Source organism: Heliomicrobium gestii, from assembly GCF_009877435.1.
Classification (GTDB): domain Bacteria; phylum Bacillota; class Desulfitobacteriia; order Heliobacteriales; family Heliobacteriaceae; genus Heliomicrobium; species Heliomicrobium gestii.
Map to the genome: position 1 here is coordinate 1 of NZ_WXEX01000017.1, position 51750 is coordinate 51750.

A 51750-nucleotide genomic window follows, 5' to 3' on the forward strand; every position below is an offset into this window, starting at 1 on the left:
GCATGAAACGACATGAGAAAGGCATCCTGCGGTGGTTCGTCTCAAACGTTACGAATGGGCTTCAAGAAGGGATCAATAGCGTGATTCAGGCGGCCAAACGTAAAGCGCGAGGGTACCGGTCAGTACGCAACTTTATCTCCATCATTTACCTGGTTGCAGGTGATTTGTGTAGCACCGGCGAGAAGTTGATACATTTTCACCAAACAAATGTTCACCCACACAAAATAGCGAAGAGCCATTTTTTTCATCAAGTAACATCTGTTGCCCCCCCTATTAAGATTTGAGGAAAATTATTCTTCTAGCTGCTTTACCCGTCGCAAGCCAAGCAAATGTCAACAGCAGCAACGTCCCTACCGCTCCCCAATAAGCCGCATAGGCTTGTACAAATGTGTTAAGAAGATAACCGAGAAACGGCCCCATCGCGGCGCCGAAATCAATGGCAATCGAATAAGCGGTCAGCACGAGGAGTTTCGAGGAAGATGACGCTGCATCTGAAGCGATCGCATCAGTAATCGTGGTCAGCGCGGTTGCTGCCAGTTGGATACCGATGACGATCAGCAACCATGGGATAATCGGGATATCAAGAGGGAGTAGGGCAAATAGACAAATCGCCAGTAGCAATGATGCGATGAGGACCATTCCCCGGCCATAACGCCCATCCGATATTTTCCCAACCCAAGGAGCTAACCAGGGTTCCCACCCCCATCGTATGGCTTGTAGAATCCCTGCGAGAGATGTAGCCCCGAGGGTAAAACCAGCGATATTGATGATGGCGGAGTTATGCGCTTGGACCAGATAACTCAGGGTTGCCGTGAACATGCCTTGAAAGATCATGGCCACCAGCATTCCAGTGAGTAAGGCCCGAAGGATCATTCGATTTTTCCACAGCACCGATTTATTCGAAGTATTTTCCTCTCCGCTTGTTCGTTTGTCCGTGGAAGTGGGAACCCAGAGCAGAGCGGACGGAATGGATAATAACGTGATCGCGCCAAAGAGCAAGGCTGTCATGTATAAACCGTAGTAGTCGGCAATGAACCCGCCAGCCAGCATGCCGACGAAGCTGCCCAAGCGATATAAACCATTGAACATCCCCATGGAATGGCCTCGGTTCAAATCCGTGGAACAATCGACAATGGCCACATAGGAGCCCAAGCGCAGAAAGGTCCATGCCAAGCCCCAGACGCACCGGATCAGGAGCAAAGGGAGAAAGCCTTTTACAAATCCGTAGGATAATGTCGTAGCAAACGCCAACGCAGCGGCGAGAAGCACCCCTTGTCGGGTGCTGATTTTTTTGTATAGCCAACCGACAATTGGATTCAAGGGCAATCGGATCAAACGATTGATAGATAAGAGAACGCCGACTTCCCATAAGGAACTTAGCCCGGCCTCTTGCCAATGGGTCGGGAGGACAATGTATAGCATGGAGTCGCCGATCAGGCAAACGGCGGTAAGCAGGGCGATGACGATGATCGGTTTCATTTTAGAATCAACGAGGTGGATAGGCCATCCGCTCCTTTCCCGCCAACTGTAATCTATTGAAGAGCGCCATGTAAAACGCATAATTCCGTGATACAATATCGAAAAGTTCTATATTTGAAGGGGAAAGACATGGACACATTGGGCATCGAGGCATTTCTGGCGATTATCCAAACGCGAAGCCTGACCAAGGCAGCGGAACTGCTTCATCTGTCACAATCGACGGTCAGTTATCGGCTGCAGGGTTTAGAGCGATCATTGGGCGCAACGTTGGTCGAACGCAGGAAAGGCGTCCCGACGATCAGCTTGACGCCTTTCGGAGAAAGCTTTGTTACCTTAGCGGAACGGTGGAATATGCTAAAAAGGGAAATTACCCTGTTACAGTCCACAGGCCCGCAGGTTTGCCTAACGATCGGCGCCGCGGACAGTTTGAATGTGTATGTATTGCCACCGCTTTATCAGATCTTCAGTCAACAATGCCCCTCCGTTCGTTTGCAGATTTGTACGCAACATACGATGGAGTCCTATGAGAGCATGGAGCGCAAAGAAATCGATGTGGCCTTTGTAAAGATGGAGAGGGTGGCGCCCGGCATCGTCGTTGAGCCCTTTTATGTGGACGAGATGGTGGTCGTTCGACGCCGAGGAGAAGAGAGAACACCGGCGGATATTGTTTCACCGCTCGAATTAGACTGCCAACAGCAGATCTATTTCAACTGGGGGCCATCCTATCAGATGTGGCACGACCGGTGGTGGGATGCCAACAGCCCCTCTTGCCTCCAAGTCGATGCTGCCGCACTGATCTTTTCGCTGATGTGGGATGCGCGCCAATGGGCGATTGTCCCCCAATCGATCGCAAAGGCATGTGCCCAGAAGGATGTATTTGTCGTCCAAAGGCTTTCCGATCCCCCGCCGCCGAGGGTCTGTTATCAACTCACCCCGAAAACCCCAGATCCTGTCAAAGCATCGGCCATCGATCGGCTCAACCAGTTTGTTCAGTCGATTTTCCCTCCCAACAACACGCAGCAGGGGCGTTGACGAATGGGGAAAGACGATGGTACATTGATAAGTGTATATACACGAATTACGCCAACCCGGAAGGTCGATACTCATCATGACGCACATTCAAAACGGCTATCCTCACCCCCCGAGCCCATGTAACTGCATGAACGTCCGCCGGGCTTCTCGGGCTGTCACCCAATTCTATGATGAGGTTTTACAGCCGAGCGGTCTCACGACGGCCCAGATGGCGCTTCTGCGAAATCTGGATCAGCAAGAGCCGATGACCATGAGCGAACTGGCCAAAACGATGCGGATTGATCGCACCACTTTAAACCGCAATCTGAAGCCCTTGGCCGATGCCGGACTCATCGCCGTCAACCCCGGCAAAGACTCGCGCACCCGAGTGGTCACGCTCACCGCAACAGGGCATGCGTTGCTCGGGAGGGCGTGGGCGCTATGGGAAGAGGCGCAAGCATCGATCCAAGAATACATGGGGGAAGAGGAGCTTGCTAAACTGACAGAACTGCTGTCAAAGCTAGAGGCCCTTGCACCGTGAAGAAAAAAGGAGAGGATCCCATGAAATCGTTGTTTGATCCAACGACACTGGCCGGCATGCAACTGAAAAATCGCTTCATCCGGTCGGCCACGCACGATGGCGTCGCCGATGCAAGCGGACACATGACTGACGCGCTCCTTCAGATTTATGAAAATCTGGCGAAAGGCGGCGTTGGCGCCATGATCACGGGGCTCGCCTATGTCAGCGACCTGGAACAGCCGATAACGGGACAGATGGGCATCTATGACGATTCATTTATCGATGACTATAAAGGGCTGACGGAAACGGTCCATCGGTACGATGCGAAAATCATCCTGCAAATCGCTTGCATGGGGTCTCAGACTTTTCCTGCCCATGGCAAGATCATGTGGGGGCCGAGCGCCGTGGAAGATCTCTTCTATAAGACGACCCCGCAGGAAATGAGCGTCGAAGACATTCGACTCGCCCAAAGGGCCTTTGCCGATGCGGCGCTCCGGGCGAAACAGGCGGGCTTTGACGGTGTTCAAATCCATGGCGCCCATGGCTATCTGCTCAGTAAATTCCTGACGCCCCACTATAACCGCAGGACCGATGGCTATGGCGGCGGCATCGAGAACCGGTCCAGGATGGTCATCGAGACCTATCAGGCCATTCGGGAGAAGGTGGGCCCCGAGTACCCCGTTCTCACCAAAATCAATGGTGACGATTTTATGGATCAGGGGATGACCTTTTCGGAAAGCCGGTATGTCTGCGAGCGGTTGGCCGAATTGGGGATCGACGCCATCGAAATCAGCGGTGGCTTGGGTTCGTCGAGACCGAATGAGGGGACCGTACGGACCATCACGACCGAACAAGAATCCTACTTTCGGTCCTATGCGGCGCAAGTCGCCGAGGAGATCGATGTTCCGGTGATCCTGGTGGGAGGCAACCGAAATGTTGCCGCATTGACGGATCTGATCAATCAAACCGCCATCGAATACATATCCCTTTGCCGGCCGCTGATCCGGGAGAGCGATCTGGTGAACCGCTGGCAGAGCGGGGACGTGACCAGCCCACTCTGCGTTTCTTGCAACAAATGCTTCCGTCGCGGAGGAACGGTCTGCGTATTTCATCGGAAGAAGAAAGGCCTGTCGTGACGCTTGCGATGAAGCGCGAAAGCGGTTGACCTTGTCGTCAAGTGGTTGGCAGTCAGGCGGCGCTACGACTTGGAAGCGGTTTTTCTCAATTCAGAGATTGTACGATTTCATGAACGTCGATAATTTGCAGGCGCCATCGGGAGCGTGGAAAGGAAGACTGCCTTGGCGTTAATCACGGAGACTTCTGACCTAGACGCCTACCTCGCTGTTTCGGACGTAATTGATTGGGACAACCCGTCGATCCGCAAAATGGCCGGACAGTTGTTGGCAGGTAGCCACGATGACGTGGAGATCGTCCGCGCCATGTATCACTTCGTCCGAGACGAGATTGCCCACTCGGCCGACATCGGCGGGCAGGTCGTCACCTGCAAGGCCTCGGAAGTGCTTGAACACCGCCAGGGGATCTGTTACGCCAAAGCCCATCTGCTGGCGGCCTTGCTCAGATGCGCCGGGATCCCGGCGGGCTTTTGTTATCAAAGGCTGCTGTTGGATGATGAGCAGATGCCCTGGCTGGTCGTGCATGGGCTGAACGCGGTGTACATCGGAAGGGAAAAGAAGTGGATCCGTCTCGACGCCCGGGGAAACAAGGCGGGTGTGGAAGCCGAGTTTTCCCTGGAGGGGGAGAAGCTGGCCTTTCCGGTCCGGACGGAATTCGGCGAATCGGAGGATCTCATGATCTATGCCCAGCCGAGCGAAAAGGTCGTGCAGGCGCTGCAACGCCATCAAACGGTGGCGGCCCTGTTCGCGAACCTTCCGTCGGAAATATGAAGGAACTGGCCGACGGGTTTGCCATGTTGGCGCCCATCTACCACTTCTTTTTAGGATTGAGAAGAGCGAGGCCATGACGCCGGTCGACGAGAGCCTGGCAATTATTTGGCGCTGCTTGTTCGTTTGTAAAAAGAAGGACTTTCTCAAAAAGCTGTAGAAGAATGTCGAATATTGAATTGATGTTTAAAATTAAATTGTGTGTGAAAGGACGTGTTGGACGAGAGAGACGCGAAAAAAAGAGTCAAGGTCCCTTAGACCGGGGTTCAAGTAACCACGACGTCAGTGACATCGATGCACAACATACGTGAAGGGACTTGAGTGGAATGAACTTTCGTTATCTCCCAATCGGAAAAAAGCTATACCTGGGCTTCGGTCTGGTAACAGTGCTCATGCTTTCGGTGATCGTATTTTCCTATATCCAGTTTGTCGCCGAGTCCGATGCGGTGGCGATAAACGTGCACACCTACGAGGTCATGCGCGAAGCTGACGGGATGTTGACCAGTTTAGTCAACATGGAAACGGGTGAACGCGGGTATGCCCTCACGGGAAAGGAAGAGTTTCTGGAACCCTATAACAGCGGCAAGTCCAGCTTCCAGCAGCATTTTGATAAGATCAAACAACTGACGTCGGATAACCCCAAACAGCAGGATCGACTTACCCTCTTGACCAAGCAAGAAAAGGAATGGCTACAGGCCGAGGCGGATCGGCTGATTGAATTGCGGCGTCAAGCGGGCGCCGGTCAAGCGAAACTGGAAGACGTCCTCGCCTTTGTGCAGGCGGGAAAAGGCAAGCAGAGCATGGACGGCATGCGCAAGCTCCTAGCCGACATCAATGCGGAGGAAAGCAACCTCTTGGTCAAGCGCACCGACGAACTTCACAAGACCGAGGCGAAGACCAAGCTAACCATGCTTGGCGGCGGCGCCGTGGGCGGCCTGCTCGCCTTTCTCTTCGCTTTTTTGATCACCGGCGTCATTACCAAACCGGTCAATCTTCTGTATGAAGAACTGACGAAACTGGCCCAAAACGGCGGCGATCTGCGGCAAAAGATCCAAGTGGACGCCAAAGATGAGATCGGCGATTTGGCGAAGGCGATCAATCAGTTTTTAGCCGACCTCCGGGGGATCATGAGCCAGGTGCTGTCGGGCGCCGAGAATGTCTCCACATCCACATCCGAACTGAGCGCCAGCGCCGGGCAATCGGCGCAAGCGATCAATCAGGTCGCCGCTTCGATTACCGATGTGGCCCAAGGGGCCGATAAGCAGGTCCATGCGGTCAGTGAAGCCACGGCGGTCATCGAAGAGATGTCCGCCGGTATTCAGCAGGTGGCCACCAATGCCAATGCCGTCTCCACTGTCGCCGAAAAAACAGCCAAAGCGGCAGCAGAAGGCGATAAATCGGTCAACGCGGCCATGAACCAGATGGGCAGCATTGAAAAAACCGTCTCCAGTTCGGCTCAGGTGGTGACAAAGCTTGGCGAACGCTCGAAAGAGATCGGCCAGATTGTCGATACGATTTCCGGGATCGCCGGACAGACCAACCTCCTGGCGTTGAACGCGGCCATCGAGGCGGCGCGCGCCGGCGATCAAGGCAAAGGGTTTGCTGTTGTCGCCGAAGAGGTGCGCAAGTTGGCGGAACAGTCCCAGGAGGCGGCCCAGCGGATTGCGCGATTGATCTCGGAAATCCAGGTCGAGACGAGCCAGGCCGTGGTGGCGATGCAGGACGGAAGCCGTGAAGTGAGAGTCGGCGCCGATGTGATGAACAGCGCCGGAAAAGCCTTCAAAGAGATCGTCACGCTCATCGATCAAGTTTCGTCCCAGGTCAGCGAGATCTCTGCGGCCATCCAGCAGATGGCCTCGGGGAGCCAGCAGATCGTCACCTCGGTGAAAGACATCGACCGTTTTAGCAAGGACGCCGCCGGCCAGACACAAACCGTGTCGGCGGCGACGGAGGAACTGTCCGCATCGATCGAACAAATCTCCTCTTCCAGTGAAGAGTTAGAGAAAATGGCCGATGAACTAAAGGCCGCTGTCAACAAGTTCAAGGTGTGAGTCTTTCGCAACGCCACCCAAGCAGCGTGTGCAGTGGAGGCAGGGGGAGGGCGGTTTCAGCGATGAAGCCGTCTTTTCTTCTGCCTGCCCGCCATAGGCGTTGTCTGTAAGGGGAAGTCCCGAACGCTGAATCTGGCTAAAGCGGGGGTGTTCGTCCTGTGGCGAGGCCGAAGCAAGTTGAGAACTTCACACCGCACTCAAGTAAAATACAGATGAAACAAACTCGCCCAAGAAAATACGCTGCCATTGGGCGAGAAGGAACAGCCCGGCATTCGTCCAATACTACGATTGTCAGGGGTTATCTTTGTAAGACTGATGACAGAGAGGAGGCGAGGTGGTTGCCCATGGAAGAGAAAATGGTTCCTCTTGACGCGGCCCAGCGGGAAGTGCGCAAAATGGCCGACATGATGGCGGCGCTTTACCGGCATTTTTCTCAGGAGATCATCGATGCGGTCGGGGAAGCAAAGGGCGTTGAGATCATCCAGAATGCCGTATGGCGTTACGGCCAGGAACGGGGTCGGCAGCACCGCGAAAAGGTGCTCGGGCAGGGTTTTCCGGACGAGCCGGAAAGTTACACCAAGCTCCCCGATTTGCCCGCCTTTGGTTGGGATGTGGAAAAACTTTCAGCGACGAATCCATCCCACGTCCGCGTGACCTACTGCCCTTTCGCCGCCCACTGGAAGGAGAAGGGCTTTCAAAAGATCGGCCGCCTTTATTGCGCCGTCGATCAAGCGAAGTACAGCGCCTTTCATGAAAACAGCGATTATGCCCATCTCCAGAACACCTTGGACGGTGATGACTGCTGCGAGATGATATGCAGAAAAAAAGTCGAGCCATAATCGTGCCATAGCAAAGAGGGAACCCTTCCGGAATCAACCGGAGGCGTTCCCTCTTTTTTTCATCTCATCGGTTTGACGTGGCGTGTCGGCGCCGTCTAGTGTCATCGACACGCCGCCGTCCGGAGTCATCGACCGGCGACTCTTTCGCCCGTGATGCAGCGATCCTGTTACTGGGTTTTAAACTGCTGCACCATCTGGTTTAAATGTTCAGCCATTTTGCTGAGTGTTTGCGCCGATGCGATGATTTCCTCCATCGTGGCCACTTGCTCTTCGACAGCGGCGGCCATGTTTTGCGCCCCGGCAGAAGAGGCGTCGGCGAATGTCTTGATCGAGCGGAGATGCTGCGCCACTTCAGCGCCGCTGGCGGCCACTTGTTGAACCGAAGCGGAGACCTCTTGAATGTCCGTCAGCACGCCTGCGATGGCGGTGGAGATCTGTTCGAATGAGCGGTTTGCCTCTACCACCACTTGGGTCCCCGTCTCGACCTCGGTCGATCCCTCGTTCATCGAAGCGACGGCCTGGTCGGTCTCCCGCTGGATCTGGGACACGAGCTGTTGAATTTCCGCAGCCGCATGGCCCGATTGTTCGGCCAGCTTGCGAACCTCTTGGGCGACAACAGCAAAGCCCTTCCCCTGTTCACCGGCACGGGCTGCCTCGATGGCTGCGTTGAGGGCCAACAGGTTGGTCTGTTCGGCGATTCCGGAGATCACCTCGACAAAACCGTTGATGGTCTGAGACCGCTCACCTAAGGCATTGACCACCGACGACGCCGCATGAACCGTTTTTTGAATGCTTTGCATCTGCCGGTTCACCTGTTCTAACCGCGTTCGGCCAAAGGTGGCATGATCCGTTGTCTTATGAACGCTGTCGGCGGCTGTGGTTGCTTTTCTCTTAACATGGTCAAGGGAAAGGGACAATTGCTCCATCAAGTTCCGCGTAGCGTCCACGCTGGTTGCTGTTTCCTCGGCGCTTTGCGATACGCGCTGAATGTTCTCGGCCATATCATTGGTTGCCGCGGTGGTCTGCTCGGAAGCGATCACCATTTGGCCGGAAGCGGTTGTCACGCCAGTGGCGTTTTCCTTCACCGCTCCGATCAGGTGGCGAAGATTGGCCACCATCGTCTCAAAGGAATGGGCGAGTTGACCGATCTCGTCGTTCGAATCGCCGCTGGATGTCGCTACGCTGAGATCTCCCGAGGCGACGGCGTTGGCGGCTTTTTGGAGGGAACGAATCGGCTTCGTGGCTTTGTTCGCAATGAAAAAGACGGCCACGCCGGCGAGCGTGAGGATGCCCACCATTAAAGCAAAGAGCAGCGTGATCAAGCGGGTGCTTTTTGCTTCCACTGTAGCAACCGATAACTCGGTGCAGATGATCCAACCGGTTCGAGCGTCTCGAATAAAATGGACATACACAGGTTGGCCTCGTTCATCGACAGTCTCTACGGTTCCGCTGGCGCCGGCGAGGGCCTGCGCGACATATGGGCGATCTTTCAAATCCAGTTGGTTGTCCCCGAGCGAGATGCGCGGATGGCCGAGGAGCTTGCCTTCGCTATCGACGACAAACACGGCAAGATCATTGGTGGTGCGCTGTGTGACAAACTCTTGCATGCGACCGAGGTCGATCGTTCCTTGCATCACCCCTTTGACTGTTTTCCCATCGGCTTCATAGATGGGGGTGGCCAGCACGACAATGGGGTGATTGTTCGACTTACTGATCAATACCTCAGAGATGACCTGCTGTTTCCCCTGCATGGCCTGCTGAAAGTGCTTGCGATCCGCCACATCGACCAGTTTCGAGTTGTCGCTTCTGAGGATCTGCTTACCCTTTTCATTATCGATGCTGATTGGATTTAGATCGGGATATAGCCTACTCGTTTCGGTCAATATTGGTTTAGCGTTTTCCAGATCGAAGGTTCGGACGGCATCCGTCTTCGCCAACAACTGAAGCAAGGCCATATTTTTGTCGATGAGCCCACTGATCTCCAACTGCACCTCTCTTGACTTCCCGAAGCTGATCTCTTTTTCAGCGTCTTCGAGATTCGCCGCAAACATGGTTTTGGTGATGAAGGAGAACAGAAGCAAGGGGAGTCCGCAAAAAAGCAACATCAATAGGGCAAGCTTCTTTTTTAAATCCATCGGCAGGTTCCTCCCTTACTGTATCACCTGTAACGCCCTTATCATCTGCGAAAGGAAAACTGGAACTTTGGGTAAAAAAACATATTCACAATCGTTTCAACGAATCAAACCCACCACCCTGAGGCGGTGAAGAGCAGGGAACTGCTTTTCACCGAATTTTTCTGACGAATGTAGCTATTCATTTCTTCTGCTCTTGTCGATAAATTCCTGCACTTTAATAAAAAATTAAAGCAAAAAGATATCCTTATATAAACATCATATCACAGCGGAAAGAGACTTACTGCACTAGAAGAAGAATGCTATACTGAAAACGCATTCAACGTTACTATATGCTTATCCTCAAAATAAGGGATTACAATTGTAGGAAAAACAACTTGGGTTGCCTCACTTACGTAATAAGCGAAAAAGGAAAAATAGCCTTGAATGGATAGGGTGTAAAAATTGTTTCAAATGGGATGTTCCCTCATTGGTGGATTAAATATTGAGACAGGAGGGTGCCTATGAATTACGTCTCAACGGTTTTGGAAAACGGAAGCGAAACGGATGTCCTTCTGAGCGCGATTCATTTAGGACCGGTGTTTCAGGCCGTATTGCCCTACGATTGTATGGTGGGGGTCACCGATCGGGAAAAATTCCTGGCCTACTTCCCCCCAAAAGATTCCAGCTACAAGCTGCCCATCTCGGCTGGATCCAAAATTGCAAAGGGGGATGCCATCTATGAGGCGATGGAAGCCGGCACGATAAAAACGGTAACCGTGCCGCCCGAAGTTTTTGGCGTCCCCTACCGAGCAACGGGGATCCCTGTCAAAGACAGCCGGGGTGTTGTCATCGGTGGCATCGGTGTCGGCGTCAGCCTAAAGGGGCTCGTCAATCTTAAAGATTCGGCGCAGCGGATCACGGCAACCAGTGAAGAACTGGCCGCCTCGACAGAGGAATTGGCGGCCACAGCGAGTCAATTGGCCCAAGAGTTTTCCCGCGTCCGAGAAAATGGGCTGAAAGTGCTTGAGCAGGTAAAAAAATCCGATGACATCCTCCGGTTTATCAACAGTGTCGCGACAAACTCGAATTTGCTCGGCCTGAACGCCTCCATTGAAGCGGCTCGCGCCGGAGAGAGTGGACGCGGGTTTGCCGTGGTGGCCGAAGAGATTCGGAAAATGGCCTTAAACAGCGCCCAGTCGGTAAAGGAAATCAAGGAGATCCTCTCGGGGATCGCGGAGAAGGCGACGAAGATGCTGGCGCAATTGGATGAGACCGCTTCGCTCAGCGACCGGCAGGCGTCGACGACGGAGCAACTCAGCGGGGCGGCGCAGGAACTGGCGCAGATCGCGGAAAACATTGATAGAGCGTCCCAAAGCCTATAGGCGACAAACGGTCAAGGCCACCGAGAGCGTTGCCGGGGTTGCTCGTCCGATAGGATGACGGTGGGGCGGCCCGAGACGGACGAAGGGCAACAGAACAGGATGGGGTCACGATAGAGGCAAAAGAGGGAACGCTCCCGATGAACGGGGAGTGTTCCCTCTTTTGTGTTCGTAACCGGAGGATTGAATACAACAACAAGTTGACTGTTGAACATACACCATATAAATTAGATGCAAGCAACCTTTTTTTGTATTTCAATAACGGCCACCGGAGCCATGGTATAAATATCATAAGATCCACAAGCGCAGCGGCTTTGCATGTAACAGAGATGGAGGACATTGATTGAATTACGGAAAGATAAGATCATTGCTGACGGAGGCATCGCCGGCGATACGTAAATCGACCACCGTAACCCTGCTATTCGGCCTCTTTTTGATCTCGTCGAACTGGTTTGGGATGTATTACAAAATCCAGAGCGAACGGGAGGCGGAATTGGACAATGCATCTCGGATTGTAGAAAACTACGCCTTCGGCTTTGGCAAACAGACGGACCATGTCCTAAAAGATGTGGATGATATTTTATGGGTTGCACAACGGGAAGTTGAGGAAAAGGGAAGACGAATCGATCTTTCACGAATCATCAGCGAGTCGGGGTACGACTTCTCCGATATGGTTCAGTTTGGAATCGTGGGAGAAGACGGAGAAATCATCGCCGGGAGCCTGCCTTTTCGAGACGCAAAAGAGTTGACGTTCCATGACGCATTCGTCGTACACAAGGAGCCTGGCGGCGGGCTGTATATGGGCAGGACCGTACAGGCGGCAGGCACAGGAGAAAAGGTCATGGAGATGTCGCGGCGCATCAACAAGCGCGATGGTTCTTTTGGCGGCGTCGTCCTTGCGGCGGTTTCCCCGGGATTTTTTACTGAACCTTATCGGGATTTGGATTTGAACCCGGGGACATCCCTCGAGGTGATCGGGTTGGATGGGTTCGTGCGGGCGCGGCAGGTCGGGTCGACGGTAGAGGCAGGAGAGGATATCGGCGCGAGCGTCCTTTACCAAAGCATTCGTACCGAAAAAGAAGGAAAATGCATTGCCAATGATGCCCTTGATGGGGGAACACGGATCTATAGTTTTCGCGTGCTTCCGGGGTTTCCCTTGGCCGTATCGGTGGGGATGGAAGAAGCGGACGTGTTTTACCAGCTCAATCAGCGCATCACCGGGTACATAAGGGTCGCAGCAACCAATACAGCGGTGATTATCCTGTTCCTTTCGATGCTGCTCAGGGTGACGGCCCGGCAAAAGCAGACGGAGGAGGAACTGCAACGAGCCAGTGACCGGTTGGAGGAAGAGGTGCAACAAAGAACACGGGAGTTATTCCTTGCCAATCAGGATCTCAAGGTCATCAATGCGGAGCATTTCGCCATAAACCGGGAACTGCAGCAACGAAATGCGGAACTGCTGCGTGAAATCGCAGAACGAAAACGGATTGAGAAGGAACTCCAGCGGTATCAATCGGCCATCATGCAGAAAAACGACGAATTGACAGCGGCCATCGATACCCTCAAACAAGCGCAACAGCAACTCATCCAACAAGAGAAAATGGCCAGTATCGGGCAATTGGCGGCGGGGGTGGCCCATGAGATCAACAATCCCCTGGGTTTTGTCAAAGGCAACGTGGAGATGCTGGAAGAGTATTGCCATCTCATGCAGATCCTCTTAAAGGAATACCAGGAACTGGGCGCGATGGCCTTGACGGGTCGAGCCCAGCCGGCGATGCAGGAACGATTGAATGCGATTGCCCAGATGGAAGCGGCGCATGATCTGACCTTTGTGTTGAAAGACCTTCCGGAACTCTTTCGGGATACGATGGAAGGCATCGAACGGATGAGTAAAATCGTCAAAGAAATGCGGGTTTTTTCTCATTTGCGAAAACTGCAGATCCATGAGCCCTATGATATGAACCAAGGCCTGAGAAGCGCTTTGATCGTTGCTCAAAACGAAATCAAACACTGCGCGACCGTCGAATGCAGGCTGGGCGATATCCCCGTGATTGAAGCCGACGGCGGCGAGATCAACCAGGTGTTGCTCAACCTTATCGTCAATGCCGCGCAGGCGATCAAAGGGAGGCATCAAAGCGAGTTGGGGTTGATTCAGGCAACCACCTGGCATGATGAGCGGTATGTCTACTGTTCGATCGAGGATAGCGGGATTGGGATGGATGAAGAGCAGTTAAAAAATATATTCGTTCCCTTTTTTACCACGAAGCCGGTAGGTCAGGGTACCGGCTTGGGCCTCAGCATCTCCTACGATATTGTTGTTCAGCGGCATAACGGGGGGATTACGGTCGAGAGCGACGCTGGAAAGGGTTCAAAGTTTATCGTCGCATTGCCCCGGAAACAGGAGAGGACAGGCGTTGCGGAGGGTGGAGAACATGAGGAAGGCAACCATCCTGATTGTTGATGACGAGAGAGCCATTCTGAGCGCCCTTCAGCGGGCGCTCCGGGGAAGGGAGTTCACGGTGGTTACGGCAGAAGACGGGCAGGCCGCTCTTGAGATCTTTGCGCGGGAGCCCGTCGATCTCATCGTATCGGACATGCGGATGCCAAAAGGGAACGGATGTGAACTATTGCGCATCGTGAAAAAACAGTATCCCGCCACCCTTCGCGTGATCATGAGCGGCTATTTTGAAGATGAAGAGGTTGTGAAGGCCTTACATGACGGAACGTGTGAAGCCTTCCTGCAGAAACCGTGGGAGCGAACGTCGCTGCTGAACAGCCTGCGTCAACTGGTAGGCAAATCGAGAAATGCCCTTACTGGGTGTAGGGATACTTGATCAAGCCCTGTTCGACGGCAACGGCGACCAGTTTGGCCCGTTTATTTACGTCGAATTTACTAAACAGATTGGTAACATGGCACTTCACGGTTCCAATCGCGATATGCAGGGTATGGGATATTTCTTCATTCGAGTAGCCTTTCGCCAACAGGGTGAGGACTTCCCTCTCTTTTCGCGTTAACCGGACACAGTCCCGGTGGGGGACACTTGATTTTCGGCTGCCGCCTCCGGGGGCAGCTTTTTCTTGCGTGCGGTTGTGGGCGTGCTGCATATAGGTGCGGACGGCCTCTTCGACGACCGTGCGGATTGTCGATATGGACGTGGGCTTCATCAAGAAGCCGGTGATTTTACCCCGGTTGACGGCGTCGATGGCCATTTCGATTTCGGCATGCCCGGTAACCAGTATCCGCTGGATCGCATCGTTGTGGGCGTAAATTTGGGAAAAAAGGTCAATGCCGTTGAGGATGGGCATCAGATAATCGGAGATGACCACACAAAAGGGGCCCTCTTCGATCAGCCGTAAGGCCTGGAGGGGATCGCTGGTTGTGGTGATCTCATATTGCGCCTGCAAGATGCGGCGCATCAGGGTCAAACTGAGTTCTTCATCATCGACGATAAGGATATGTGGACGATTTGGATCGCCGCTCATCATACATCACCCGGTGAATAGGATTTGAATCCGGAACATATTGTAAATTCAATTTCTGCGCAAGAAGCCGTTTTCCTCTGTTGTTTGCATTGTAATTGTATATTTATTATTGAAGCATTATTTTGAAATAAATGGAAATGACTTAGTCTTGTATGGGGTTTGTATATCTTTCGGCAGATGTTCTTCCTGGATAAATGTACTATTCTAAGATTGAGTAATAGTACATTTTGGAGAATTTGCAATAATTAAACCAATAATTGATATGAATTTTGTCAAAGGTGTCGCCATCAGTAGGTGAGCCTGGATGGGCGATCCCGCACGGAATGTATGCGGACAGCGGTTTCACAAGGAGGCGAAGGCATGGGGGAGATGCGAAGGGAGGTTCTTTTGCAACATCCTTTTTCTGAACAAGAGAGTTTTCTTTATGCGCCCGATGGCGAAGCCCCACTCATTCATGAAAGTGTCCGTAAGTCAGTGAGGGAGAAACAGGCCGTCATCGATGTGATCCCCGACACCCTCGTGCTGTTCGATCGGGACGGCGTTATTTTGGAATCTAAAACTGCGACGGACTTCGAAACGACGATCCCGTTAGAGACCAAGGCCTGCGGAATGAATATCGGCGAGTTGCGCTTGCCGCCGGAGATTGTGCAAAATTACCTGCATTGCATCAACCGGGCGCTCGTCACCGGCGAACGCCAGTTTTATCCCTATAACATCGCCTTCCGTGGAAAACGGCGCCATCGGGAGGCGCGATTCACAAAAGTCAGTTCCACTTCTGTGTTGATGCTCCTGCGTGATGTGACAGAAATCTGCCTGTCCCATGAGCAGGTGCAGTTTTTACGTCGTCATGATCTGATGACCGGCGTGTATAACCGGATGTATTTCCAGGAGATGATCGCTGGCCCTGCGCCCCATACCTCAGGCGCGCAAGGGATATTCATGTGTGACCTCGATGGACTGAAACTGATCAATGACACCTTGGGACATGCGGTCGGTGATGAGACCTTACTGGTTGTGGCAACAGCGCTGCGAAAGACCTTTGCCGGAGAAAACGATGTGGTCGCTCGAATTGGTGGTGATGAATTTGCCGTCCTCTGCGATCTTTCTGAAAGAGCATCCCTTGAATCAGCCATCAGCGCCTTTCTCGGCAGGATTGAGGAGTATTGCCGCGACCATCCACAACTGCCGGTCAATGTCTCCGTCGGTTGGGCGATCCAGAATGACAGCAGCAAACACCTCTCCGATGTATGCAAAGAAGCCGAACATGCCATGAATCGCCAGAAAATGCACCAACGGCAAAGCCTGCGAAGCGCCATCGTGAAAACGATGATGAAAGCGTTGGAAGCGCGTGATCAAATCACGGAGGAACACACGCAACGATTGCAGGAGCTGGTGGAGAAAATCGGGAGGCGACTCGGGCTGTCCTGGACCCAACTGGCAGACCTACGATTATTCGCTCGGTTTCATGATATCGGCAAGGTAGGCATACCGGATCACATCCTAAATAAGCCGACCGCATTGACGGACGAAGAATATGCCCTCATGAAGCGACATAGTCTCATTGGCTATCGCATCGCCTGCGAATCGCCCGATTTGGCCCCCATTTCCTATTTAATTCTGACGCATCATGAATGGTGGGACGGAAGGGGATATCCCCTCGGGATCCAAGGGGAAGCGATACCGCTCGAGTGCCGGATATTGGCGATTGTGGATGCCTTTGACGTGATGACCAATGACCGGCCGTACCGCAAGGCCATGTCCCCCGATGCGGCGATGAGTTCCATACGGCGGTGCAGCGGCATCCAGTTCGATCCGAATCTCGTCGAGAGCGCCATGGAAGTGATTTTGGAAGAGGCGCTTGAGGCGTTATGTAACGACACGCGATTTGCTGATTGGAAAGCTGGTATGAATAAGGGAGGAACGTAGCCTATGGGAAGCATTCAGAAAAAGCTGACGACGACCATTCTCCTCGTTTTTTTGATCGCCCTCAGCGCGCTGGGTGGCCTCAACTATTGGGGGGCTTCCGAGATCATCTCAAACACCGTAATGGAAGAAATGGTCAAAATGGCCGCCGACTCGGCCGACGATATGGGCGATTGGCTGGAGGCGCGCAAATCGGAACTACGAATCATGTCTGTGGATCCCGTCGTGCTCAGTGGGGAGAAAGCAGCGATGGTCTCTTTTCTCGCCAATGCGGCAAAAACCAATGATGACTATGATTCCATCGCCTACGCCTCCACGGACGGCGCCTACATCGCTTCGACGGGGGCGACGGGGAGTGTGGCTGATCGCAGCTACTTTCAACAAGCCCTAAAAGGGGAAATCGCGATTTCCGATCCTCTGGTATCAAAGATTACGAACAACCCATGTGTCATGATGGCCGTGCCGGTCACACAAAACGGCAAAGTGACGGGCGTGCTGATCAGTTCGTTGGATATGAAGGATTTGACGGACCTCATCTTGTCGATAAAAATCGGGCAGACCGGCTACGCCCTGGTGGCGCAGCATGACGGCCTGACGATCCTTCATCCCAATCAAGAGATGGCCATGAAAGTGAATTATTTGACAGATCCCCAAGCCGATCCCGGGCGAAAGAGAGTCAGCCAGGCGCTCGCCAATGGGGAAAAAGGAATCGACATCTTACAGGCAAATGGGGTGGCGCGCTATTACGCCTATGCGCCTGTCCCAGGGATCAGTTGGGGGCTGGCCGTGACGGTGCCGGTCGCGGAAGTGACGGGGCAGTTGAGCCGGCTAACCGTCATCTCCACGGTGACAACACTGGTGGTCTTGGTTTTGGCGGCTGTGATCATCGCTTGGTACGCCCGCCGGATCGCCATGCCCATCAAATCGCTGGAGGCGGCGGCCAACCGCATCGCCGCAGGCGATCTATCGCAGGTAACACTGAATATCGCCACAAACGATGAGATCGGCCGGCTTGGGCAGAGCTTCGAGGAGATGGCGCAGAATTTACGCGGTCTGATCCAAAAAGTGAACGATGCGACCGGACAAGTGGCCCTTTCCTGCGAGGAACTGACGGCGAGTTCGGAGCAAGCGGCCGAAGCGGCCAATCACATATCGGGCGCCATCGTCAACGTTTCGACGGCCGCGGAGGAACAGATGGGGGCGGCGAACGATACGTCTTCTGTGGCGGAAGAGATCTCCGCCAGCATTCAGCAGGTGGCCGCCAATGTGAATCATGCGGCGCACCAATCGGGGCAGGCGGCGGAGCGGGCGCAAAAGGGCGGACAGGCCGTCACAAAAGCGGTCAACCAAATGGCTCGTATTGAGGAGACGGTGAATGCCTCCGCAAAAGTGGTGACCCAATTGGGCGAGCGGTCGAAGGAGATCGGCCAAATTGTCGATGCCATCTCCGGAATCGCCGGGCAAACCAACCTCCTGGCCCTTAACGCAGCCATCGAGGCGGCGCGGGCCGGCGAACAGGGACGGGGCTTTGCCGTCGTGGCCGAGGAAGTGCGAAAGCTGGCGGAACAATCCCAGGCGGCGGCAAAACAGATTGCCCAGTTGATCGGTGAAATCCAGGGGGATACGGATAAGGCCGTTGTGGTCATGAACGATGGCACAGACGTGGTGAAAACAGGCGCCGAGATGGTCGGCGACGCCGGCGCCGCCTTTGCAGAAATCGCCGGTTTGGTGACCGACGTGTCGGCTGAGGTGAAGCAGATCGCCCTGTCCGTTCAGGAGATTGCCGCAGGCAGTCAGCACATCGTCGGTTTGGTCAAAGAGATGGAAAATCTCAATAAGAATTCCGCCGGTGAGGCCCAAAGCGTTTCCGCCGCCGCAGAGGAGCAGTTGGCCTCCATGCAAGAGATTGCCGCGTCCAGCCACACGTTGGCGACCATGGTGGAAGAGTTGCAAGCGGCAGTGCAAAAGTTTGCCCTATAGGAGCCGGAACGGGCGATTACGTTAGGAACGGTAGGTGGGCTGGGAAATGGGCAGATTCAACAGCATTCAATTTAAAATGATCGGTCTTGTCGGCGCCATTTTATTCGCCGTATGTACGAGTATTTCTATCATCTCATTCTACAATTTTTCTTCCACGTTAACCGCGCAAACATCCGGTGCGCTGACCGAACTGGCCAACGCATACGCCATCGTGATCGACAAAGAAATCCAGAGCAACTTCATCGCGCTGGAAACCATCGCCACAATAGAGGGGATGAAAAAACAAAGTGAACCGTTGGACAATAAAATGGCGATACTCAAGGCGGAAATGAAACGACACGGCTATAAGATGATGGCCTTTTGTGAACCAAGTGGAAAGGCAGTCTCGACAACCGGGAAAGAGAGCAATATCGGTGACAGGGAGTACTTTAAAAAGGCGCTCGCCGGTGCCAATGCCGTGTCAGAGCCGCTGATCAGCAAAGACGACAACGCCCTTGTCGTCTCCTTTGCCGTGCCGGTTAAAGACAATGACCGCGTAGTGGCCGTGCTCGTCGCTTTGTACGACGGAACCAAGCTCAGTGAGATCACGAATGCGATCCACCCCGATGATTCAACCCAGGCGTTTATGATCAGCAAATCCGGTGTTAAAATCGCTCACTACAATAAAGACCTGGTCACATCCATGGATAATGACTTTGAGAATCTAAAACAAGATCCCCATCTCGCCTCCCTGGTAGCGATTGAAAAAGAGATGGCGACGGGAAACTCGGGCACAGGCAAATACGAATACAAGGGCATATCAAAATTTATGGGCTACGCCCCCGTCAATTCGACAGGATGGTCACTGGCGATCACGGCGCCGGAGGCGAAAGTCTTCGACGGGATCAATCAACTGAAGGTCGTCGTGTTATTGCTTTCTGTCGCCCTGCTTCTTATTGGGCTGACCCTTGTCTACTTTGCCATCTCGACGGTGGTGAAGCCGATCAACCGGGCGATCGCGCGGATGGGGGTAATCGCCAAGGGAGACTTTAGCCGTGCCGTTTCGGCTGAGAACCTGGCGAGAACCGATGAGATCGGCCGGTTGGCCCAATCGATGGATACGATGCAGAACGCGGTAAAACGAATCATCGGCAACATCGTCGGAGAAGCGAATACATCGACGACGCTGGCCCATACGGCAAAGAATCACATGAACGAGCTTAACGGGGACATCTCCGACATTTCAGCGGCGACGGAAGAGCTATCGGCCAGCATGGAGGAGACCGCCGCCTCGACGGAAGAATTGAACGCCACCTCTACCGAGATCGAACGGGCCGTCCTCTCCATTGCCAAGAAATCCCATGACGGCGCAGAGACGGTGCTGGCGATCAGCAAACGAGCGCAACAGTTAAAAGCGAATGCGGTCCAGTCGGAGCAGGTGGCCCATTCGACCCATATGGAAGTGGAATCCCGGTTACGGGAGGCCATCACACAATCGAAGGCCATTGAACAGATCCGGGTGCTCTCTGATTCCATCTTGCAAATCACCTCCCAGACGAATCTGCTCGCCTTGAACGCCGCCATCGAAGCGGCGCGAGCCGGGGAGGCGGGGCGGGGCTTTTCGGTCGTTGCCGACGAGATCCGCAAGCTGGCAGAAGACTCCAAGAATACGGTGACACGAATCCAGCAGGTCGCCGATCAGGTGATCGCCTCTGTGGAGAATCTTTCCGAAAGCGCCGAACAGGTCCTCGATTTCATTCAAAGGCAGGTGATCAAGGACTATGCCGCCCTGATCAATACGGGTGAACAGTACTTCCAGGACGCGGAATACGTGAACACCCTGGTCTCCGATTTTAGCGGCACAGCCGAAGTCCTCGCCGAATCGATTCAAAACATGATGAAGGCGATTGAAGAAATCTCCTGCGCCAACAACGAGTCCGCAGAAAGCACGCAACAGATCGCGGAAAAAGCCACCCTGGTGTTAGAAAAGGCAAACGCCGTCTCCCAGATCGTCTCCTCGACGAGAGACAGCTTCGAAAAAATGACGGTAGTCGTTGGAGAATTCAAGATATAAAGCATCGATCAAAAGATAGGGAATCGAACGGATCGCTTTTCACGCTCGTCTACCATGGACAGCGCGAAAGCGATCTTTTTTCTTCCGTAAATGCTGCAATCGGTCGATTCCTAAAAAGTGATAATCGTTCCGATTAAAAGAGGAGATTGACGTAACAGCAGAGAAAAAAGATAAAAAAACGCAAGTGGCGCTTTTCGCTTGATGAAAGCCGGTGTACCACTCGCGCGAAGGACTAGGACACGGAGCAAGAATGGCAGGAGGTGTCGTAGAATGGGAAGCATTCAAAAAAAGCTCATCACGACGGTGCTCGTCATGTTTTTGATCTCACTCTCCGCGCTGGGGGGGCTGAATTATTGGGAAGCCAAGCAGGTTATCTCAGCCCAAGTGGAGCAAGAGATGGCGGAGATGGCCACCAATGGGGCAAACGACATCGGTGATTGGTTTGAATCGCGCAAGGCGGAGTTGCACATGTTGGCATCAACGCCTGTTTTGGAAAGCGGTGACAAAGCGGCGATAGCGCCAAATTTGGTCAACGCGGACAAGGACAATGACCTGTTTGACGGAGTCGCCTATGCCTCCCCGGACGGCGCGTTAATCACATCCACTGGCGTGACGAGCAGCGTGACCGACCGAGGTTATTTTCAGGAGGCCCTACGAGGAGAGAGCGTTATCTCCGATCCGCTGGTGAATAAGGTGACAAATCGCCTGGTGAGTGTCATTGCTGTACCTGTAAAGGTGGACGGCAGGGTGACAGGCGTCTTGATTGGAAACATCAACATGGAAGACATATCAAAAAGGGTGTTGGCCATCAAGGTAGGGCAGTCGGGCTATGCCCTGGTTGCACAGCGTGACGGCTTGACGATCATTCATCCTGACCCGGAAGTGGCGATGAAAGCCAACCCGTTAACAGACCCGCAAGCCGATCCAGGGCGGAAGGCCATTACGGAACGGCTGATCAATGGGGGTAAGGGGATTGAAATCTTGCAGGCCAAAGGCGTCGAACGATACTACGCCTATGCGCCGGTTCCGGGATTGCGCTGGGCCCTCGCCGTGACGGTGCCTGTGTCGGAAGTGACGGGGCAATTGAGCAGGCTCACCATCATCTCGGTGATCACGACGGTCGTGGTGCTGGTTTTGGCTGGCGCGATCTTTGCCTGGTATGCCCGCCGCATCGCCAAACCGATCCAGATGCTTGAAATGGCGGCGAACCGTATCGCTGCCGGCGAACTCGCTGTGACCAATCTGGAGATCGACACGAACGACGAAATTGGCCGGTTGGGACAGAGTTTCGAGCAAATGGCCCACAATTTGCGCAGCCTGATCGTGAAAGTCAATGGCGCCACCGAGCAAGTGGCGACTTCCGCTGAGCTTCTGACGGCCAGTTCCGATCAATCAGCCCAAGCGGCGCAACACATCGCGAACTCGATCATCACAGTCTCCACGGCCGTCGATGAACAATTGGGCGCGACAAACGAAACGGCTTCTGTTGTGGAGGAGATCTCCGCTAGCATCCAGCAGGTCGCGGCCAATGTGAATCAGGTGTCGATGCAGTCCGGACAGGCTGCCGAAAGAGCGCAAAGGGGCGCACAAGCGGTCTCCAGGGCGGTCAGCCAGATGGGCCGCATCGAAGAGACGGTGAACTCCTCCGCCAAAGTAGTCGCCAAGCTGGGGGAACGCTCAAAAGAGATCGGCCAGATTGTGGACGCCATCTCTGGAATTGCCGGGCAAACAAACCTCCTGGCGCTGAATGCGGCCATCGAGGCGGCGCGAGCCGGTGAGCAGGGCCGAGGGTTCGCCGTGGTGGCTGAGGAGGTGCGCAAACTGGCCGAGCAGTCCCAGGAGGCGGCCCAACAGATCGCCCAGTTGATCGGCGAAATCCAAAGCGATACCGGTAAAGCCGTTTCCGCCATGAACGAAGGCACACAAGTCGTCAAGACGGGCGCCGAGATGGTCAACGACGCCGGCGCCGCCTTCCAAGAAATCGCCAGTTTGGTTACGGACGTATCGGAGCAGGTCAAGGTGACATCTGTGTCCATCCAGGAGATTGCCTCGGGCAGCCAGCAGATCGTCGGTTCGGTGAAACGAATCGACGATCTGAGCCGCAATTCCGCCGGAGAGGCGCAGACCGTATCCGCCGCCGCCGAGGAGCAACTGGCAGCGATCCAGGAGATCACGGCGTCCAGCCACACGCTGGCGAACATGGTGGAAGAGATGAAAGCCGCCATAGGCAAGTTCTCCTTATAAGCAGCGGGGGGATCCATCGGGAGGATCGCCCTTGATGAGAACAGGGTCTGAGCGAATGAGCGTTCAGGCCCTGTTCGTTGAGCGGGAAGAGGCGTGACCGCATCGCGAAGGGTTGAAAAATAAGATCTGGCAACGATATAATTAATGCTAACGTATGTACAAGAAAGGGCTGAACAACGTGGCGCTGGTAAACGAGAATTACCTGAAGCTTCCGGGAAGCTATCTTTTTTCCGAAATCGCCCGGCGAGTGAATCAATTTAAGAAGGACAACCCTGAAGCGGATATCATCCGTTTGGGCATCGGCGATGTCACCCGTCCCCTCGTGCCGGCCGTCGTTGAGGCCATGAAAACAGCCGTCGACGAGATGGGCCGCGCGGAAACCTTCCGTGGCTATGGCCCGGAGCAGGGCTATGATTTCCTCATCCAGCAGATCATCGAAAACGACTACAAACCGCGCGGTGTCACCATCAATATGGACGAGGTCTTCGTCAGCGACGGCTCCAAGTGTGATACAGCCAACTTCCAGGAGATCCTGGGCCTGGGCAACATTATCGCCGTCACCGATCCCGTCTATCCGGTCTACGTGGACAGCAACGTCATGGCCGGACGTTCCGGCATTTACAATGAAAAAGGCCAGTTTGACAACATCGTCTACCTGCCTTGCACAGAAGCCAACGGCATGAAGCCGGAACTGCCGAAGACACGGGTGGATATGATCTACCTCTGTTTCCCCAACAACCCCACCGGTATGACGATGACAAAAGAAGAACTGAAGCAGTGGGTCGACTATGCCCGGGAAAACAAGTCGATCATCCTCTATGACGCCGCCTACGAGGCCTTCATCCAGGAGGCGCACATCCCCCGCAGCATCTATGAGATTGAAGGCGCCCGCGAGGTGGCCGTCGAGTTCCGCAGCTTCTCTAAAACGGCCGGCTTCACCGGCAACCGTTGCGCCTTCACCGTCGTGCCCAAAGAAGTCATGGCCTATGACGGGGCGGGCAAAGCCTACAGCCTCAACAGCCTCTGGCTGCGCCGGCAGACGACCAAGTTCAACGGCGTCTCCTACCCGGTCCAAGCGGCGGCGGCGGCCATTTACACGGAAGCCGGCAAGCAGCAGGTCAAAGAGACCATCCAGTACTACATGGAAAACGCCCGGATCATCCGCGAAGGACTGGTCGAGGCCGGCTACAAGGTCTTCGGCGGCGTCAACGCCCCCTACATCTGGCTGAAGACGCCGGACAACATGAGCTCCTGGGATTTCTTCGACAAGCTGATCCGCGTGGCCAACGTGGTCGGCACGCCCGGCGCCGGCTTTGGCGCCAGCGGCGAAGGCTATTTCCGTTTGACCGCCTTCGGCACCCGGGAAAACACGGTCAAGGCGCTGGAACGCATCCGCACCCGGATGTAAGCCGGTTCTGACAGCAGACCAACGGAGCCGTAGAATTACAAAATGAGCGAATAGCGCAGTAGCGCAAACCGGTAGAATAAACGAATCAACGCAAGAAGCGACAAGAGGGAAATGACATCCTCTTGTCGCTTCTTACTTTGTTCTTCCGTCGGCAGGCTCGGCCCGGAGGCGGAATCAGCTTGTTTGGCGATGAGTAGAAACAAACCATTCGATCAACCGCTTGGCGATGCTGAAGCTCGCCGGCAGCGGCGGCAGGTTGTCGACAGAAAACCAGTCTGCTTCGATAATCTCCCTAGGATCGATGGTGATCTCGCCGGAGGCGTATTGGGCCGTAAAACCGACCATGAGCGAATCGGGAAAGGGCCAGGGCTGGCTGCCGAAGTATTGGATCCGGTCGACCTCGATGCCGACTTCCTCTCTGACCTCCCGCCGCACGCACTCTTCCAGCGTCTCCCCCGGTTCGACGAAACCGGCGATCACTGTGTGCCAAGAGACCGCTGGAACCCGATGGGGGCGCGCCAGCAAGAGTTGATCGCCTCGCGTGACGGCGACGATGATGGCGGGAGAGATCCGGGGATAGACGAGGTGTCCGCAGCGTTCGCACTGCAGCGCCATCTCCTGGGAAGACATCTGGAGGCGGCTTGCGCAGCAGCCGCAAAAGTGATTCTTTTTCAGCCATGTCCAGATATGGAGCGCCCGGATCGCCGTCCAGAAGAGGCTGTCCGCAATCTGCCCGTAGAGCCGCCGCAGGTCGATAAAGGCGTAGCCCCTTGGCGGCGCCCCATCAGCCAGGGTGGCCACGTAACAATCGGATCGGCAGGTCAGCCCGATGGGGCACGCACCGGTCAGTTCCGCCGTTATCGCGTCCATATCCCCTTGGGAAGGGATAACCACGGAACCCGCCACATCCTTGATGAGCAACTTTCCGTCAAAAAAGATAAACCAGTACGGTGTATTCACTGAATCGTAAGATAGGCCGGCGCCTGTCCGACTCTCCATCCTATCGCCGCCTTCGCCGGATTGATGGTACTATCGATGGACATCTGCCATGTCGCATATGAAAACAAACAAACCAGTTATAAGCCATCAATGGAAATAACGGTGCATATCTGTTGCCGAAAAGCGGCAAGGGACTTATTTCCGGTATACGATCCCTTCCGCTACGGCGACGAAATCATCCTCCTCGTCCCGGACCTCGATCCGGTAAAAGCCCACCTTGCGCGTTTTCTTTTCCTCCCTGGCGACAGCGGTGAGGGTTTGGCCTTCGAAAGTGGCTTTCATATAGCTGATATTGACGTTCAACCCGAGCGCCGTCGGGCCGTGGATGTTGCTGGCCGCCGCAAAGACGATATCGGCGAGGGTAAAGATCGTACCGCCGTGGGTGACGCCTTTTCCATTCAGAAGCGGCGGAGTGATCCGCAGGCTCGCTTTGGCGTAACCGGGCGCCACTTCGTCGAGGGAGATGCCCAGGTGCCGGGCCAAGGCGTCTCGTTCCATGAAGAACTGACGATACAGGGAGGGGTCTTGTGGCCCAACTGAATCCATGATCGCGTACCATCCCTTCCTTTTGCTTGCTTATAACCATACCGCTGTGATATACAAAAGTAAAGGCATCGCCGGGCGAAACGCCCATGGGCGAGTGCCCTGCAGGAACCGCCGTGGCCTGTGACCATAGAAACGCCTGCGATGAGAAAACTACAAAAGACAGGAGCGCTGACATGAAAAATCTGCTGAACATCCTGCTCAGCTGTCTGCTCACCGGCGCGGGGATCATCTTGCTCCGGCATGCCCACCTGGTGACCGGTGGGACACCGGGGCTCGCCTTAAGCCTCTCCTACCTCTTTGGAGCGTCTTTTTCCGTCGTCTATCTCGCCATCAACATCCCCTTCTACCTCCTCTCGATCCGGTACATGGGCCGGAGCTTCACCCTGAAGACCCTCTTGGCCTCCCTGCTGCTGTCGGGGATCACCGCCGTTGATCGCCTGCTGCCGGATTTCTTGCTCCCCGATTGGGCCGGCGCGCTCTTGGGCGGCGTTCTTGTGGGCATCGGGCTGTCCTACCTCTTTATCAACGGCTCCTCCCTGGGCGGGGTGAATATCCTTGTCGTCTTCTTCCATCAACGCTTCGGCTGGGATCCGGGCAAAAGCACCTTTGTCATGGACTCCTTGGTCGTCCTCTCGAGCCTCTATTCGGTGGGATTGCTGAAAGGCCTCTTCTCCATCCTTTCGGTCGTCATCCTGTCTTTTATCATCAGCCGCGCCAAGGGGCGGATCGTCCTCCGCCGCCGCCAGGAGATCCTGGGGGAGACGGCCTCGCCGCCGGTTTCATGATCATCTCGCCCGATGGCTGCAACGCCTGTCAACCGCCGTTGCAACGGCCATTGATCGCCGTTGCGGCGACGCGTCGGATCGCCTTCGTCGTCTGCGCAACGCTTCGGCGGCGCAGCGGCGTTTTTTTATGGGGATAATGGCGTCAACGGAGGGAAACGTATCAATAGCCGTGAGGACGCTGGAAAAATTGACAACTTCTTCAGCCGGTTTTATACTAAAAATATCTATCACAACATCGCGCAGGGGGGTCACTATGAAAAAGACGGTCATCCTCAACCTGGCAAAACTGAACTATGACAACAAGATCGACCTGTCTCCGATCTCGGCGCTGACCGCGGTCACCGCCTATGACGACAGCAGTCCGGCGGAGATCATCGAACGGTTGCAGGGTCAGGACATTGCCGTTACGAAGGAACTGCCTGTGGGAAGAGACCTCATCGAACAATTTCCCCCTTCGGTCAAGCTGATCTGTGAAGCCGGCACCGGGTTTAACAACATCGATCTCGCCGCGGCCCGGGAGAAGGGCATCACCGTGTGCAACGTCCCCGGCTACAGCACGGAGGGCGTGGCCCATCTGGCGATCACCTTTATGTTGAATCATAGCGCCTCCCTGACGCGCCAGCAGATCATGCTCCGGGAGAAGAATTTCGTCAATTTCACCGATCACCTGACGGTTCCGCACGTTGAGGTGAATGGCAAGACCCTCGGCGTGGTCGGCGGCGGCGCTATCGGCCGTGAAGTGATGAAGGTGGCTGTGGCGCTGGAGATGAACATCCTCGTCTACGACCCCATGCCGCGCGATTGGGGGAACGCCAAGATTCATTCCGCCAGCCTGGAGGATCTGCTCCGGAAGAGCGATTTCGTCACCCTTCACTGCCCGCTGACGCCGGAAACGCGGCACCTGATCAACCGGGAGCGGCTGAGCCTGATGAAGCCGTCGGCCTATCTCATCAACACCTCACGGGGGCCGCTCGTCAAGGAGGCCGACCTGGTCGAAGCCTTGCGGCAAAGCCAAATCGCCGGCGCGGCCCTGGATGTGCACGAGGTGGAGCCGCTGTCGGCGGACAGCCCCTTGTTCAATCTGGAGAACGCAGTTCTCACGCCCCATATCGGCTGGCAGCGCTTGGAGTCGCGACAGCGGCTGTTTGCGTTGATGGCCGGCAACATTGAGGCCTATTTGAACGGTGCGCCGAGAAACGTAGTAAGCTAGAAGCTAAACTGCAGCCCGGGACATAGGAAAGAGCCGTCTCTGCATGAAGACAGAGGCGGCTCTTTTTTGGCGCCCTCGAGGCGGCCTGTAACGGAACCGTCAGATCTTGAATTCGCCGACAACCCGGGTCATTTTATCGAAGCTGTCTCTCGTCGAGGTGACCATTTCCGATAGGGCCGTTGCCTTTTCCAAGACACTGCTCGCTTTCTCGGCGATATGTTGGGTGCCGCTGGCGGACTCGTTATTGGCGTGAGAGATCTCGTCGATCGCTTTCATGATGCTGTGAATCGATTCGGACAGGCCTTCGGCGGTGGTGTGGAAGTCGGAGACAAGGGTGTTCACGTATTCCGCGTCCTGGTAGTAGCGCTCTCCCGTTTCCACCAGTGACGTATAATCGCCGATCACCTGGCGTTCGATGAAAGCGAGAACCTGCTCGGCGCTGAAGGAGAGGTTGTCCACAGAAGCGATCACCCGCTGGGCCACCTCTTGAATCTGTGTTGCCGAATGCTTTGATTCTTCGGCGAGCTTGCGGATTTCATCGGCGACGACGGAGAAGCCTCGTCCGGCTTCCCCGGCGCGGGCCGCTTCGATGGCGGCGTTTAGAGCCAGCAGATTCGTCTGCGCGGTGATCTGCAAGATGGAATCGGAAAGCACGCGGATCTGTTCAATGGCCTTGGATTGTTCGATGGCAGCGCGTAACTTTGACTCTACCTCCATATGGGTCGCATGGGCGAATTGTTGCGACTGGCGGGCCTTCGCTTTCAGATGTTCCGCTCGCTGGCGGATGGCGAAGACCGTCTCCGCGCCATCCTGCGCTTTTTGCGACATGGATAAAACAGATTTCTCGATGGCGGTGGAGGTGGCGTTCAGTTCCTCTGTGGCCGCAGCGGTTTCTTCCATGCCGGCGGACAGTTCTTCCGTCGCCGCCGAGATATCGGCGATCTCGCCGTTCAAGGATGACATGTTGCGCTGCGCCGAATTCACCATGGTCGATGATGTGGTCGCTTCGTCAACGACGCTGCCGATGATTTTTTTAACGGCGCCCTGCATCGCGTCGAGAGAATGGGCCAAATCACCGATCTCGTCGGAACGTTGAAAGAAATCGCCAGGGACACGTTGTGAAAAGTCGCCCTGGGCAAGCAATCCAATGTGCTTGATGGCTTGATAAATCGGTTTCACCAGGGTCGATACGGCGAAGTAGACAAGGCCAACCCCGATCAGGATCAAGACGGCGGAAACGATGACGATCTCGACCGTCAACTCGTTGACGCTGTGGAAGACCTCCGCCTTCGGCGCTGTGATCGCGATCGACCAACCGGTTGTCTTGACGGGTCCATAGCCCATGAATTTGGTGACTCCGTTGAACTCATAACTGCCAGCGCCAGCCTTTCCGGCCACCATTTCCCGTTCCAGGTCTACCAGTAAAGCCAGCTTGGGATCTTGCTTGATGTTTTCAAAGTCGTTATTCATCGAAGTGACGAGTTCTTTGTTGCTATGGGCGATGGTGGTGCCAGCCTTGCTGAGCATATAGGCTTTTCCCGTATCGCCGAAGTGGATCCCATTTGTGATGTCGGAGAGCTTATTGCCATCGTACAGGGCGATGAGCACCGCGACGACGCGATCGTTGTCCTTGATCGGGACGGCAAAGGACACGACCAGGGACTGGTCTTCCTTGCTGATGAGCGGATCGGAAACGGCGTTCGCGCCGGACAGAGCCGTTTTAAAGTATGCCCTGTCTCCAATTTGGCTCTCTTTTCCATTGGTTGAAAGGGAATTACCACTTGGATCGCTAAGCGCCATCATCTTGAAGCCGGAGCGTTTCGTTTCTGCCTTGAGGAGAGCCAGTTTGCTCTCACGCGGGGTGTTTTGACTTTTCATGAGATCCAGTGATGCGATCGCTTCCAGGGCGTTGAAGTTGCTTTGGATTTCTTTGTCGATGATCGTGGCCGCTAACTCGGCCATATCGGCCAGTGATTCCGATGTGTCTTTAGTCAGCGCCGATGAGAAGTTATAAAAAGAGATGAACGAAAGACTCACACAAACTACGAGTAAGATGGAGCCGACGAGGCTGAGCATTTTTACCCGTATACTATTAAATATATGCATATTGGTATCCACCTTTGTCTTGAATGCTTTTTAGGTAGCCGCTTCTTTCAAACCCGATATAATTCAAAATCATTTGGGCAACTGTTTGGTAGACACATCGTTGTTATATTGCCTACGTTTTTAAGTGGTGGCAAGTTATTGTCGCAAAGGTGGTTTTAGTAGGCCGATGATGCAGTGAAGGCGCCCACACATCTTCTGTCACGGCAACAGGGACTGAGTTTTCTGATTATTCTTCGCCTCTTATTGTGATAATCGGCAGAAATTATGACGTCATTGGCATCGCTCCCCCCATCATTCCCCTCAAGGCGTCTAAAATCCCGGCGAAGCTTTCTCTGGCAAGCGATTGTCTATTTATGGAAGGCTTTGCCGAGAATATTCTAATTTTATTATACATTCGATTGTATAATAAAAGCAAATTTGTACTGCCTGCAAATGAAAGCATATCGTTGTATTGGAAAAGTATTTTAATATAAAGCCAGGCGAATGTTTTTCCTATTGAAGGGTAAGGCATCGATGTCTTAAAATTTATTCTGTTTATATTTATGGAAAGGAAGTGTCAAAGAAAATAGACTGAGCTGTTTAGGTAAAAAAATTATTAATACAATCCAATGATATAATCAAGGGTTTGACTGTAGCGAGGTTTTGGCGGCTCGGTTCAGGTATCGGAAGTATATTTAAATTTTAAATATAAGAAGCAGTTTTTATTTATTAACATAGCTGTATTTGCGAAATAAAATATGTTTACACAAGCATATTTGTAAAATTTTTTAATTTTTTTCAAAATGAAAGAAGGGATTTTGCGCGAACTTGTCAAATTAACTAAATCAAGTGAATGTGGCATCAAATGCAATAACTTGCGAGGAGGGCTTTTCATGAACGCCTACGTGGGCACGGTGCTGCGCATCAATCTGTCGGAACAGACCTTAAAGCGGGAATCCCTGGACGTGGAAGTGGCGAAGAAGTTTATCGGAGGCCGTGGACTGGGAAGTTATCTGCTGTCACAAGAGATTGACCCCACGATTGACGCATTGAGCCCGGAAAACAAGGTGTTCATCACGACGGGGCCCTTGACCGGCACGAATGTTCCTACGGGCGGCCGGTACATGGTGATCACCAAGTCGCCGCTGACCGGCACGATCGCCTGCTCCAACTCGGGCGGTTTTTGGGGACCGGAACTGAAGAACGCCGGCTATGACATCGTCATCCTGGAAGGCAAGTCGGACAAGCCCGTCTATATCAGCATTCAAGATGACAAGGTGGAGATCCGCGACGCCGCCCACCTCTGGGGCATGAAGGTGAACGAGACGACGGACGCGCTGCTGGAAGAGGCGGGCGATCCGAAAGCCCGCGTCCTCTGCATCGGACCGGCCGGGGAAAACCTATCACCCATGGGAGCGGTGATGAATGACCGTTTCCGCGCCGCCGGTCGCTCGGGCGTGGGCGCTGTCGTCGGCTCGAAAAACGTGAAAGCCATCGTTGTCCGTGGAACCGGCAAGGTGCAATTGGCCGATCCGGAGCGGATGAAGGGCATCCTGAAGGGCGTCATGCAGAAGATCCGCGAAAACGGCGTCACCGGCCAGGGCCTGCCCGCCTATGGCACAGCCGTTCTCGTCAACATCATCAACGAGAGCGGCGTCTTGCCGACGCGCAACTTCCAAACGGGCGTCTTCGCCGATGCGGAAGCCATCTCCGGCGAGACAATGGCCGAGAAGTACCTGGTCAAAAAGGATCCCTGTTACCGCTGTCCCATCGCCTGCGGCCGCTACACCAAGGCCGACGATATGGAAGGCGGCGGGCCGGAGTATGAGACCGTCTGGTGCTACGGCTCTGACTGCGGCGTCAACGATATGAAGGCGATCATCAAGGCCAACCACCTCTGCAACGAGTACGGCCTGGACACCATCTCCGCCGGCTCCACCATCGCCTGCGCCATGGAACTTTTTGAAAAGGGCTATATCAAGGCGGAGGAAGTGGACGGACCGGAACTGGTCTGGGGCAACGCCGAGGCAGTCGTGGAGTGGACGCGGAAGATGGGCGCCGCCGAAGGCTTTGGGGCCAAGCTGGCCCTCGGCTCCTACCGTCTGGCCGATTCCTACGGCGTGCCTGAGTATTCGATGACCGTCAAGAAGCAGGAACTGCCGGCCTATGACCCGCGGGGCATCCAGGGCCATGGTGTCCAGTACGCCACGTCCAACCGGGGCGGCTGCCATGTCCGCGGCTACCTCATCTCACCGGAGATCCTGGGGCTGCCGGAAAAATTGGATCGCTTCTCCCTGGAAGGCAAGCCGCTCTGGGCGAAGATCTTCCAGGATCTGACGGCCTCCATCGACGCCTCGGGGATGTGCCTGTTCACCTCCTTTGCCCTCGGCGCCGGCGACTACGCCGACATGTTGAGCGCGGCCATGGGCGTCGAATGGACGGCTGACGAGGTGCTGGTCGCTGGCGACCGCATCTACAACCTGGAGCGCCTCTTCAATATGCAGGCCGGGTTGACCAAGGCCGATGACACGCTGCCGAAGCGCTTGTTGGAAGAGCCGCTGCCAGATGGCCCCTCCAAGGGCTGGGTGCACAAGCTGGATGAATTGCTGCCCCTGTACTATGAGGTTCGCGGTTGGGACGCCGACGGTGTGCCGACGAAGGAAAAGCTGCAAGGGTTGGGTCTGGAATAAAGAGAACCACGGCAGCGCGGCCCGACATGACGAGAGTGATGTCGCGATCGTGATGTTACGACAGGAACATGACGGCAAAAAAAAGCAACCCCCCTGTGCCCGCAAGCAATGCGGAGGGCGCAGGGGGGTTGTTTGTCACATGCCGCACTCTTCGATGAGTTTCTTGGCCTCCACATACATGGCGATGCCGGCGGCCACTTTCTTGGCCTCTTTCATGGCCAGGACGACGGTGGCCGGTTCGTGGACCACGTCGCCGCCGGCGAAGACGCCCCGGCGGGTCGTCATGCCATAGGGCCGCTCACGGGTGATCACGTAGCCGTTGGGGTCGACCTCGATGCCGCCGGCCGAGGAGATGATCCGTGCGGCGGGGCGTTGGCCGATGGCGAGGATGATCTTGTCGGCCGTCAGGGTGTCCTTCTCGCCCGTCGGGACGAGCCGGTTGGTCTCGTCGAGGGCCATGGTCTCCAGTTCGATGGCGGTCACTTTCTCATCGCCGAAGAAGCCGGCCGGCGATGACATCCAGCGGAAGGTGACGCCTTCCGCCCGGGCGTGCTCGAATTCGCTGCGCAGCGCCGTGATCTCCGACTCGCCGCGGCGGTGGACGACGGTCACGCCGGAAGCGCCGAGCCGCAAGGCGGTGCGGGCGGCGTCCATGGCCACGTTGCCGGCGCCGATGATGAAGACCTTGTCGCCGATGGAGACGGGGATCTCGCGGGGGCTGATCTTGCCGCTGTTGGCCAGGGCGACGATGCGCAGGAAGTAGGAGGCCTGTACGACGCCGGCCAGGTCGTTGCCGGGGATGTCGAGCCGCTTGGGCAGGGCTGTGCCGGTGCCGATGAAGACCGCGTCAAAACCCTCCTGTAGCATCTGATCGATGGTGATGTCCTGGCCGACAAGCACGCGGTTGCGGAAGGTGACGCCGAGGCGCTCCATCTTGTGGATCTCGCGGCGGACGACGTCCTTGTTCAAGCGGAAATCGGGGATGCCGTAGATCAGGACGCCGCCGGGCTCCTCCTGGGCGTCGAAGACGGTCACCTCGAAGCACTGTTTCGCCAAGTCGCCGGCGACGGTCAGGCCGGCCGGGCCGGCACCGATGACGGCCACTTTGCCCTTGTCCTTTTTCTGGACGGGGCAGGCTTCCGATTGGGTGATCTCCATCTCGGCGTCGAAGTCGGCGATAAAGCGCTCCAGCTTGCCGATCTTGATCCCTTCGCCCTTTTTGTTAAGAACGCAGCGGCTCTCGCACTGCTGCTCATGGGGGCAGACACGGCCGCAGACGGCAGGCAGGTTGCTGCGGCGGGCGATGATGGCGCTCGCTTCGCCGATGTTGCCGTTGGCCAGGGCTTTGATGAACTGGGGGATATCGTTTTCGACGGGGCAGCCGGCGCGGCAATGGGGTTTGGCGCAGTCGAGGCAGCGTTTGGCCTCGGCGATGGCTTGGCGCGGCGTGAATCCCTTGTCGATCTCTTCGAAGGAGAGGTCGACGGCGTCGAAGTCGCTCTTTTTATCGATAATCATGACGCATCACCTGTTTGTGTAAAATTGAGGCACCGTGGCTGGAAAAACTAATTCCATATCGACGGGAGGAATCCTTCCGGCCGCCCCTCGCTTTGGACAAAGTTTTTCCACCACCGGGACCTTTGATAAGGCGAAGGCCGTTGTCGATAAAAAGGCTGCGCCTTTCCCAGCGTTAGTACTCGGGAAAGGCGCAGCCCGGACGGCGAATCTTTTGAATCAAAGGATGGGAATCGTTGAGGTACGTCAAAGCAATGGCGGTCGCGCGATCAAAACCGGCAAAAAATCAGGTCGTCAGGGAATCTGGGGCGGCTCGACGACAATGTCAGGGCCGCTCAGCGCGTTCAGGAAGGCGACGAGGGCCGCTTTCTCCTCGCCGGTCAGGTGCAGGGGAACGAAGTCTTCTGAGACGAACATATTCGTGTGGATCGCTTTGTCGTAATGGTCGATGACCTCTTCCAGTGTGGCCTGGCTGCCGTCATGCATATAGGGCGCTGTTTTGGCCACGTCACGCAACTGGGGGGTGCGGAAGGCGCCTCGCTCGCTGGCGATGCCGGTGACGGCGAAGCGGCCCAGATCGTCGCCTTCGACAGAGAGGTTGTCATAGCCGTGATCGGTGAAGGCGGGGGCGGTGTGGCAGGTGGTGCAGCGGCCCTTGCGGGCGAAGAGTTCCATGCCCCATTTTTGCTGCTGTGTCATGGCGTTGTCGTCGCCAGCCATGAACCGGTCAAAAGGGGTGTCCTTTTGAAGGATCGTCCGTTCAAAGCTGGCCAGGGCTTTGCCGATGTTTTGCGGGGTGATCTCTTCGCCGAAGGCGTCCTGGAAGGCCTGGACGTATTCGGGGACAGCCTTCAGTTCGGCCACCAGTTCCTTCAGATCCTGCTTCATCTCGATGGGGTTTTGGATGGGCTTTAGGGCCTGCTCCTCCAGGGAGAAGACGCTGCCGTCTTGCATCAGTTCCTTGTAGTAAGCGGCATTGATGATCGACGGGGTGTTCCGGACGCCTTTTTGGCCGTTGATGCCCTCGGCGACGCGCTTGCCGTCGGTAAAGGCCTTTTGGGGGTCATGGCAGGTGGCGCAACTGATGGTGTTGTTGGCAGAGAGACGGCGGTCAAAGTAGAGCTTTTTGCCGAGTTCCACTTTTTCCGGCGTCATCTCATTCATGACCGGTACGGGGACGGGGCCCATATCGGCAAAAAACTGGTACTCGAAGCGCAGATAGGCTTCTGGCGTGGAGGTTGGTTGGCCCTGCGTCCCCCCAGCGGGGGCGGCCAGGGAGGAACTGATGAACAGGAAGAACAGGAGCAGGGCAACGCCTGTCGTCATCAGGGTTCCTTTGATGATGGGCACAGTGTATTTCATGGGTTTGCAGGAAGACCCCCTTTGACTGAGATGCTTGGACGCCGGTTGCGATCCGGTGCGGTCTATTTGCTTGTATTTACCATCGAGGTGAGGGAGGGAAGCCCCTGGATATAGCCGACACCGCCGCTTTTTAAGATGCCGTAGGGGGAGGCGGCGAGGGCGTTCATCAACGCCTGCGGGTCGACAGCGGTGATCTTTTTCTTGGCCACCTCATCGCCGGGGTGCTGGAAGTTGCTCATGATGTAGGCGAAGCCGTTGCGGTCATTGGCGAAGGAGAGGCCGGTGGCTTCCGCGCCGGCGGGGACGGAGAGGATGCGGCTCAGGGCGCCCGTATCGATGTTGTAGGCCCAGACGTAGTTGTTCACATGGAGGCTGCTGTCTTCACCGATGAAGAGGGTGCGCAGTTCCTCCGAATAGCTCAGGTTGTCGGGGCTGGCGATCTTGTCCACATTGGCCGTGTTGCCGTAGGCGTCAGCTTCTTTGAGGTCTTCGCCGATGATGAGACCGGCGATGGAGGCGCCCACATAGGCGCTGGGGATGGCGTTTCCGGCGAGGTCTTGCTGGCTGCCGGTCAGTTTCATGGCATAGGTGACGCCGGATTTGCGTTTGGGCAGTTGGATGTGATCGGTCGGGTCTTCGCCCTTGCTGTCCTTTTCCATGCCTTTGCTCTGGTCGGAGATGGCCACGTAGAGCACCTTGTCTTTTTTGTTGATGGCGAGGCCCTCCATCTTGTTCCACTCAGAGGTGGCGCCGAGGATGGCCCCGAAACGGCGCGGCTCCAGGAAGGCCGCTGCCTTTTCCATGCCGGGCTTGACCTTCAGGTATTCGACGCGTTTGTATTCCGAGCGTTCGCTGGAGTACTGTTTGACGGCCGTAAAGCCCTCTTGGGGTTCGCTGGCCGTTTCGAAGATGTCGCTGAATTTGACGCCCTTGTCGATCAGGGTCCGGACCTCGCTGTCGGTGGCGTGGCCGAGTTTGATCCAGGTCAGGTTGCCAGAACCGCCGTTTTCCGTGCCGGTCTGGGTGAAACGGGCGGCGTAAAGGGCGCCGGAGGTGAGGTCTTTTTCTTTGTCGGCGACGTACATGAACAGCATGGTGTAGTCGCCGTCATCGCCGAAGAAGGCGGTGCGGTTGTCGGGCATGACGACCATCAATTCATTGGAACGGCGGCCTAAGCTGTAGTGTTTGACCACCTTGGCCTTGCCGTCGGCGCTGACGGTCACTTCGGAGGGGAAGCCGTATAAGTAAGGATTGGCTTTTGATTCGACGCCGAAGTAGAGGCGGGCGAACTCGCGGGTGTTATTGCGGTCGAACTCACCCTTGTGGATGCGGTTCGCCTTTTCATCGGCCGGCAGGTTTTCTTCCAGTTCAAACTGGCGGGCGTCGGGCTCATATTCCTCGGAACTGAGGTGGCTGTTCCAGGGCGAGAGGGAGCCGTTGCAGGGCACCCAGATGCCGTCGATGGAAGAGACATCGATCTTATCCGCCTTGGCGACCTTCAGTTCGCCCGTCTTCTTGTCCTGGTCCAGCTTGCTCAGGACCATGGAGGCGGGGATGCGCCGCCAGGCGTCATGGCCGGTGCTGTCGACTGAGGTGTATTCCAGGTGGGTGACCAGGTAGAGGTTTTTGTCAATGGGCTGGAGGAGGCTGTTGGCGTCGGGGCAGTCCGATACGTAGGTGACAGGCAGATCGGTGACGCTTTTATCGGTGATCGGGTTTCCTTTCACATCAAGGGGTGTGCCGGCGGCGATCTTTTTTCCCTTCAGGGAGATCAAGCCGTCGGAGGTCTTGTACAGCTCCTTATAGGAGAGGGGAAAGGTTTTTTTGGCGCCGCCGGCATAGGTGACCTCCACGGAAGCGGTGGAGTAGGGCTTGGCCATCTCTTCGACGGTCGTCGGCGCCGGCATTCCTTTGAACTGAACCGATTGGATGGCCGGTGTTGCCGCAACCGCCGGTGTGACCGCCGGGAGCATTAGCCCTGCCGTCAAGGCCAGGGACAGAAACTTATTGCCCATGCGAATCCTCCTGAACATGATAATAGGAATGAGAATGATGACGAGTAACAGGTTAATTGAACAAAAATCATGTTAAAAAGGAATTATGTGGAGTTTATCTTTCGGTAAAAAGTGAGGAGCGTCCTGGGCGGTCACATTCACGTGCAGTGAACCTCCCAGGGCGCTCCTTTGTCTCTGTCGCCCATCCCTATCCACGGCGAGGGGACGTGGCATGGTGTTGTGCTGTTCGTTGCAATCACATTAAGAGTTTGCTCTCTCATGGGCAAAGCCGGCGGTTAAGCGAGAAGTAGGGTATACTTTAAAGTGAGCAAACGTCTTCGCGATGACATAAGGGGGTTGCCATGAGTACCACTGGATTTACTGCCTCTCCCGCGACCGATTCTCCCGCGACGGAATGGGGAGACCTAGCGGAGCGGATGCGTTTGTTGAGTGAGCGCAGCCAGCGATTCAGTCAACAGATTCCCCAGGTGCAGTCGAACATCCGCAAAGCCCAAGAGAGCATGGCTGTCACTCGCAACGCCTGGGCGGAGATCTGCCGGGAGGTCAGCAGCCAGACGGGGCTCCTGGCCGCGACACTGGTCACGCTCAACGACATCAGCCTCATCGGTTCTCGAACCGACCGGTCCAGCTTCGGACTGGGAGTTGCCCCGGCAATGCGGGGGCGCGTGGTGAACGGGTAACGGTTGGTCAGAGGTCCAATGTTCTATGTTCAATGTCTAACGGTCCGATGTCTGATGTCCGATGTTCAATGTCTTTGCTTCAACGCCATTCGCTTTCACACAGGAAATCAGATGAAGGAATGTCTGCCTTGATACTGTAAGTTGCCGGCCCGTGTCGGCAGCTTTTTTATTGTTCCTGTCGTTGCAATGTGTCGGCTTGCCGCGCCGGCATCGACGGCAGGAGCGTTTGGAGGACCTTCCAGTTGACGAGCAGCACGCCGGAGAGCACCGAGATAAGGCCGATGAAGGTGTAGGCGGTCAGGCTTTCCCCGGCCCACCAAAATCCGACGAACTGGGCGATGATCGGCGAGACATAGGTCCAGGTGGACGGGAAGAGGGGGTTCGTCGCCCGGACAAGCCAGTAATAGGTCCCATGACCGATGAGGGAGCCGAAGACGGTGAGGTAGACCCATGCCCCCAGGATCTCCCTGTTCCACGGTTGCCCCTGGCCGTGCTCAAAGAGGGCCGATAAAAGGAGCAACAGGAGGCCGCCGGCGATCATCTGGGCGGCATTGAACAGGTAGGGATTGACGCCGCTGCTGAGGGCGGCCTTGGAGCGGACGGCCCCCATCGCGTAGGTCCCTTGGGCCAGCAGGATGGCGATGACGGCGATCAGCGCCAGCGTGCCGGTGGTTCCCCCTTGCAGGGTCGGGTAGACGGCGATGCCAACGCCGGCGAGACCGAGAACCAGGCCGAACAGCTTGGCGGGGGTGAAAACGGCGTTGCCGGAACCGGCGCGACCTTTTCGTTGCACCTGTTCGACCAGGCTGACTTTGAGCGGAGCCGTGGCGGCCAGCAGGGCGGCGAGCCCGGAGGTGATGTACTGCTCTCCCCAGTAGAGGGAGGCGAAGAGCATGCCGGTCATGGTGACGCCCACGTAGGTGGCATCCTGCCACTGCTGTCGTGACAGGGTGGCGCCTGCCTTCCAGCGGAAAAAGGCGAAGACGGCGAGGCCGGCCAGGAGGAAGCGCATGCCGGCGAAGAAAAAGGGCTGAACCCCGGCCCCCAGGCCGACTTTGATGGCGAGAAAGGTGGTCCCGAAAATGGCGCACATGAGCGCGTAGGCTCCGAGCATGTTCTCCTCATCCCCTTGCTGTATCGATAACACTTCGGTAAGATAGCCTTATCAAAGCATTGTCTTCCCATAACAGTCAACGGATGAGTAGAACAGTTGGGGGCCTGTCTGATGAAGATTGATCTGGACCGCAGCAAAGAGCCGTCCTTGCGGGAGCAAATCTGCGCCGGGATCGCCGAGCGTATCCGTTCGGGGTTGCTGCAACCGGGGGAGCAACTGCCCTCTGTCCGGCAACTGGCCCAGGACCTCGGGGTGAGCCTGATGACGGCGGTGCAGGCCTATGGGCTGTTGGAAAAACGGGGGCTCGTCGAGTCGGTTCAGGGCAGGGGCACCTTTGTCCGCGAGCGGGCGATAGCGACGGAGGCCTCGGGCGATCCCTTCGGGTGGCAACTGGCGATCGGCGATTACCTCCCCCGGGCGAGTTTTTGGAGCCAGAGCGCCGTCCGCTTGCCGCCGGAGATCCTCGATCTGGCCACCGCCTCGATCCATCACTCCCTGTTGCCGCTGCCCCTTCTGGAGGCCTCTATTCAGAGCGCCCTCAAACAAGCGCCCCAATCGTTGGGGCGGTATGCGCCTTTTCAGGGCGATCCCGAGTTTTTGGCGGTGGTGGCCGGCTACTTGCAGCGGCAGGGGCTTTCTCTCTCGACGCACCAGTTGATCATCACTAACGGCACCCAGCAGGGGATCGATCTCTTCGCGCGCACTTTTTTGGGGCCCAACGATGTGCTGGCGATGGAGGCGCCGGCGTTTTCCGGCGCTATCGACGCCTTCCGGTTGAGTCATGGCCATATCGTGCCGGTGCCTGTCGACCGGGAGGGCATCCGGCTGGAGATCTTGGAAGACCTGTCGTTGCAGATGCGGATCAAAGCCATCTACGTAGTGCCGACTTACCAGAACCCGACGGGCAGCGTCATGTCCCTCCAACGGCGCAAGGCGTTGATCGATTTTGCCGTAGCGGCGGGGGCGCTGATCCTCGAAGATGAGCCCCACCGCGAGTTGACGCTGGCGGACAAAGGAACAGGGCGGTTGCCGCCGCCCTTGAAGGCCCTCGATCCGGACGGCCGGGTGGTCTATCTGAAGGGATTCAGCAAGTTTCTTTTCCCTGGCTTGCGCTTGGGCGTGCTGGCCGCTGACGGCGCTTTGTACCGGCGGCTCCTGGCGGCCAAATCGATCGTCGACCTGGGCTCCCCCTTGTGGCTGCAAAAGGCGCTGGTTCCTTTTTTTCAAAATCCCCAACTTCCCCGGTACATCGACCGGCTCAACAGCATCCTGCTGCAGCGCAGCCGACAGGTGGCCGACACGCTGTCCCGGCGACTCAGCCCGGCCATCCGCTGGCAGCGGCCCCAAGGGGGCATGCACCTGTGGGTGACGCTGCCCCCTTTTTTGGATGCCGACAGCCTGCTTCCCGAGGCGCACCGGCGCGGCATTCACTTTCTGCCGGGTTCCATCTTTTACCCAGGGGAACCGGAGTCCAACCACCTCCGGATCTGTTGGACGAACCTCGCCGACGCGGAGTTGCCGGGGGCGCTGGAGTGTCTCTGCGATGTGCTCAATGAGGCGGTCCGGTGAATGGCGCCTGCGGACCTCCCGTTCAATGAGTGGGTGGGCTTGGCGGGGCGTGTTGTGGCTTGCCACCGACTTTTGGTCCGCGGCCCTGTCCGCCGATGCCGCTACCGCCGGCCGGGGCGGCAGCGAAGTGACGACCGCTGAAGTGGCCCCCGCCTTTTCCGGCGAAGCGACCGCCGCCTCGGGCATAACGACCGCCGCCAGGGCTACTGCCGGGGCCGCCCCCAGCGGCGCCGGTTGTCCGCCCGGCGGCCTTGCTGAGCGTCCCTGCGCCGCTGCTTTTGTCGCGGCGGCCCCCGGCGTCGCCATAAGCGCCGCGGTGGGCGCCGCCCGGCGATTGGCGTTGACCGCCGCGGAAGTCGCCGTCCCGGAAGTTGCCGCCGCCAAAGCGCTGTTTCTGGCGGGGGTAGCCAGTGCCCGCTTTGGATTTGAAGGGCGCTTTGAAGCCCTTGCGGACGCGGAGCGGCGCTTCCGGGGTGAGACGGATCTCGACGTCTTTCGTCGTCTTTGTCATCAGTTTCAAGGCGGCGGCCAGCAGCGTCACAGAATCTTCCCTGTCGAGGAGTTCTTCGGCGCGGCTCCGATAGGCGTCGATCTTGCCCTCTTCGACGACCCGCAGCAGTTTGTCCATGGCCATGCTCTGCAAACCAGCGGCAGCTTCGGTGACGGTGGGGATGGTCATGCGGATCATCTTGCGTTTGGTCACCGATTCGATGGTCCGCAGGTGGTCCATCTCGCGGGGGGTGACGAAGGTGAGCGCCAGGCCCGCTTTGCCGGCCCGGCCGGTGCGGCCGATGCGGTGGACATACCCCTCGGGATCTTGGGGAATGTCAAAGTTGTAGACATGGGTGACGCCGCTGATATCGAGGCCGCGGGCGGCGACGCCGGTGGCGACAAGGATGTCGACGACGCCGGAGCGGAACTGGCGGAGGACGCTCTCCCGCTTGCCCTGGGTCAGATCGCCGTGGATCCCTTCGGCCGGGTAGCCTCGTTTTTTCAGGGCTTCTGTCAGTTCGTCGACGCGCCGTTTCGTGCGGCCAAAGATGATGGCCAGTTCGGGCGACTGGATGTCCAAAAGGCGGCTCAGGACGTCGAACTTTTCCCGCTCCTGCAGTTCGATGTAGGATTGTTCGATGAGTGGGACGGTGACTTCTTTGGTCTGGGTGCGGATGACCTGCGGGTGTTTCAGGTATCGTTCCGCCAGGGACTGGATCGGCCGGGGCATGGTGGCCGAGAAGAGAAGGGTCTGCCGCGTGTCGGGCGTTTCCTTCAGGATCGTTTCAATGTCTTCCATGAATCCCATGTCCAGCATCTCGTCGGCCTCATCGAGAACGACCATGGCGATCTCAGCGAGTCGCACCGTTTTGCGGCGCATGTGGTCCATCAGCCGGCCCGGTGTGGCGACGACGATAGGCGGGTGTTTTTTCAAGGCTCGGATCTGGCGGACCATGTCCTGGCCGCCGTAGATGGGCAGCGCCGTGACACCGGCCTTGTGGCCGATCCGGTTCAGTTCTTCGGCGACCTGGATGCAGAGTTCGCGCGTCGGTGTCAGGACGAGGGCCTGCAAGCGGTCCGGCTCATTCTTGACGTTCTCGATGAGGGGGATGCCGAAGGCGGCTGTCTTTCCCGTCCCCGTTTGGGCCTGCCCGATCAGATCGGTCCCGGCCAGCGCCGGCGGGATGGTCTGTTCCTGAATCGGCGTGGGCTCTTCAAAGCCCATCTCGTTCAGGGACTTTAGGATCGGCTCGCTGATTCCCAAGCTGATGAATTTGTCCAATCGTTCACCCTCCCATGATGGATGCTGGGTATAGGGTGACTCCGTTGGGGACGGCCTATGACGATCTGTGAAGGAAGATTGAAGGCAAGAATCAATGTATGTGTGAGGATGGTGTCGCCATTGTTTCCGATCGTGACGGCCATGGGCAGCCTGCCTGTGGAGAGTTATGAAGATGCCAAAGCGTTGGTGGCGTCCGGGTGTCCCCAGGCGCCGCACTGCCCGCAGCTTCCCAGGATCTTCCGGGAGGATTTGCTGTTGGAACAGGGGATCGCGCCCTGGGAGCGGGCCGGATTGATCCAGCGGCGTCCTGACGGGCGGCCGATCGTCGACCGCTCGGCCAGCGGCTTTGCCGAGGCCTTGGCGCGGTTTTCCCGCATCTGCGGTGTCGGGGAGTGCGGCGTCGACGAGCCCATCGAGTGGTACAGCAATGACGAGTCTCTGTTTGCCGATCAAAGCCCCACCTATCTTCGCTTCCGCCAAGAATTGCTGGAGCGGGCATGGCCGGGGAAACCGAACTGGGTGAAGGCGCAGTTGGCCGGTCCGCTGACGATCGCCCGTTATGTGACCGATGAGCGGGGGGCGGCCTTGCTGGACGATCCGGAACTGCGGGAACTGGTGGTGGCGTCGGCGGCGCTGCAGGCGGCTTGGCTGGCCAGCGATCTGCGCCGGTTGCCCTGGCCGGTGATGATCTTTATCGACGAGCCGGGGTTGACGGGCATGGGCGGCATCAAAGAGGCCGGCAATACCGGTGCGGAAGAAGACCTCTCCACTGCTCCCGATGACGATTTCATCAGCCGGGCTGTCGGGGCCATGGCCCAGGCGATCGGCCAGACGGGGGCGCTGGCGGGGCTCCACTGCTGCGGCGAGGCGGACTGGTCGCCGATCCTCGGCAGCGGGGTGCACATCGCCAGTTTTGACGCCTGCCGCCATTTCGAGGGGATGCTCCGCCAGGCCGAAGCGGTGGAGCGCTTCTTGAGTCGCGGCGGCCTCCTGGCCTGGGGGATTGTGCCGACGGAGCCTGAGGCGCTGGCGGCGGCAACGGCGGAGGGAATCCTGGGACAGTTGGGCGAGCAGATGGCGGCGTTGGCGAGCCGGGGCGTCTCCGGTGAGGCGTTGCGGCGGCAGATGATCGTCACGCCAGCCTGCGGATACGGGTTGCGAACGGTGGCAGAGGCGGAAAAAGCCTATAACCTGCTCGGGCAGTTGGCTGCCTGGGCCGGAAAAACCGGCGGAAGGGGGATACGGCTGTGAACGGAAAGGAACGCAAAAATATCCGGCCAGGCTGCCGCGTAAAGATCGTCCAAAAGCAGCACCAGCGGACGGGGGAACTGACGACAGGCGTCGTCAAGGACATCCTGACAAAAAGCCCCACCCATCCCCATGGGATCAAGGTGCGGCTGGAGAATGGGATCGTGGGACGGGTGCAAGAGGTCATGGAGTAGGCGAGATGGACGAGGCGAGGGCGGCGGGCGGCCGGACCTTGGAGAGGAAGGCGGATCGGATCAGCGCGCGGGAAGCAGCGAAGGAGGAGTGCGACATGATGACAACACTGCCGATCGAGGCGAGTCTGCCGGCGTTGCGGGAAGCCCTGGCGAATCGGACGAGCGCCGTGCTCGTGGCGCCGCCCGGCGCAGGCAAGACGACGCGGATTCCCCTGGCGTTGCTCGACGCGCCCTGGCTGGCCGGACGGCGTATCGTCATGCTGGAGCCGCGCCGCTTGGCCGCCCGTGCCGCCGCCCGGCACATGGCGGCCACCCTTGGTGAAGCGGTGGGTGAGACGGTGGGGTTTCGGGTCCGGTTGGAGACACGGGTTGGGCCAAGGACGCGCGTCGAGGTGGTCACCGAGGGAGTGCTCACGCGGATGCTGCAGACCGACCCCGCCCTGGAGGGCGTAGGATTGGTCATCTTTGACGAGTTTCATGAGCGGAGCCTGGCGGCCGATCTGGGATTGGCCCTCTGCCAGCAGTCCCAGGAACTGTTGCGGGAGGATCTACGGATCTTAGTCATGTCGGCGACGGTGGATGCCGCGCCGATCGCCGCGCTTCTGGGCGATGGGCCGGTCATCGCCAGTGAGGGACGGCTGTACCCGGTGGAAACGCGGTACCTGGAGCGGCGCGCCGAGGGGCCCATCGAGGCGCTGGTGGCGCGGATGGTCCGGGAGGCCCTGACGAAAGAAGAGGGCGACATCCTGGTCTTTTTGCCGGGCGCCCGGGAGATTGGGCGGGTAGCGGCGCGGCTGGCCGAGATGGGACTGGAAGGGGAATCGACGCGTCTTTGTCCGCTCCATGGCAGCCTGCCGCTCGACGCGCAGGACCGGGCGATTGCCCCGAGCCCGGCCGGAGTTCGCAAGGTCGTTCTCGCCACATCGATTGCCGAGACAAGCCTCACCGTGGAAGGGGTGCGCCTTGTCATCGACAGCGGTCTCATGCGCGTGCCCCGCTTTTCGCCGCGCACGGCGATGACGCGGCTGGAGACGATTCCTGTCTCACGGGCGTCGGCCGATCAGCGCCGGGGCCGGGCGGGGCGATTGGGACCGGGGATTTGTTACCGCCTCTGGACGCAGCCGGAGGATCTGCGCCTGGCGCCGCAGGGCAACCCGGAGATCCTGGAGGCTGACCTGGCGCCCCTGGCCCTGGAACTGGCGGCCTGGGGCGTCAGCGATCCGGGCGAACTGCGGTGGCTCGATGGGCCGCCGGGGGCCGCCTTTGCCCAGGCCCGGGCGTTGTTGCGCCAACTGGGGGCGATCGAGGCGGGTGGCGCGCCTGGGGCAACGGGGGCAATGGGCGCGATCACCCCGCAAGGGCGGCGCATGGCCGAGGCCGGACTGCATCCCCGGCTGGCCCGCATGATCCTGGAGGCGATCCCGCTGGGACTGGGGGATCTGGCCTGTGAACTGGCCGCGATCCTCAGTGAGCGGGATTTTCTGCGCGCCCAAGGGATGGCGCCGGACGCCGATCTGCGGCTGCGCCTGGAGGCGATGGCCTCACCCGATTGCGGCGGCGGCGCGTACGGATTTGCTGTCGATCAGGCGGCGCGCCGGCGGATTCTTGCCGAGGCGAAGGCCTTGAAAAAGGTGTTCGGACAGAAGGATGTGCAAGGGAAGCGTTCACCCGCCAGTCGTGGCGCCGATATCGACGCCTGTGGTCGCTTGCTCTCCTTTGCCTATCCGGATCGGATCGGGCAGCGGCGGCCTGACGGCCGTTTTCTTTTGCGCAATGGGCGAGGCGCTTCCTTTGGCGGGCACCAGTCCCTGGGCGCATCGCCTTACCTGGTGGCGGCGGATCTAGATGATCAGGGAACGGAGAGCCGGATCCTTCTGGCGGCTCCGGTGTCTCTGGAGGAATTGGAACGGCATTTTCAGGGCGAGATAGAAACAGAAGAGCGGGTCATCTGGGAGCGAGCCGGCCAGGCGGTGCGAGCGCAACAGCGCAAACGACTGGGCGCGTTGGTGCTTCGCGAAGGGCGGCTCACCGACGCCGCTCCGGAAGTGATTCGGGCGGCGTTGCTGAGCGGTATCCGTGAGGAAGGGTTGGCCATCCTGCCTTGGACAAAGGCTGCCGAGCAGTTGCGACAACGAATCCGGTTCATGGCCCGCTGGGAACCGGGTTGGCCGGATCTGTCCGATGGCGCGCTCCTGGCGAGGTTGGACGATTGGCTTGGTCCCAGTGTGGACGGAATGAAGAGCCGCGAGGATCTGCAGCAGATCGATCTGGCAGGGATTCTCGAGTGGATGCTGCCCTGGGAAAAGCGCCGGGAACTTGATGACGGCGCGCCGACCCATATCGTCGTGCCCAGCGGCCGGCGCGCGCCCATCGATTATGGAGAGCCGGATGCGCCGGTGCTGGCCGTCCGGCTTCAGGAGATGTTCGGTCTTCACGACACCCCGCGGCTGTGCCATGGCCGGGTCCCTTTGACCATTCATCTGCTCTCGCCGGCGCAACGTCCGGTGCAGATCACCCGGGATCTGGCCAGTTTCTGGCGGGAGGGTTATTTTGCGGTGCGCAAAGACCTGAAAGGGCGGTATCCGAAACACTATTGGCCGGAGGATCCCACGGCTGCAATTCCGACGAGCCGGGTGCGGCCGGAGCGGTAATACGACCGTTTATGATATCTGGGTACACAGGCGAAAGGGTTGACGCAAAGAAAAAGTGAATATTCGGTCTAATTTAGTCATTTTTTCACGAATCATAAGGTAAAATTGATTGACATGGGATATCTGGAAACCTATATTTAAACCAAGAAAATAATCCCTTCAATAGAAGAAAGATGCCCCGAAGGTAAAATGGAGTCGCAAACGATTGGATACTTCATGGTAGGGAGACGGAACTGTGAACACCACCCTGCGTCCGGTAGAAGCGAGCGACGACCTCTTCCTGTTTCAGATCTTCATTTCCAGCCGGCCTGATCTGGATTGGATAACCGGCATAGACGAAGCGTCGAGAGCAAGGCTGTTACGGCAGCAGTTTTTCGCGGAGGAGCAGGGAAACGCCGATGCGGAGCGCTACATCGTATTGCTGAAGGGAGCGCCCATCGGCCGGCTTTATATGCGGGAGGATGCGTCTTCGATCCATATTCGCAACCTGGCTTTGTTGCCGGAGTACCGCAATCAGGGCATTGGAAGCCGGTTGTTGCGCTCGATGATGGAGCGGGCGGTCGAAGCCCGGAAGCCGGTGCGGTTTTCCGTGATGTGGTTTAACGGCGCGGCCCGGGCGCTCTATGAACGACTGGCCTTTCGGGTGGTTCAGGACACGGGCGTTTGCTGTGAGATGGAGTGGCATCCTCCGCTCGCCTGAGGGAAACGAAGCGTTTACGGTGGAACGCCGCTTTTTCGTGGAACGCCGCATAGCGACACGGGAAAGGGTTTTACATAAGGCGCCTCCCCCTTTCGACGAGGTTGATCTCTTTCGCCGGCGGTAGGGGGAAACGTTGTTGCGGGTGAAAAGTGTGAAGGGAGCGGTTGTCTAATGGGTGACTTTTTTATCGGAACGATCCTGCCGTGGGCCTGTGTGCGCGCGCCACAGGGGTGGATGTTTTGTGAGGGCCAAGAGTTGCCGGTCAATCAGAACCAAGCGATATTTTCGTTGATCGGATTTACCTATGGAGGAAATGGCTCGACTACCTTCAAACTGCCCGACCTGCGCGGCCGCTGCCCTGTCGGCGTCGGCGTGCTCTCTACGGAACCCAGAATGTTTAATCAGGGGGAAGCTAAAGGGACGACGCAGGTGATGTTGTCAACGAACAACCTGCCGCCGCACGCTCATGCCATCAACACGACGGCGAAGCCGACGATCTCGTTCAGTGGTTCCGGAACCGTGCAGATTCCCGCCACTAAAGATACGACGGGAGGATCGGGTGTTCCTTCGGACAATAATATTCTCGGTTCAGCGATATATAGCAGCAAACCGGTGCCGATGTATTACAGCGGGCCAAGCGCTACGCCGAGCAATAATGTCAAGCTTACCGGCGGCACGGTTACGATGAATGTTACGGCTACGCCAGATATCCCCATAACAGGCGCGACGAGCAACACCGGCGCGGGAACTGCCGTTGACAAAATGCCGCCCTATTTGACCATCCGGTTTATCATCTGCCTGAGTGGCCTCTACCCGGACCTGCAGTAGGGAAAGGATCTTTGTAGGGATAACATCGCCGGAGTGACGTAAGAAAAAAAGATCTGAACTTGTACTGGCAGAAGTTCAGGTCTTTTTTGTAGCCCATTGAAAACAGACGTAGATTCACTAGATCTCATTCTGGCGTGTCCGTTACGCTTTATAAGGGAAAATATTCCACGAAAAAACCGATGCCTCTATAAATAGTATGCATGTAAAAAACAGACACGGAAATAGAGGGCAGGAGTGAAGACCGCGAAGAAGTGTATTGCTTTGAACAAATCCTAATGTTGCAATAATTGACAAAGCACTTTCGCGTAAGTATAGTTAACCCAAGATAGTTTTACCAATAAAGACAAAAAATCTTTGCTGTGCGAGTAAGATTCGGGAATCTTCTGACGCCGTTGTCTTCTCGCTATTTTCGCTGATCTGTTGTGCGCAACGATAGTTATGGAGGTTTTTATGGACGCATTTATAGGCACGATTCTACCCTGGCCATTGGAATGGGCGCCACGAGGATGGGCCTTGTGCCAAGGGCAAACTCTCCCCATCGCCCAGAACCAGGCTTTGTTCTCCCTGCTGGGCAACCGGTATGGCGGAGATGGGAAAACGACCTTCGGGCTACCCGATTTGCGAGGGCGCATCCCGCTGGGCATGAACTCGACTTCAGCCGCCGGCGCTGTTTATCCCATCGCACAAAAAGGGGGAAATGCGGCTGTCACGCTTACCCTTAGTCAAGTGCCGCTTGCGTCCCATTCCCATCCGGCTATGATGACAGCTTCGCTTAGCAATCCCACGTTCAGCAACGGAACAATTACCAACGGGGCGATCAGCAACGGCACGATCACCAACGGCGCCATTACCAATGGGACAATCACGAACGGTACTTGTACGGTCACTCTCCCGCCGTTGGCGACGGATACGCCTGGAAGCACGACGGCGTCTCCCTCGACAAGCACCTGTCTTGGGCAGGTAACCGATTCGGGAAAAAAACCCGGAGCGATATACAGCACAAATACGCCGAATATTCGGCTGAACACTGGCAGCGCCACCGGAACCGTAAGCGGTTCAGTAACTGGCTCCGTAACCGGGTCTGTAACCGGAACGGTAAGCGGCTCTGTAACCGGAACTGTTTCGGCGGGTGTGACGGGCAACGTGACTGTCGGGGCCAACACCCCGATTGCACCCACACAACCGGTCAACATCTTACCGCCCTACCTGGTGCTAAACTACATCATCTGCTTGATAGGATATTATCCCGAAAGAGACAGTTAGGTCGCTGTTCAGAAGATCTCAATGAATTTGCCGCTCCGATAGAGTCGCCTTAAACAGACCATTCTCCCAGGTGCGTTATGACAATTGATGTCCCAACAAAAAAGAAGGGGGAGTAGCAGCTCCTCCTTTTGGATTTTGAGAAAAAAGAGGTGAGTCGCTAACGTTTTGAATGAAAAAGACCATGATGAAGTGGAGAATGTTGGACGAAGGGGGAAAAAAGGTGCGTAATCTAAACCATACGAGACCAAGGAATGGCACTTCCGCATCCACCAACAGGGTTGTTAGAAAAATCATTAGTTTTATTGCCATATTTACCTTACTCATATCGAATCTGTACGTATTGCCGGGGTACGCCTTTTCCGGACCTCGGGAAATCGTGTTTATCGACAACAACGTGGATGATTATCAAACCCTAGCGGACGGCGTAGGAAACGAAGCAGAAGTACATATCCTGGATGCTGCAAAAGACGGTCTCGCTCAAATGGCAAACATTTTATCGGGGCGGAGCGACATCGACGCCCTCCATGTGCTCTCCCATGGCGCCGCAGCTGCGGTCGAACTGGGGGCGCTCCGATTGACAGAGGAAACCCTGCCTGACCATATTAACGATCTGAAAAATATTGGAAGCGCATTGCGGCCGGGTGGCGATGTTTTATTTTATGGCTGCAATATCGCCGAAGGAGAAAAAGGACGGAAGTTTATTGCCGACGTGGCCGCTGCGATTGGCAGAGATGTGGCGGCTTCCGACGACAGAACCGGTTCTAGCGATAAGAAGGGGAACTGGCAGCTAGAAGCGGCGACCGGAGACATTTCAACAAAGAGCCTGTCTGTTCAGAAATGGAAGGGCGATCTGGCGATCGACACGACCCACCTCATCGGCAACTTCTATTCGACCGTTCCCGGTGAGGGGTTGACCGGAGGCGTTACGGTGGCCAATGATAACGACTGGCACACCTATACGCTGACGTTTACCGCAACGGAAGCCAATACGGCCATTAGTTTTTTGTTCCGGAATGAACCGAGCGCTTTTTTTGTGGATGATTTCAGCGTGAAACGCGTAGGCGACAATACAGAACTCCTGATAAACGGAGGGATGGAAAAAGGGGTCGTCACCGGCACCTTGCTGAACGATAAACCGAGTCAACCGAAAGACTGGAGTCTCATTGGAACCCCAACGGTTAATGCGGGCGGGGCGGTATATAATGACCTACACAAGATAGACGAAAGTGATCCGAACGAAATACCGACTATACCCTATGCGAAAACAGGCCTGTTCTACTGGATGGACGGGGCCATGGGTGGTTTCGATGGCATTCAGCAAGTGATTCCCACCCAAATCGGCCAAACATATACGTTATCCTTTGCCCTAAAAAACGCGGGTGCTTGGAACGGAACCCAGGCAGACACCACAGGGGTGTCTAATGGGGACATTACGCAGGTTCTCGTTTACGCAGGCGGGCTGCCGGGTGGCTTCACCGTTACGCCTGCGCCGGTAGAGTGGCTTTCCAGCGTCGCAGGCCAAACAGCCGGCAGTGCCGGCGGCGGCGATGGAAGCAGCGCAGGAAGCGCGATTACATGGGATGTGAATGTGGGCGAAGCGAAAGGGAGCCTGTCGCTCTCTGACATTGCCGCTGCTCCTGGCGCGACCGTAAATCTGTATTCTAACGCGGCATTCACCACAGAGGTGACGGGATCAGACACGATTGCGCTGACTGGGGGCGGCGCGACCACCGCCTATATCAGGGTAACGTCGCAAGATACGTCGACGGTCAGTTACTATGCTGTCACAATTCATCGTCCGGCCAGCAGTAACGCCGGGTTGACGAGCGTGGCGGGACAGACGGGCACGCCTGGTGGTGGAACGGGCGCTGATGCCAGCCATCCGATCACCTGGTCGGTGAATGTAGCGGGCGCGAAAGGGACGCTGTCGACGGCGGACATCGCCGTGGCGCCCGATGCGACCTTCAAGCTCTTCTCTAACGCGGGATACACCGCAGAGGTGACGGGGTCGAACACCATCACTCTGACGGATGGTGGCGCGACGACAGCGTACATCAAGGTGACGGCGCAGGATACGACAACGGCCAAATACTATGCCGTGACGATCAACCGGGCGGCGTCGGACTCCACGCCGCCG

37 protein-coding genes and 1 pseudogene are annotated in these 51750 nt (G+C 56.7%); 27 read left to right on the forward strand and 11 right to left on the reverse strand.

The annotated features are described in order from the left end of the window. Positions 1 to 167: pseudogene (locus GTO89_RS18025) on the forward strand (transposase); the annotation flags it as partial. Positions 168 to 273: 106 nt separating this feature from the next. On the opposite strand, the gene GTO89_RS15640 reads toward GTO89_RS18025, so the two are convergent. Next, positions 274 to 1479: an MFS transporter gene (locus GTO89_RS15640; protein ID WP_161263037.1), complete on the reverse strand. Its 1206-nt coding sequence runs from the start codon at positions 1477 to 1479 to the stop codon at positions 274 to 276. A 129-nt stretch (positions 1480 to 1608) separates the two neighbouring features. Here GTO89_RS15640 and GTO89_RS15645 point away from each other — a divergent pair, with 129 nt between their 5' ends. From GTO89_RS15645 to GTO89_RS15670, 6 genes are all read left to right on the forward strand, one after another. Next, positions 1609 to 2511, forward strand: a complete 903-nt coding sequence (locus GTO89_RS15645; protein ID WP_161263038.1) for a LysR family transcriptional regulator — start codon at positions 1609 to 1611, stop codon at positions 2509 to 2511. 76 nt (positions 2512 to 2587) lie between these two features. Beyond that, positions 2588 to 3031, forward strand: coding sequence for a MarR family winged helix-turn-helix transcriptional regulator (locus GTO89_RS15650; protein WP_161263039.1), 444 nt, complete (start codon positions 2588 to 2590; stop codon positions 3029 to 3031). A gap of 20 nt (positions 3032 to 3051) precedes the next feature. After that, positions 3052 to 4146 (forward strand): NADH:flavin oxidoreductase, encoded by a 1095-nt coding sequence (locus GTO89_RS15655; protein ID WP_161263040.1) that lies wholly within the window; start codon positions 3052 to 3054, stop codon positions 4144 to 4146. Between the two features lie 162 nt (positions 4147 to 4308). Beyond that, positions 4309 to 4914: a transglutaminase-like domain-containing protein gene (locus GTO89_RS15660; protein ID WP_204758280.1), complete on the forward strand. Its 606-nt coding sequence runs from the start codon at positions 4309 to 4311 to the stop codon at positions 4912 to 4914. Between the two features lie 323 nt (positions 4915 to 5237). Beyond that, positions 5238 to 6962, forward strand: a complete 1725-nt coding sequence (locus GTO89_RS15665) for a methyl-accepting chemotaxis protein (RefSeq protein WP_235920527.1) — start codon at positions 5238 to 5240, stop codon at positions 6960 to 6962. A 344-nt stretch (positions 6963 to 7306) separates the two neighbouring features. Then, entirely contained in the window at positions 7307 to 7801 is a 495-nt protein-coding gene (locus tag GTO89_RS15670; RefSeq protein WP_161263041.1) for an L-2-amino-thiazoline-4-carboxylic acid hydrolase, read from the forward strand. 167 nt (positions 7802 to 7968) lie between these two features. On the opposite strand, the gene GTO89_RS15675 is transcribed toward GTO89_RS15670, so the two are convergent. After that, positions 7969 to 9936: a methyl-accepting chemotaxis protein gene (locus tag GTO89_RS15675; protein WP_161263042.1), complete on the reverse strand. Its 1968-nt coding sequence runs from the start codon at positions 9934 to 9936 to the stop codon at positions 7969 to 7971. A 500-nt stretch (positions 9937 to 10436) separates the two neighbouring features. Here GTO89_RS15675 and GTO89_RS17720 point away from each other — a divergent pair, with 500 nt between their 5' ends. From GTO89_RS17720 to GTO89_RS15690, 3 genes are all read left to right on the forward strand, one after another. Then, positions 10437 to 11297: a methyl-accepting chemotaxis protein gene (locus tag GTO89_RS17720; protein ID WP_161263043.1), complete on the forward strand. Its 861-nt coding sequence runs from the start codon at positions 10437 to 10439 to the stop codon at positions 11295 to 11297. A gap of 340 nt (positions 11298 to 11637) precedes the next feature. After that, complete coding sequence (locus GTO89_RS15685; RefSeq protein ID WP_161263044.1) at positions 11638 to 13755, forward strand: ATP-binding protein; 2118 nt, start codon at positions 11638 to 11640, stop codon at positions 13753 to 13755. Then, positions 13727 to 14128, forward strand: a complete 402-nt coding sequence (locus GTO89_RS15690; RefSeq protein ID WP_161263045.1) for a response regulator — start codon at positions 13727 to 13729, stop codon at positions 14126 to 14128. The genes GTO89_RS15685 and GTO89_RS15690 overlap by 29 nt, the downstream gene beginning before the upstream one ends. On the opposite strand, the gene GTO89_RS15695 is transcribed toward GTO89_RS15690, so the two are convergent. Then, positions 14106 to 14777 (reverse strand): response regulator transcription factor, encoded by a 672-nt coding sequence (locus GTO89_RS15695; protein ID WP_161263046.1) that lies wholly within the window; start codon positions 14775 to 14777, stop codon positions 14106 to 14108. The two genes, GTO89_RS15690 and GTO89_RS15695, sit on opposite strands and share 23 nt — an antisense overlap. A gap of 360 nt (positions 14778 to 15137) precedes the next feature. Between GTO89_RS15695 and GTO89_RS15700 the strand changes: the two genes are divergently transcribed. The 5 genes from GTO89_RS15700 to GTO89_RS15720 all read left to right on the forward strand — a co-directional run bounded on the left by GTO89_RS15700 (position 15138) and on the right by GTO89_RS15720 (position 24385). Then, positions 15138 to 16703: an HD domain-containing phosphohydrolase gene (locus GTO89_RS15700; RefSeq protein WP_161263047.1), complete on the forward strand. Its 1566-nt coding sequence runs from the start codon at positions 15138 to 15140 to the stop codon at positions 16701 to 16703. Positions 16704 to 16706: 3 nt separating this feature from the next. Next, entirely contained in the window at positions 16707 to 18680 is a 1974-nt protein-coding gene (locus tag GTO89_RS15705; RefSeq protein ID WP_161263048.1) for a methyl-accepting chemotaxis protein, read from the forward strand. A 46-nt stretch (positions 18681 to 18726) separates the two neighbouring features. Further along, positions 18727 to 20733 carry a methyl-accepting chemotaxis protein gene (locus GTO89_RS15710; RefSeq protein ID WP_161263049.1) on the forward strand — a complete coding sequence of 669 codons (2007 nt, stop codon included), beginning with the start codon at positions 18727 to 18729 and terminating at the stop codon, positions 20731 to 20733. Positions 20734 to 21003: 270 nt separating this feature from the next. Next, positions 21004 to 22977, forward strand: a complete 1974-nt coding sequence (locus GTO89_RS15715; protein ID WP_161263050.1) for a methyl-accepting chemotaxis protein — start codon at positions 21004 to 21006, stop codon at positions 22975 to 22977. A 178-nt stretch (positions 22978 to 23155) separates the two neighbouring features. Further along, entirely contained in the window at positions 23156 to 24385 is a 1230-nt protein-coding gene (locus GTO89_RS15720) for an LL-diaminopimelate aminotransferase (protein ID WP_161263051.1), read from the forward strand. Positions 24386 to 24559: 174 nt separating this feature from the next. Here the strand turns inward: GTO89_RS15720 and nudC are convergent, their stop codons facing one another. Beyond that, complete coding sequence (gene nudC / locus GTO89_RS15725; RefSeq protein WP_161263052.1) at positions 24560 to 25384, reverse strand: NAD(+) diphosphatase; 825 nt, start codon at positions 25382 to 25384, stop codon at positions 24560 to 24562. A 135-nt stretch (positions 25385 to 25519) separates the two neighbouring features. Beyond that, positions 25520 to 25930 carry a PaaI family thioesterase gene (locus GTO89_RS15730; protein WP_235920528.1) on the reverse strand — a complete coding sequence of 137 codons (411 nt, stop codon included), beginning with the start codon at positions 25928 to 25930 and terminating at the stop codon, positions 25520 to 25522. A 173-nt stretch (positions 25931 to 26103) separates the two neighbouring features. Here GTO89_RS15730 and GTO89_RS15735 point away from each other — a divergent pair, with 173 nt between their 5' ends. Both GTO89_RS15735 and GTO89_RS15740 read left to right on the forward strand, forming a co-directional pair. Next, on the forward strand, positions 26104 to 26715 hold the full coding sequence (locus GTO89_RS15735; protein WP_161263053.1) for a YitT family protein: 612 nt from the start codon (positions 26104 to 26106) through the stop codon (positions 26713 to 26715). Positions 26716 to 26968: 253 nt separating this feature from the next. Then, positions 26969 to 27925: an NAD(P)-dependent oxidoreductase gene (locus tag GTO89_RS15740; protein WP_161263054.1), complete on the forward strand. Its 957-nt coding sequence runs from the start codon at positions 26969 to 26971 to the stop codon at positions 27923 to 27925. A 99-nt stretch (positions 27926 to 28024) separates the two neighbouring features. Here GTO89_RS15740 and GTO89_RS15745 read toward each other — a convergent pair whose 3' ends face one another. Beyond that, on the reverse strand, positions 28025 to 30031 hold the full coding sequence (locus tag GTO89_RS15745; protein ID WP_161263055.1) for a methyl-accepting chemotaxis protein: 2007 nt from the start codon (positions 30029 to 30031) through the stop codon (positions 28025 to 28027). Positions 30032 to 30903: 872 nt separating this feature from the next. Here GTO89_RS15745 and GTO89_RS15750 point away from each other — a divergent pair. Next, complete coding sequence (locus GTO89_RS15750; protein WP_161263056.1) at positions 30904 to 32700, forward strand: aldehyde ferredoxin oxidoreductase family protein; 1797 nt, start codon at positions 30904 to 30906, stop codon at positions 32698 to 32700. A 135-nt stretch (positions 32701 to 32835) separates the two neighbouring features. Here GTO89_RS15750 and GTO89_RS15755 read toward each other — a convergent pair whose 3' ends face one another. From GTO89_RS15755 to GTO89_RS15765, 3 genes are all read right to left on the reverse strand, one after another. After that, positions 32836 to 34218, reverse strand: coding sequence for an NAD(P)-dependent oxidoreductase (locus GTO89_RS15755; protein ID WP_161263057.1), 1383 nt, complete (start codon positions 34216 to 34218; stop codon positions 32836 to 32838). A 291-nt stretch (positions 34219 to 34509) separates the two neighbouring features. Beyond that, the gene (locus tag GTO89_RS15760; protein ID WP_161263058.1) at positions 34510 to 35577 is read right to left on the reverse strand and encodes a cytochrome-c peroxidase; all 1068 of its coding nucleotides are present in this window, start codon (positions 35575 to 35577) and stop codon (positions 34510 to 34512) included. Between the two features lie 62 nt (positions 35578 to 35639). Next, positions 35640 to 37592, reverse strand: a complete 1953-nt coding sequence (locus tag GTO89_RS15765) for a PhoX family protein (RefSeq protein ID WP_161263059.1) — start codon at positions 37590 to 37592, stop codon at positions 35640 to 35642. A gap of 341 nt (positions 37593 to 37933) precedes the next feature. Between GTO89_RS15765 and GTO89_RS15770 the strand changes: the two genes are divergently transcribed. After that, complete coding sequence (locus GTO89_RS15770; protein ID WP_161263060.1) at positions 37934 to 38272, forward strand: hypothetical protein; 339 nt, start codon at positions 37934 to 37936, stop codon at positions 38270 to 38272. A gap of 166 nt (positions 38273 to 38438) precedes the next feature. Here the strand turns inward: GTO89_RS15770 and GTO89_RS15775 are convergent, their stop codons facing one another. Next, positions 38439 to 39386, reverse strand: a complete 948-nt coding sequence (locus GTO89_RS15775) for a DMT family transporter (protein ID WP_161263061.1) — start codon at positions 39384 to 39386, stop codon at positions 38439 to 38441. A gap of 111 nt (positions 39387 to 39497) precedes the next feature. On the opposite strand from GTO89_RS15775, the gene GTO89_RS15780 reads away from it, so the two are divergent. Continuing rightward, positions 39498 to 40955, forward strand: a complete 1458-nt coding sequence (locus GTO89_RS15780; RefSeq protein ID WP_161263062.1) for an aminotransferase-like domain-containing protein — start codon at positions 39498 to 39500, stop codon at positions 40953 to 40955. Between the two features lie 22 nt (positions 40956 to 40977). On the opposite strand, the gene GTO89_RS15785 is transcribed toward GTO89_RS15780, so the two are convergent. After that, complete coding sequence (locus GTO89_RS15785; RefSeq protein WP_328793934.1) at positions 40978 to 42729, reverse strand: DEAD/DEAH box helicase; 1752 nt, start codon at positions 42727 to 42729, stop codon at positions 40978 to 40980. Positions 42730 to 42849: 120 nt separating this feature from the next. On the opposite strand from GTO89_RS15785, the gene GTO89_RS15790 reads away from it, so the two are divergent. From GTO89_RS15790 to GTO89_RS15820, 7 genes are all read left to right on the forward strand, one after another. Continuing rightward, positions 42850 to 43980, forward strand: a complete 1131-nt coding sequence (locus tag GTO89_RS15790) for a uroporphyrinogen decarboxylase/cobalamine-independent methonine synthase family protein (RefSeq protein WP_161263063.1) — start codon at positions 42850 to 42852, stop codon at positions 43978 to 43980. Beyond that, on the forward strand, positions 43977 to 44171 hold the full coding sequence (locus tag GTO89_RS15795) for a YwbE family protein (protein WP_161263064.1): 195 nt from the start codon (positions 43977 to 43979) through the stop codon (positions 44169 to 44171). Before GTO89_RS15790 ends, GTO89_RS15795 begins: the two co-directional genes overlap by 4 nt. Positions 44172 to 44176: 5 nt before the next feature. After that, complete coding sequence (gene hrpB, locus GTO89_RS15800; RefSeq protein WP_235920529.1) at positions 44177 to 46822, forward strand: ATP-dependent helicase HrpB; 2646 nt, start codon at positions 44177 to 44179, stop codon at positions 46820 to 46822. A gap of 235 nt (positions 46823 to 47057) precedes the next feature. Then, positions 47058 to 47522, forward strand: coding sequence for a GNAT family N-acetyltransferase (locus tag GTO89_RS17525; RefSeq protein ID WP_161263065.1), 465 nt, complete (start codon positions 47058 to 47060; stop codon positions 47520 to 47522). A 171-nt stretch (positions 47523 to 47693) separates the two neighbouring features. Continuing rightward, positions 47694 to 48350: a phage tail protein gene (locus tag GTO89_RS15810; protein WP_161263066.1), complete on the forward strand. Its 657-nt coding sequence runs from the start codon at positions 47694 to 47696 to the stop codon at positions 48348 to 48350. 450 nt (positions 48351 to 48800) lie between these two features. Continuing rightward, positions 48801 to 49613 carry a phage tail protein gene (locus tag GTO89_RS15815; RefSeq protein WP_161263067.1) on the forward strand — a complete coding sequence of 271 codons (813 nt, stop codon included), beginning with the start codon at positions 48801 to 48803 and terminating at the stop codon, positions 49611 to 49613. Between the two features lie 220 nt (positions 49614 to 49833). Further along, positions 49834 to 51750, forward strand: a 1917-nt coding sequence (locus GTO89_RS15820) for a DUF4347 domain-containing protein (protein ID WP_161263068.1), incomplete at its 3' end; no start/stop codon positions are given.

What these genes read in the sequence shown, in the direction of transcription:
- GTO89_RS15770 (WP_161263060.1), top strand. Translation starts at nt 37,934, where the DNA reads ATGAGTACCACTGGATTTACTGCCTCTCCCGCGACCGATTCTCCCGCG.
- GTO89_RS15715 (WP_161263050.1), top strand. Translation starts at nt 21,004, where the DNA reads ATGGGAAGCATTCAAAAAAAGCTCATCACGACGGTGCTCGTCATGTTT.
- GTO89_RS15700 (WP_161263047.1), top strand. Translation starts at nt 15,138, where the DNA reads ATGGGGGAGATGCGAAGGGAGGTTCTTTTGCAACATCCTTTTTCTGAA.
- GTO89_RS15780 (WP_161263062.1), top strand. Translation starts at nt 39,498, where the DNA reads ATGAAGATTGATCTGGACCGCAGCAAAGAGCCGTCCTTGCGGGAGCAA.
- GTO89_RS15750 (WP_161263056.1), top strand. Translation starts at nt 30,904, where the DNA reads ATGAACGCCTACGTGGGCACGGTGCTGCGCATCAATCTGTCGGAACAG.
- hrpB (WP_235920529.1), top strand. Translation starts at nt 44,177, where the DNA reads ATGGACGAGGCGAGGGCGGCGGGCGGCCGGACCTTGGAGAGGAAGGCG.
- GTO89_RS15765 (WP_161263059.1), bottom strand. Translation starts at nt 37,592, where the DNA reads ATGGGCAATAAGTTTCTGTCCCTGGCCTTGACGGCAGGGCTAATGCTC.
- GTO89_RS15710 (WP_161263049.1), top strand. Translation starts at nt 18,727, where the DNA reads ATGGGCAGATTCAACAGCATTCAATTTAAAATGATCGGTCTTGTCGGC.
- GTO89_RS15650 (WP_161263039.1), top strand. Translation starts at nt 2,588, where the DNA reads ATGACGCACATTCAAAACGGCTATCCTCACCCCCCGAGCCCATGTAAC.
- GTO89_RS15645 (WP_161263038.1), top strand. Translation starts at nt 1,609, where the DNA reads ATGGACACATTGGGCATCGAGGCATTTCTGGCGATTATCCAAACGCGA.
- GTO89_RS15740 (WP_161263054.1), top strand. Translation starts at nt 26,969, where the DNA reads ATGAAAAAGACGGTCATCCTCAACCTGGCAAAACTGAACTATGACAAC.
- GTO89_RS15760 (WP_161263058.1), bottom strand. Translation starts at nt 35,577, where the DNA reads ATGAAATACACTGTGCCCATCATCAAAGGAACCCTGATGACGACAGGC.
- GTO89_RS15705 (WP_161263048.1), top strand. Translation starts at nt 16,707, where the DNA reads ATGGGAAGCATTCAGAAAAAGCTGACGACGACCATTCTCCTCGTTTTT.
- GTO89_RS15730 (WP_235920528.1), bottom strand. Translation starts at nt 25,930, where the DNA reads ATGGATTCAGTTGGGCCACAAGACCCCTCCCTGTATCGTCAGTTCTTC.
- GTO89_RS15815 (WP_161263067.1), top strand. Translation starts at nt 48,801, where the DNA reads ATGGACGCATTTATAGGCACGATTCTACCCTGGCCATTGGAATGGGCG.
- GTO89_RS15640 (WP_161263037.1), bottom strand. Translation starts at nt 1,479, where the DNA reads ATGAAACCGATCATCGTCATCGCCCTGCTTACCGCCGTTTGCCTGATC.
- GTO89_RS15670 (WP_161263041.1), top strand. Translation starts at nt 7,307, where the DNA reads ATGGAAGAGAAAATGGTTCCTCTTGACGCGGCCCAGCGGGAAGTGCGC.
- GTO89_RS17720 (WP_161263043.1), top strand. Translation starts at nt 10,437, where the DNA reads ATGAATTACGTCTCAACGGTTTTGGAAAACGGAAGCGAAACGGATGTC.
- GTO89_RS15690 (WP_161263045.1), top strand. Translation starts at nt 13,727, where the DNA reads ATGAGGAAGGCAACCATCCTGATTGTTGATGACGAGAGAGCCATTCTG.
- GTO89_RS15810 (WP_161263066.1), top strand. Translation starts at nt 47,694, where the DNA reads ATGGGTGACTTTTTTATCGGAACGATCCTGCCGTGGGCCTGTGTGCGC.
- GTO89_RS15755 (WP_161263057.1), bottom strand. Translation starts at nt 34,218, where the DNA reads ATGATTATCGATAAAAAGAGCGACTTCGACGCCGTCGACCTCTCCTTC.
- GTO89_RS15655 (WP_161263040.1), top strand. Translation starts at nt 3,052, where the DNA reads ATGAAATCGTTGTTTGATCCAACGACACTGGCCGGCATGCAACTGAAA.
- GTO89_RS15745 (WP_161263055.1), bottom strand. Translation starts at nt 30,031, where the DNA reads ATGCATATATTTAATAGTATACGGGTAAAAATGCTCAGCCTCGTCGGC.
- GTO89_RS15735 (WP_161263053.1), top strand. Translation starts at nt 26,104, where the DNA reads ATGAAAAATCTGCTGAACATCCTGCTCAGCTGTCTGCTCACCGGCGCG.
- GTO89_RS15775 (WP_161263061.1), bottom strand. Translation starts at nt 39,386, where the DNA reads ATGCTCGGAGCCTACGCGCTCATGTGCGCCATTTTCGGGACCACCTTT.
- GTO89_RS15675 (WP_161263042.1), bottom strand. Translation starts at nt 9,936, where the DNA reads ATGGATTTAAAAAAGAAGCTTGCCCTATTGATGTTGCTTTTTTGCGGA.
- GTO89_RS15665 (WP_235920527.1), top strand. Translation starts at nt 5,238, where the DNA reads ATGAACTTTCGTTATCTCCCAATCGGAAAAAAGCTATACCTGGGCTTC.
- nudC (WP_161263052.1), bottom strand. Translation starts at nt 25,384, where the DNA reads ATGGAGAGTCGGACAGGCGCCGGCCTATCTTACGATTCAGTGAATACA.
- GTO89_RS15695 (WP_161263046.1), bottom strand. Translation starts at nt 14,777, where the DNA reads ATGAGCGGCGATCCAAATCGTCCACATATCCTTATCGTCGATGATGAA.